The sequence below is a fragment of the Eisenbergiella tayi genome (assembly GCF_001881565.1).
GTDB classification, from domain to species: Bacteria; Bacillota; Clostridia; order Lachnospirales; family Lachnospiraceae; genus Eisenbergiella; species Eisenbergiella tayi.
Window position 1 is genome coordinate 411,626 of record NZ_MPDJ01000005.1, and the last position, 57,671, is coordinate 469,296.

At 46.9% G+C, this 57,671-nt stretch carries 42 protein-coding genes (2 of these 42 running past the window's edge); 14 read left to right on the top strand and 28 right to left on the bottom strand.

Annotation, left to right across the window (positions count from 1 at the left end):
* The 3 genes from BLA28_RS19920 to BLA28_RS19930 all read right to left on the bottom strand — a co-directional run.
* On the bottom strand, positions 1 to 31 hold the 5' end (the start) of the coding sequence (locus tag BLA28_RS19920) for a M23 family metallopeptidase (RefSeq protein WP_069157801.1). Its footprint begins 908 nt before the window's first position; only the first 31 of its 939 coding nucleotides appear in the window; the start codon lies at positions 29 to 31; its stop codon lies off the left edge, out of view.
* Between the two features lie 89 nt (positions 32 to 120).
* Entirely contained in the window at positions 121 to 1,128 is a 1,008-nt protein-coding gene (locus tag BLA28_RS19925) for a SpoIID/LytB domain-containing protein (RefSeq protein WP_169897276.1), read from the bottom strand.
* 165 nt (positions 1,129 to 1,293) lie between these two features.
* Complete coding sequence (locus tag BLA28_RS19930; protein ID WP_069157803.1) at positions 1,294 to 3,582, bottom strand: hydratase; 2,289 nt, start codon at positions 3,580 to 3,582, stop codon at positions 1,294 to 1,296.
* Positions 3,583 to 4,217: 635 nt separating this feature from the next.
* Here BLA28_RS19930 and BLA28_RS19935 point away from each other — a divergent pair.
* A complete protein-coding gene (locus BLA28_RS19935) occupies positions 4,218 to 5,450 on the top strand; it encodes an HlyC/CorC family transporter (RefSeq protein WP_069157804.1) in 1,233 nt (410 codons plus the stop codon).
* A 112-nt stretch (positions 5,451 to 5,562) separates the two neighbouring features.
* Here BLA28_RS19935 and BLA28_RS19940 read toward each other — a convergent pair whose 3' ends face one another.
* A complete protein-coding gene (locus BLA28_RS19940) occupies positions 5,563 to 6,678 on the bottom strand; it encodes a phosphotransferase enzyme family protein (protein ID WP_176726826.1) in 1,116 nt (371 codons plus the stop codon).
* 428 nt (positions 6,679 to 7,106) lie between these two features.
* On the opposite strand from BLA28_RS19940, the gene BLA28_RS19945 reads away from it, so the two are divergent.
* Positions 7,107 to 8,030 carry an AraC family transcriptional regulator gene (locus tag BLA28_RS19945; protein WP_009251842.1) on the top strand — a complete coding sequence of 308 codons (924 nt, stop codon included), beginning with the start codon at positions 7,107 to 7,109 and terminating at the stop codon, positions 8,028 to 8,030.
* A 19-nt stretch (positions 8,031 to 8,049) separates the two neighbouring features.
* On the opposite strand, the gene pap is transcribed toward BLA28_RS19945, so the two are convergent.
* The 5 genes from pap to BLA28_RS19970 all read right to left on the bottom strand — a co-directional run bounded on the left by pap (position 8,050) and on the right by BLA28_RS19970 (position 13,598).
* On the bottom strand, positions 8,050 to 9,522 hold the full coding sequence (gene pap, locus BLA28_RS19950; RefSeq protein WP_009251843.1) for a polyphosphate:AMP phosphotransferase: 1,473 nt from the start codon (positions 9,520 to 9,522) through the stop codon (positions 8,050 to 8,052).
* A 720-nt stretch (positions 9,523 to 10,242) separates the two neighbouring features.
* Positions 10,243 to 10,989, bottom strand: coding sequence for a DUF3169 family protein (locus BLA28_RS19955; protein WP_069157805.1), 747 nt, complete (start codon positions 10,987 to 10,989; stop codon positions 10,243 to 10,245).
* Between the two features lie 62 nt (positions 10,990 to 11,051).
* Positions 11,052 to 11,252 (bottom strand): helix-turn-helix transcriptional regulator, encoded by a 201-nt coding sequence (locus BLA28_RS19960; protein WP_009251845.1) that lies wholly within the window; start codon positions 11,250 to 11,252, stop codon positions 11,052 to 11,054.
* A 174-nt stretch (positions 11,253 to 11,426) separates the two neighbouring features.
* The gene (locus BLA28_RS19965) at positions 11,427 to 12,776 is read right to left on the bottom strand and encodes an MATE family efflux transporter (RefSeq protein ID WP_069157806.1); all 1,350 of its coding nucleotides are present in this window, start codon (positions 12,774 to 12,776) and stop codon (positions 11,427 to 11,429) included.
* A 45-nt stretch (positions 12,777 to 12,821) separates the two neighbouring features.
* Entirely contained in the window at positions 12,822 to 13,598 is a 777-nt protein-coding gene (locus tag BLA28_RS19970; RefSeq protein WP_025482555.1) for a DeoR/GlpR family DNA-binding transcription regulator, read from the bottom strand.
* Positions 13,599 to 13,874: 276 nt separating this feature from the next.
* On the opposite strand from BLA28_RS19970, the gene BLA28_RS19975 reads away from it, so the two are divergent.
* Positions 13,875 to 15,140, top strand: a complete 1,266-nt coding sequence (locus BLA28_RS19975; protein ID WP_069157807.1) for a sn-glycerol-1-phosphate dehydrogenase — start codon at positions 13,875 to 13,877, stop codon at positions 15,138 to 15,140.
* Between the two features lie 173 nt (positions 15,141 to 15,313).
* Here the strand turns inward: BLA28_RS19975 and BLA28_RS19980 are convergent, their stop codons facing one another.
* The 7 genes from BLA28_RS19980 to BLA28_RS20010 form a co-directional block, all read right to left on the bottom strand.
* Complete coding sequence (locus BLA28_RS19980) at positions 15,314 to 16,777, bottom strand: sulfatase family protein (RefSeq protein ID WP_069157967.1); 1,464 nt, start codon at positions 16,775 to 16,777, stop codon at positions 15,314 to 15,316.
* Positions 16,778 to 16,873: 96 nt separating this feature from the next.
* Positions 16,874 to 18,373 carry an ABC transporter substrate-binding protein gene (locus BLA28_RS19985; protein ID WP_071699342.1) on the bottom strand — a complete coding sequence of 500 codons (1,500 nt, stop codon included), beginning with the start codon at positions 18,371 to 18,373 and terminating at the stop codon, positions 16,874 to 16,876.
* A 115-nt stretch (positions 18,374 to 18,488) separates the two neighbouring features.
* Positions 18,489 to 19,307, bottom strand: a complete 819-nt coding sequence (locus BLA28_RS19990; protein WP_009251851.1) for a carbohydrate ABC transporter permease — start codon at positions 19,305 to 19,307, stop codon at positions 18,489 to 18,491.
* A gap of 15 nt (positions 19,308 to 19,322) precedes the next feature.
* Entirely contained in the window at positions 19,323 to 20,276 is a 954-nt protein-coding gene (locus BLA28_RS19995; RefSeq protein ID WP_069150900.1) for a carbohydrate ABC transporter permease, read from the bottom strand.
* 263 nt (positions 20,277 to 20,539) lie between these two features.
* The gene (locus BLA28_RS20000) at positions 20,540 to 22,342 is read right to left on the bottom strand and encodes a sensor histidine kinase (RefSeq protein ID WP_069157809.1); all 1,803 of its coding nucleotides are present in this window, start codon (positions 22,340 to 22,342) and stop codon (positions 20,540 to 20,542) included.
* Positions 22,326 to 23,135: a response regulator transcription factor gene (locus tag BLA28_RS20005; RefSeq protein ID WP_069150898.1), complete on the bottom strand. Its 810-nt coding sequence runs from the start codon at positions 23,133 to 23,135 to the stop codon at positions 22,326 to 22,328. Before BLA28_RS20005 ends, BLA28_RS20000 begins: the two co-directional genes overlap by 17 nt.
* Positions 23,136 to 23,285: 150 nt before the next feature.
* Positions 23,286 to 24,338, bottom strand: coding sequence for an AraC family transcriptional regulator (locus BLA28_RS20010; RefSeq protein ID WP_069157810.1), 1,053 nt, complete (start codon positions 24,336 to 24,338; stop codon positions 23,286 to 23,288).
* A gap of 134 nt (positions 24,339 to 24,472) precedes the next feature.
* On the opposite strand from BLA28_RS20010, the gene BLA28_RS20015 reads away from it, so the two are divergent.
* Positions 24,473 to 27,433: a glycosyl hydrolase gene (locus BLA28_RS20015; RefSeq protein WP_071699343.1), complete on the top strand. Its 2,961-nt coding sequence runs from the start codon at positions 24,473 to 24,475 to the stop codon at positions 27,431 to 27,433.
* 107 nt (positions 27,434 to 27,540) lie between these two features.
* Here BLA28_RS20015 and BLA28_RS20020 read toward each other — a convergent pair whose 3' ends face one another.
* Together BLA28_RS20020 and BLA28_RS20025 are read right to left on the bottom strand one after the other, a co-directional pair.
* Positions 27,541 to 29,046 carry a response regulator transcription factor gene (locus BLA28_RS20020; RefSeq protein WP_069157812.1) on the bottom strand — a complete coding sequence of 502 codons (1,506 nt, stop codon included), beginning with the start codon at positions 29,044 to 29,046 and terminating at the stop codon, positions 27,541 to 27,543.
* On the bottom strand, positions 29,024 to 30,793 hold the full coding sequence (locus BLA28_RS20025; protein ID WP_071699344.1) for a sensor histidine kinase: 1,770 nt from the start codon (positions 30,791 to 30,793) through the stop codon (positions 29,024 to 29,026). The genes BLA28_RS20020 and BLA28_RS20025 overlap by 23 nt, the downstream gene beginning before the upstream one ends.
* 296 nt (positions 30,794 to 31,089) lie before the next feature.
* Here BLA28_RS20025 and BLA28_RS20030 point away from each other — a divergent pair, with 296 nt between their 5' ends.
* From BLA28_RS20030 to BLA28_RS20040, 3 genes are all read left to right on the top strand, one after another.
* The gene (locus BLA28_RS20030) at positions 31,090 to 32,430 is read left to right on the top strand and encodes an ABC transporter substrate-binding protein (RefSeq protein WP_069157815.1); all 1,341 of its coding nucleotides are present in this window, start codon (positions 31,090 to 31,092) and stop codon (positions 32,428 to 32,430) included.
* A gap of 77 nt (positions 32,431 to 32,507) precedes the next feature.
* A complete protein-coding gene (locus BLA28_RS20035) occupies positions 32,508 to 33,419 on the top strand; it encodes a carbohydrate ABC transporter permease (protein ID WP_069157816.1) in 912 nt (303 codons plus the stop codon).
* Positions 33,420 to 33,428: 9 nt separating this feature from the next.
* On the top strand, positions 33,429 to 34,286 hold the full coding sequence (locus BLA28_RS20040) for a carbohydrate ABC transporter permease (RefSeq protein ID WP_071699345.1): 858 nt from the start codon (positions 33,429 to 33,431) through the stop codon (positions 34,284 to 34,286).
* Between the two features lie 268 nt (positions 34,287 to 34,554).
* On the opposite strand, the gene BLA28_RS20045 is transcribed toward BLA28_RS20040, so the two are convergent.
* From BLA28_RS20045 to ileS, 3 genes are all read right to left on the bottom strand, one after another.
* The gene (locus BLA28_RS20045) at positions 34,555 to 35,193 is read right to left on the bottom strand and encodes a phosphotransferase-like protein (protein ID WP_044972116.1); all 639 of its coding nucleotides are present in this window, start codon (positions 35,191 to 35,193) and stop codon (positions 34,555 to 34,557) included.
* A 192-nt stretch (positions 35,194 to 35,385) separates the two neighbouring features.
* Positions 35,386 to 37,887: a glycogen/starch/alpha-glucan phosphorylase gene (locus BLA28_RS20050; protein ID WP_009251858.1), complete on the bottom strand. Its 2,502-nt coding sequence runs from the start codon at positions 37,885 to 37,887 to the stop codon at positions 35,386 to 35,388.
* Between the two features lie 228 nt (positions 37,888 to 38,115).
* Positions 38,116 to 41,283: an isoleucine--tRNA ligase gene (ileS, locus tag BLA28_RS20055; RefSeq protein WP_071699485.1), complete on the bottom strand. Its 3,168-nt coding sequence runs from the start codon at positions 41,281 to 41,283 to the stop codon at positions 38,116 to 38,118.
* Between the two features lie 487 nt (positions 41,284 to 41,770).
* Between ileS and BLA28_RS20060 the strand changes: the two genes are divergently transcribed.
* From BLA28_RS20060 to BLA28_RS20070, 3 genes are all read left to right on the top strand, one after another.
* Positions 41,771 to 43,036, top strand: a complete 1,266-nt coding sequence (locus BLA28_RS20060; protein ID WP_071699486.1) for a chloride channel protein — start codon at positions 41,771 to 41,773, stop codon at positions 43,034 to 43,036.
* A 181-nt stretch (positions 43,037 to 43,217) separates the two neighbouring features.
* Entirely contained in the window at positions 43,218 to 44,675 is a 1,458-nt protein-coding gene (locus tag BLA28_RS20065) for a nicotinate phosphoribosyltransferase (protein WP_069150894.1), read from the top strand.
* A 29-nt stretch (positions 44,676 to 44,704) separates the two neighbouring features.
* Positions 44,705 to 45,589, top strand: coding sequence for a DegV family protein (locus BLA28_RS20070; protein WP_071699347.1), 885 nt, complete (start codon positions 44,705 to 44,707; stop codon positions 45,587 to 45,589).
* Positions 45,590 to 45,736: 147 nt separating this feature from the next.
* On the opposite strand, the gene BLA28_RS20075 is transcribed toward BLA28_RS20070, so the two are convergent.
* Positions 45,737 to 46,384, bottom strand: coding sequence for a lysoplasmalogenase (locus BLA28_RS20075; protein ID WP_071699348.1), 648 nt, complete (start codon positions 46,382 to 46,384; stop codon positions 45,737 to 45,739).
* 338 nt (positions 46,385 to 46,722) lie between these two features.
* Between BLA28_RS20075 and BLA28_RS20080 the strand changes: the two genes are divergently transcribed.
* On the top strand, positions 46,723 to 47,346 hold the full coding sequence (locus tag BLA28_RS20080; RefSeq protein ID WP_071699349.1) for a hypothetical protein: 624 nt from the start codon (positions 46,723 to 46,725) through the stop codon (positions 47,344 to 47,346).
* Between the two features lie 81 nt (positions 47,347 to 47,427).
* On the opposite strand, the gene BLA28_RS20085 is transcribed toward BLA28_RS20080, so the two are convergent.
* Positions 47,428 to 48,267 (bottom strand): sugar phosphate isomerase/epimerase family protein, encoded by an 840-nt coding sequence (locus BLA28_RS20085; protein WP_330385426.1) that lies wholly within the window; start codon positions 48,265 to 48,267, stop codon positions 47,428 to 47,430.
* A 47-nt stretch (positions 48,268 to 48,314) separates the two neighbouring features.
* Positions 48,315 to 49,346 carry a Gfo/Idh/MocA family protein gene (locus BLA28_RS20090; protein WP_071699350.1) on the bottom strand — a complete coding sequence of 344 codons (1,032 nt, stop codon included), beginning with the start codon at positions 49,344 to 49,346 and terminating at the stop codon, positions 48,315 to 48,317.
* A gap of 244 nt (positions 49,347 to 49,590) precedes the next feature.
* On the opposite strand from BLA28_RS20090, the gene BLA28_RS20095 reads away from it, so the two are divergent.
* The gene (locus BLA28_RS20095; protein WP_071699351.1) at positions 49,591 to 50,799 is read left to right on the top strand and encodes an ROK family transcriptional regulator; all 1,209 of its coding nucleotides are present in this window, start codon (positions 49,591 to 49,593) and stop codon (positions 50,797 to 50,799) included.
* A gap of 32 nt (positions 50,800 to 50,831) precedes the next feature.
* Positions 50,832 to 51,917 (top strand): Gfo/Idh/MocA family protein, encoded by a 1,086-nt coding sequence (locus BLA28_RS20100; RefSeq protein ID WP_071699352.1) that lies wholly within the window; start codon positions 50,832 to 50,834, stop codon positions 51,915 to 51,917.
* A gap of 58 nt (positions 51,918 to 51,975) precedes the next feature.
* Here the strand turns inward: BLA28_RS20100 and spoVT are convergent, their stop codons facing one another.
* Positions 51,976 to 52,521 (bottom strand): stage V sporulation protein T, encoded by a 546-nt coding sequence (gene spoVT / locus BLA28_RS20105; protein WP_044972125.1) that lies wholly within the window; start codon positions 52,519 to 52,521, stop codon positions 51,976 to 51,978.
* Between the two features lie 497 nt (positions 52,522 to 53,018).
* On the opposite strand from spoVT, the gene BLA28_RS20115 reads away from it, so the two are divergent.
* Complete coding sequence (locus tag BLA28_RS20115) at positions 53,019 to 53,582, top strand: Uma2 family endonuclease (RefSeq protein WP_071699354.1); 564 nt, start codon at positions 53,019 to 53,021, stop codon at positions 53,580 to 53,582.
* 101 nt (positions 53,583 to 53,683) lie between these two features.
* On the opposite strand, the gene BLA28_RS20120 is transcribed toward BLA28_RS20115, so the two are convergent.
* From BLA28_RS20120 to BLA28_RS20130, 3 genes are all read right to left on the bottom strand, one after another.
* On the bottom strand, positions 53,684 to 54,214 hold the full coding sequence (locus BLA28_RS20120) for a hypothetical protein (RefSeq protein WP_071699355.1): 531 nt from the start codon (positions 54,212 to 54,214) through the stop codon (positions 53,684 to 53,686).
* 148 nt (positions 54,215 to 54,362) lie between these two features.
* Entirely contained in the window at positions 54,363 to 55,997 is a 1,635-nt protein-coding gene (locus tag BLA28_RS20125; RefSeq protein ID WP_071699356.1) for an LA2681 family HEPN domain-containing protein, read from the bottom strand.
* A 671-nt stretch (positions 55,998 to 56,668) separates the two neighbouring features.
* Positions 56,669 to 57,671: the 3' portion of an MFS transporter gene (locus BLA28_RS20130; protein ID WP_071699357.1), read on the bottom strand. Its footprint extends 365 nt past the window's final position; the window shows 1,003 of its 1,368 coding nt (coding positions 366-1,368); its start codon lies beyond the right edge, outside the window; it ends in the stop codon at positions 56,669 to 56,671.

Consider the following 57,671-nt stretch of genomic DNA (forward strand, 5'->3'; position numbering starts at 1 on the left):
TTCTAAAGCTTGATCTCCTTCTTCTTCTCATAGGGCATTCCTTCTCTTTCCTATTCATTTTGGCAGATGCCAATTATCAGTTGAAATCCTTCAAGCTTAGTCTTTCCGTTTTCCCTTCCTTTATTCAGTTTTTTGAATTTCCACGCCTTCAAAAAAAACATGCAGCAGAGCCAGAAAATCTTCTCCCTGTACCGCCCTTCTGTTGGCTTCAAACTGGCAGAAACCCAGCCCGTGGCCTACTCCCTTGCTTTCGAGCGTCACGTTTCCTCCGTTTTCACTTATGGTAAAGCAGGCGGACTGGAGGGAAAAAAGGCTGCGGAATTTTTCTCCCGACATATGTATACCGGCCGCTTCCACCCACAGCACGTAACCGGCGCTGTCCCTGGTCAAAGTTATTTTTTCGGAACCGTCAACACCCATGGCCGCCCAGAAATCTTTCTCTTTGAGGGTGACTGTGCTGCTGTAGCCGGACGCTTCTATATCATGGCTGCAGTCCACGCTGGTCAGGTAGTCATAGCCTTCACCGAAAACTTCTTTTCCGTTTCTTGTTTTGCCGGCGCTGAGCCAGAAATAGGCGGGTTCAATAATCTGGCCTTTCCAGGTCATATACATGCCTTTTGTCTGTGCCGCCGCAGAAGCTATTTTGGCCTGTTTTTCTTCATAGCTGTCTTCCCAGAGGGCTTCCCTGCTACGCATATCCAGATATTCCTGGCCGATATCCCTGGCATAGACGGTGTTATCATCTATGGATTGTCTGTTTTCATAGGCTCTCATGCATAGGGTGCGGAGAATTATGGCCTGGGCTTTAAGTGTTTCCTCTTCACAGTCCGCAGGAATGCTTGCGGCGAGAGCACCTTCCACATAGGTTTCCAGGGGCAGCCTGCTCACTCCGATGCCGGTATCGCAGGCTACCATGATACTGCTTTCGTCCCGGGGTACCGCCAGAGTTTCTTCTCCCACATCGCCTTTTCCGAAAAGCAGGCTGCAGGCATAGGGAAGAAGCAGCAAAAATAAAAGCACCGCACATAGGTCCAATAATCGCTGACGGCCTGCGGTACTTCTGAATGCGCCCTGCAGCGGCCTTCTGGAAGCAGGCCGCGCTTTCGGTAATAAGGAATTTCTGTCCATGGGCATCTCTCCCTTTCCTGCAAAAATTTACGTTACTATATTTTATGTTGTAAAAATAAAATTATTCGAAAGCAGGTGACGGAACAAAGGATGACGCGTTCTGCCAGGTATCTTTTTGCGCAAAAAGAGCCGCATCCTTTTCAGGAATACGGCCCGTTTGCTTTTTTATACTCTGTTGTAGTTTATGAGGCAGCCTTCCAGAATAATCCGGCGCTCTTCCTTTGTTAAATCTCCTAATGTGAGGGTAAAGGACTTCAGCCCGTCTTCCTTCACCACATATGCGGTAATGGTGCCCTGTTCTTCTTCCACGGCTTTACGAATTCCGGGAATAAACAGGTAATCCAGGTTAGTGAAAGGCAGTTCCCCTTCTTCAATAAGGAAAGGAAGCATTCCCCAGTTAATCAGGTTGGAACGATATCTCTTGGTCGCATATTCGTTGGCGATGTTCGCCCAGCCGCCCAATACCTTCTGGCAGCTCGCCGCCTGTTCCCTGGCGGAGCCATCTCCGGGTTTTACGGCAAAAATAGTGGAGCCAAAGCCTATGTTTCCTTCTCCCACATCCGGGTACTGTTTGCGGATTGTTCCCATTACAGGAGCGAGCTCCGGTTTTTCTTCTACAGGGCATTTTCCTTCCATCACTGCGGTCTGCGCCTTCTGGATTTCTTTTGCCCTTCCTACGTAAGCGGGATCCTTTCTGGATAAGGTGAATTCCGCAAGGCCCAGAGGGTTGGAACGGTAGGAGGAGGTTTCACCGGAAGGAATCAGCTCGTCCGTGGTTGTGACCGGATCATGGATTTCGGAAACCACCTGAAGCACCATGTTTTCAGGAAGGCTGCACATCGCCGGCCAATCCTTGATATTGGGCCCGAAATGGATTTCCACATCCGGATCTGCCACGCCCTTGGAATCAAATACACGATTCTCATAGATTTTGGAATCAAAGTGGTATTTATATTTACCAAAGGTCCCGTCGAATTCGGTAGCGGGTGTGAGGACACCTTTGTTTGCGGCTGTGGCTGCGATGGAACGGGCATCCATGAGTGCGACGGATGCGATCTGGCCGTTCTGCAGCTTGCTTCCTTCCCTGTTGGGGAAGTTTCTTGTGGAATGGCGGATACTGAAGCCGTTGTTGGCAGGCGTATCTCCTGCACCGAAGCAGGGTCCGCAGAAAGCGGTCTTCATGACAGCGCCGGTCTCCAGGATGGTGGCCGCACTGCCGTTTTTAATCAGTTCCATATAAACAGGCATGGAAGCCGGATATACGCTTAAGGTGAATTCATCTGCACCGATATACTGTCCTTTCAGGATATCGGCTGCCGCACAGATGTTTTCAAAACCGCCTCCTGCACAGCCTGCAATAATCCCCTGATCCACACAGAATTTACCATTTCTTACTTTATCCCGAAGGGAATATTCCACAGCGCCGTCAAGGCTTACCGCCGCGCGCTTCTCCACTTCATCGAGAATATCCTCCAGGTTTTCATTCACTTCCTGAATGGTATAGGTATTGCTGGGATGGAAAGGCATTGCAATCATCGGCCTTACTGCGGAAAGGTCAACACAGATCATGCCGTCATAGTATGCAATTTCTCCGGGAGCCAGTTCTTTGTATTCATCCTTCCTGCCGTGGATTTCATAAAATTCTTCAATTTCCTTATCCGTTTTCCAGATGGAGGAAAGGCAGGTGGTTTCCGTAGTCATAACATCAATTCCGATACGGAAATCCGCGCTCAGGCGTTCCACGCCGGGGCCTACAAATTCCATCACTTTATTTTTTACATATCCGTTCTTAAATACGGCTCCGATAATAGCGAGGGCAACGTCCTGGGGACCTACGCCCTTCACAGGTTCTCCTGTGAGGTATACGCCAATCACACCGGGCATTTTGATATCATAGGTCTGATTCAGAAGCTGCTTCACCAGCTCCGGTCCGCCCTCGCCCATAGCCATGGTTCCCAGAGCGCCGTAACGGGTGTGGGAGTCGGAACCGAGTATCATCTTACCGCCGCCTGCCAGCATTTCTCTGGCAAACTGGTGGATAACCGCCTGATGAGGGGGTACGTAGACGCCGCCGTATTTCTTTGCACAGGTGAGGCCGAATAAATGATCGTCTTCATTGATGGTTCCGCCTACCGCGCAAAGGGAGTTGTGGCAGTTGGTAAGGACATAGGGAATGGGGAATTTGGTCAGGCCTGAAGCCCTCGCGGTCTGAATAATGCCGACAAAAGTAATATCATGAGATGTGAGCTTATCAAATTTAATTTTAAGGCTGTCCATGTTTCCGGATGTATTATGGCTTTTCAATATTCCATAACTGATTGTTTCCTTAGACGCCTCTTCCTTATTCATCTGTTTTCCGGTTTTTGCAGCGACAGCCGCCGCAGCTTCCTGGTTGTCAGGGATGATTTCCGTGCCGTTTAAAAGATAGGCACCGCCTTCCAGTAATGTTACCATGTGATTCCTCCTTCTATAATTAATGAAACAATAAAACTTTTCATGTTGGGTGCTGATACTTTATTATAGAGGAAAGAGAAAAAGGAATCAATCTTAAATTGTTGCTTGTTTAAAAGTATTGGTCGTGGGTTCAAGAGATTCCTGTGCGCCGATGATGCCTGTCCCTGCCCTTCCTTTGCGGGGCGGCGGCCTTGCAAGGTTCCTGTGCAGGCAAACGACTTTTAGTCGTTTTTGCTTATCGCTCGGATAAGTACGCAGCGGTACTAACGCTGCAAAAGACGCAGCGTAAGGACCGGCGTGCTTATGACGGCCTTTACTGGAATCCTTGCAAGGCCGCCGCCCCGCAAAGGAAGGGCAGGGACAGGCATCATCGGCTCACAGGAATCTCTTGAACAGGAAGGTTATGTGTTAAAGTGTTGCTAAATTGTAGGTTGGAATATTGATACTAAACTTGGCGTTTGATATTGTAATTTATAAAATGATAGGAAAGGGTGAGTTTTTTATTATGGAAGAATCAGATGACGGTGGTGGGAATCCATGTCGGTTTCGGTCTTTTATAGTTGTTTTGCTGGAATGATTTTTTAATAAAATTTCGGGGAACTATAGTGGGATTGAAACAGGAAGGATTTTTACGGATGAACGTTACTTTGATTATTATTTTGTTGTGTATTATTATGTCTGCTTATTTTTCGGCGACGGAGACGGCTTTTTCTTCTTTGAACCGGATTCGGATTAAAAATATGGCGGATAAGGGGAATAAGAGGGCGGCTTTGGTTTTGAAGCTGTCGGAGGATTATGACAGGTTGTTGTCTACTATTCTGATTGGGAATAATATTGTGAATATTGCCTGTGCTTCTTTGTCTACTCTTTTGTTTGTGCGGCTTTTGGGGGAAGATGCGGGGGCGAGTGTTTCTACGGCGGTCACTACTGTTATTGTTCTTGTTTTCGGGGAGGTTTCTCCTAAGAGTATTGCTAAGGAGTCTCCGGAGAAGTTTTCTATGTTTTCTGCTCCTATTCTGAATTTTATGGCGGTATTGCTTACTCCTCTTAATTTTCTGTTTAAGCAGTGGAAGAAGGTTCTGTCGAGGTTTTTCCATTCTTCTGCCAGTCAGGGGATTACGGAGGAGGAGCTTATTACGATTGTGGAGGAGGCCCGGCAGGATGGGGGGATTGATGAGCAGGAGGGGGATTTGCTGCGTAATGCTCTTGAATTTAATGAGTTAAAGGCTGCGGATATCCTTACGCCCAGAATTGATGTTGTTGGAGTGAATGTTTGTGCCGGGGCGGAGGAAATTGCTTCGGTATTTACGGAGACGGGGTATTCCAGGCTTCCGGTGTATCAGGATAGTATTGATAATATAGTTGGTATTCTTTATCATAAGGATTTTTATAATAAAATTTATGGGACGGGTAGGGGAATAAAGGATGTGATACGTCCGGCCCTTTTTATTACACGGCATAAAAAAATCAGTCAGCTGCTGCAGGAGCTTCAGGCTTCGAATCATCATATTGCTGTGGTTATTGATGAATTCGGGGGGACTGTGGGTATTGTTACTCTGGAGGATATTTTGGAGGAGCTGGTGGGTGAAATCTGGGATGAGCATGATGAAATTATCCGGTCTGTAGAAAAGCTTTCTGATGATGAATTTCTTGTTTTGGGGAACGCAAATGTGGATAAGCTTTTGGAGCTGCTGGGTTATGATGAGGAAACAGAAGCGGTTACGGTAAACGGATGGATCATGAATGAGCTTCAGAAGCTTCCGGAAAAGGGGGATTCTTTCCGCTTCCATGAATGGCAGGTCTCTGTAATGGAGATGGAAGAGCGGCGTGTGAAGAGTGCCCGGATCTGCCGGTGTGAACAGTGTTAAACAGATGATGGGTCTGCGGGCCGTCTTTATATCTATAAAATGCCGGTCCGGATTGGCAGCAGCAATCCGGGCCGGCATTCTTTTATTTTTCAGGCTGTATGGATAGGTCTTTTTATAAATACTTTTCAGCGATGCTCATCATTTCGTCCCATTTGCTTTCCATATCCGCTACCAGCTTGAACTGGGTGCGGGCGCGGTCCAGGTTGTGTTCGGGGCGGTGGATTTTGAAGTAAACGTCACCCTGCAGGTAATCGGCGAGGAAGCGCATGCCGCATTCCAGGGTCATCAGTTTGGCTCCCATGGGAAGCATGCGTATTTCTTCTTCGGTCAGACTGCCTCCGCAGCCTTCCACATAGCCTTTTGTGTATATTTCAAACAGCTTCAGATCACAGCTGATCTTATCCAGGTCTTTCTCATCCTCCGCTCCCGTACTGGCGCCGAAACGGATGGAATCGCCGTAGTCGTAAAGGGCGGAACCCGGCATTACGGTATCCAAATCAATCACGCAGAGTCCTTTTCCGGTCTTATTATCTATCATAATGTTATTCAGCTTGGTATCGTTATGGGTAACACGAAGAGGAATCCTGTGTTTGGCAAGGGCATCGCAGATAACATGGGTTTCCGGCTCCCGGTCCATGACAAACCGGAGCTCTTTCTGTACTCCGGCAGCCCTTTTATAGGTATCTTCCTCCACGGCCTTTCTGAAATCTTCAAAACGGCTCACGGTATTGTGGAAATTCGGTATCGTTTCATGCAGTGTTGACGCAGGATAATCTGCCAGAAGCTTCTGGAAATTGCCGAAGGAAAGTGCGCTGTTATAGAAGTCTTCGGGTTTTTCCACGATATCAAAGCAGGTGGCGTCTTCAATAAAAATATACATCCTCCAGAAGTCTCCGTCTTCATCCACGAGATAATTGTCCCCGTCCACAGTACGGATAACATTCAGAGTTTCCCTGTCGGGATCCCCTCCGTTCTGGATGATTTTGTTCCTGAGAAAGGAGGTGACATTCATAATATTTTCCATCAGGCCCTTGGGGTTCTTAAAAATATCGTCATTCATGCGCTGCAGGATATAGCGTCTGGTTTTCCCGTTTTCCAGTTCACAGGTCAGACGTACGGTATCATTGATATGACCGCTTCCATAAGGAACCGCCTCCGTCAGCGTTCCCTCCAGACGGAACCTGGGAGCAATGTTTTTTTTCACTAAATCCATATCCAATTTATCCATTTTCCTACCTCACTTTTATTAATACCGGCCGTATCTACTGCGGCCGTCCCCGTTTTGCAGTTTCATTATAACACTATTGTACAAAATTTATTTACACAATAATTTCGGTTTTTTATCTAATCATGGCGTTTACCGTCTATTTTAACAAATATTTGTTTGCCTGTCGTTTTTTTCTATTATGTATTCCTTAAGATTTCGCATAATTCATTTCAGGAAAAGTCGTAATGCACAATTTTACTTCTGGTTTTTGCACAATACATCCAAATCTTTGCACAATAATAAAATCAATTAAAAAAACGAAAGAAAAAAGGTGCTTTACTGCACAAAATTTGTTACTATATATATCAGATGATAAAGCCGGGATGTAGGAAATGCACAAAGGGAAAAGTTCTTTTTTATTCCCGTCCCGGAAGTGGAGGATGATACAAATGGAGTCAAAAATCGTTGATAACTACGAATCCGTAACCTTACATCAATCTCTTCTGATCAGCAAATTGTTTACCGTTCATTATTTTGAATATATGAATGACTTTTCCTTTCCGGGGGAAGCGCATAATTTCTGGGAATTTCTGTGTGTGGACAAGGGGGAAGTGGATGTGGTGGCAGGAAGCCGGAGCCTTTCCCTGAAAAAGGATGAAATTATCTTCCATAAGCCTAATGAATTCCACACCGTCCGTTCCAATGGAAGGGTTGCGCCAAATGTGGTGGTCATTTCCTTTGAATGTACCTCTCCTTCCATGGATTTTTTTAAGGATCGGATTCTCACCATCGGGGAGGCGGAACGGAGCCTGATCGCACAGATAATCATGGAAGCGCGGCAGCTGTTTTCCTGCCCTCTGGATGATCCTTACCTGAAAAAAATGGAGCTTGCGGAAAATCCGCCCTTCGGCTGCAGCCAAATGATACAGTTGCATCTGGAACAGCTTCTGATACAGCTTATCCGGCGGCATACCGCATCCCGGCAGGAAAAGAAACAGCCGTCCACCCTGAAGCAGAAATCCGACGGGGATTTATACGAACGCATTATGAATTATCTGGATCAGAATCTTTATACCCAGATCACGATTGAACAGATCTGCAAGGACAACCTGGTGGGACGCTCTCAGCTGCAGAAGCTTTTCCGTGAGCGTAACGGCTGCGGCATCATCGATTATTTCTCCCATATGAAAATCGATGCGGCGAAGCAGCTCATACGGAACCAGAGCCTGAATTTTACCCAGATTGCGGATACCATGGGCTATACTTCGGTTCATTATTTTTCCAGGCAGTTTAAGAAGGTGACGGGGATGACGCCGTCGGAATATTCTTCTTCCATTAAGAAATTATCAGAAGAACCGCAGTTCAGGAGGTAAACCTGAACTGCGGTTCCTTTTATTCGCCCAGAACCTTTTCCAGTTCTTTGATAACAATCTTCAGGGCCTTGATTCTCGCATATTTTTTATCCACGGATTCCAGGATATGCCACGGCGCATAGGTCGTGCTGGTTTTCTGTATCATTTCATTCACGGCCGCTTCATAGGCATCCCATTTTTCCCGGTTTCTCCAGTCTTCATCGGTGATCTTCCATTGTTTTTCCGGTGTGTTCTGTCTTTCGTTAAAGCGTTCCAGCTGTGTTTCCTTATCAATATGAACCCAGAATTTGATAACCACAGCGCCCCAGTCCACCAGCTCCTTTTCGAATTCGTTTATTTCATTATAGGCTCTCTGCCAGTCGTTGGTACTGCAGAAGCCCTCAATCCGTTCCACCATAACCCTTCCGTACCATGTGCGGTCAAAAATGGCTATATGGCCGGTTTTAGGCAGCCTTGTCCAGAAACGCCAGAGATAATGCCGGGCCTTTTCATGGGGCTCCGGGCTGGCGATGGGGTGGACTTCAAAACCCCTGGGATCCAGCGCTCCGGTAATCCTCTTGATATTTCCCCCTTTTCCTGCGGCATCCCAGCCTTCATAGGCAATAATCAGAGGAACTCTTTTACGGTAAAGCCTGTTGTGAAGCTCACCCAGCCTTTTCTGAAGCTTATCCAGTTCCTCCTGGTATTCCGCCTCCTCCATGGTTTTATCCAGAGGGATTTCATCAAGCCTTGGCATCTTCTCCAGAGGGAAGGTATTCTGCAGCAGGGGAACCGCCAGGCTCTTGTTCTGAAGGGCCACCTCGATTCCCTGGCAAAGGGTCTCCAAAACCTGCAGCTGCGCCCATTTACGTGAATGGGCATCCACAATATACCAGGGCGCGGTTGATGCGTTGGTATCATTCAGATACTGGTCAAAAACCTTCAGGCATTTATCATAATGCTTACTCTGCCAGCGATCGGATTCACTCACCCGCCAGCGGGTATCCTCGTTTGACAAAAGGCCGTCCAGACGTTTTTTCTGTTCCTTTTCTTCTATATTAAAAAAGAATTTCATTACCAGATATCCATTATCCGTAAGCTGCCTTTCGAAACGCTTCACACTGTCAATCCGGGATGCATAGCCTTTTTCGTCCAGCTTTCCCCGGAGCACATCGCCGGTAATTTCCTCCATCCATCCGGAATCCAGAAATGTGAATTTTCCCGCTTCGGGCAGACGGGCAAAATAGCGGTATAAAAAGGGCTTCCTCAATTCTTCTTCCGTAGGCGCGGACATGGTCGCCACCTTAAAGAAACGGGGATCAATATTCCGGATGATTTTACCGATCGTACTTCCTTTTCCGGCGGCTCCCCAGCCCTCCATCAGGACCAGCACCGGAAGGGCCCGCTCCTTAATCTGCATCTGCAGGGCAAACAGGTGGTTTCTCGCATCCTCCAGCCGTCTGAGCAATTCCTCTTCCTGAGGTTTTTCCTGCTCCACGTGATTTTTCAGCATAGTGCCTCCTCCCTGATCTCCTGTACGGAAATCTTACGGCTTTTTATAGTTTTTGCCTGTTCCCGCGCCGTTATTCAAAAAGAAAACACTTCCTGACACGCCGGCGCTTTCTACCTTCAGTGTAGCATATGGAGCTCATGGAAACAATTCCCTTTTAAGTGCTGGGTGATGGGTGCTGGGTGTGGATAAAAATTCTGAGTGAGCGTCACCGTCTGCCCGGGCTCCTCTTCCGGTTCTTCCAGAGGGCCAGCGGCTCGGTAAGGTTCCTTATAGGGCACGCTTCCGCTCGGACAAACACGCAGCGGTACTAAGGTTGCAAAATACGCAACCTAAGGACCGGCGTGTTTATACGGCCCTTACAGGAATCCTTACCGAGCCGCTGGCCCTCTGGAAGGACCGGAAAGGGAACCCGGACAGACGGTGACGCTCACTCAGAATTTTTATCCACACCCTTGAAGACCTTTACTTGTTATAAATCACACCCGCCCTGCGTTTTGTGCCGTGCCTTCCCTCTGCGGATGCCCTTCCCGGCGGGTCTGTGTACCCTGCAAAGGCCTTCTAAAAACGCCGGTCCTTAGATTGCGTCCTGTGCAATCTTAGTACCGCTGCGTTTTTAGCAGAGTGAGAACGTGCCTGCGCAGGGTACACAGACCCGCCGGGAAGGGCATCTGCAGAGGGAAGGCACGGCACAAAACGCAGGGTGGGTGTGATTTATAACGTCTACTCTATTCCTTCTTTTTCCAGCTTCATGCTTCCGAAGCAGTACACGCCGGTATGCACGCCCCAGAGGATGCAGATCAGGATAATTGGGAAATTCCCGGTTCCGAACATCAGTTTTCCCAGCAGAGCCACGGCTTCCATGATCGGAAGCATGGACTTCATGACCTGGAAGGTGCTGTAGGAAGCTTTATAAATAATCATGCGTTCCGCTTCATCGCAGCTGTCCATCCAGCGCTTGTTAAAATTAGTGTCTCCCACATCGCCGTCCTTCAGCGGATGGATCTTTTTAATCTGCTTAATCAGTACCGCTTCCACAATGATGATGCCTGTACAAAATATCACAAACAGGATTACGCAGACCAGCATATTGGGATTTTTCATGTCCATAGCCAGGCCGAACAGCAGAAACTGGATCACCATGTTAATTTCATTGGCTGTCATTGCCGCATTCTGATAATCATTGGCCTTATCCTCTTCTTCATAGGTTCCCTGACGGATTGCGGCTCCCGCTTTCCGGTAATAAATAAAAGCGACTGCTCCCAATACCACGAAAAAGCCTGCCTGGTACCCAAATGAGTACTGTAAATAACCATTATAAAAGAAATGCATAACATCTGTCGTGTCCTTCTTGACAGACATAATCAGAAATGAGGTGAGGAATCCGACAGCGCCGCCAATAACAAGCCACAGCACTATTTTAGCCAGAATCTGTCCCATACTCTTTGATTTATTCTTATTATCCTTCATCGCCCGCTCCTATCTGCCGGTAATTGCCGGCTCTTTTATTTCTCTGCGATTTTTTTCCTTTTTTATTCTTCATATCTGAAAATATCCTCCACCGTAGTCCCGCAAATAGCGGCCAGCTTCAGTGCCAGGGTGACCGAGGGTGAATAATCCCCTCTTTCAATCAGGCTGATGGTCTGCCTGGACACCCCGGCCATATTGCCAAGCTCCGCCTGATTTACTCCCAGCCTCGCCCGGTGTTCCTTCAATCGGTTATATAACGGCATTATGACCTCCTTTCCCAGCGTTCCTATCCTCCCAGGCCTTCGGGATTTCCTGCAACGCAAAACAGGATGACAACTTTTCTTGTCACCCTGATAATAACATTGACAAACAAAGTTGTCAATGACAAATTTACTTGTCATTATTTTTCCTGCGGGCACTCCGGCATGCCAGTCCGGCTATCTGGTCAGCTTTCGGATCCAGTTCCCGTAATGGGATTCCAGGAAGGCCGGCACACACTTGAATATCTGATCCGCGTTCAGGCAGCATACCACCACCGCAGGAGAAGCCTTTACCACAAAGGCCATAATGAAGGACAGAGGGATTACAATCCCCCATATGCTGATCAAGTCCATCTTCACCACAAACATGGCGTTTCCGCCGCCGCGGATAATTCCGTTATTGGTCGGCATCTGATAGGACATTCCCACGATTACGATGCTCAGTATAATCAGGAAGGTATTCGCCATATCTTTGGTGGCCGGCGTCAGATCATAGATCCGCAGCAGAGGGACACGGATTACAAACAGGACAAGCCCGGATACCACACCGATTATCAAAAACAGCCGCTGCATCAGCTTTGCATAATGCTTGACCAGATCGATATCCCCTGTCCCAATGGTTTTTCCGATAATGACGGAAGCGGTGGAAGCCGCTCCTACCGCCATGGACTTGACCATCAGGAAGATGGTGGATGCCACACTGTTGGCTGCAATCGCCGCCGCAGTCATATGGCCGAGAATAACGGTCTGCAGTGCGGTATTGACTCCCCACAGCCCCTGTACCAGCAGCATGGGCGTGGTTAATTTAAAATAATCCCTGCACAGAAGCTTGTCCGGATGAAAATAATCACTCAGCCTAAGCCGCAGATTGGTTTCCTTTTTACGGATATAGAAAAGCAATACCAGCAGTTCTATGGCCCGGGCTGCCAGCGTTCCCACCGCCGCGCCTGCCGCGCCCATTTCCGGAGCGCCGAAATGGCCGTAAATCAGCACATAATTAATGCCGCAGTTAATGAAAAAGGTGATAATCGACAACTGAAAGGCTATATTCACCAATTCCACGCTCCGCATGGTAGCAAGAAGGATCTGTGTGACGGCAAAGAAGAAATATGTAAAACGGATGATGGCCAGATAACGGACGCCTTCCTCAATGATTGATTTCTCCGTTGTAAAAATGCCCAGCGTCTGGTAGGGAAAAATACTGACCAGCGTGAACAGGATCACCGCGATCCCGAGCCCCGCCCACATGGCTCCCGCAGCGATTTTTTTCATGGGTTCCGTCCGGCGCTGTCCCCAGTACTGGCTGCAGAATATAACAAGCCCGTCCCCCAGGGCCATCAGGAGCTGCTGGTAGATGAACTGGATCTGGTTCACCGCAGCCACGCCGGACAGAGCCGTCTCGCTGTAGGCCCCCAGCATCATATTATCCGCCAGATTCACGCTTAAGGTCACCACGTTCTGAAGGACCAGGATAACATATATAGAAAAAAAGTTCCGGTAAAACAAGGTGTCTGTTTTCTGTTTCATATCATTGAATTCCTTCCCGCAGCTTTGCTTTCAGCCAGTCTGCATTCACACCTGAGGCGCTATAATCGTTTTTACTCCCTTGTCGCCAAAACCCGCTGTCAGTTCCTCCGGCGCATGCCAGTCCGTGATCAGGATATCCACATTCTCCGGTGAGGCTATCAAAACCATGGAATCATCCCCGAATTTCGTATAGTCCAGAAGCATGATCTTTTCTTTGGAAATGGTCAGTATCTTTCGTTTCAGTTCCGCTTCTCCCAGCGTGGGCGTGGAAAAGCCTCTTTCCACCGTAAAATGGTTGGCGCTGATAAAGCCTTTGTCAAAGAACAGGTTCCCCAGCACCTGTTCCGCCAGATAGCCCACACAGGAATAAATGTTGGTGCGCAGCTCGCCTCCGATTATAATGCTGTGGATATCCGCCGCTTTCGCAAGCTCCATTGCCACAAAAATATTGTTCGTACACGGCATAATATTCCGCTTCGGCCCCTCCACAATCATTCTGGCAAGCTCGAAGGTTGTCGTGCCGCTGTCCAGAAAAACCGCTTCTCCATCCTGAATGCAGTCATAGGCAGCGGCTGCGATTGCCTTTTTTTCTTCCCTGTGGCGGACCTCATTTTCCTGATGGGAAAATTCCCGCAGGGAACCGTACCTGCTCACCGCGCCTCCCCAGGTACGCTTCAACACCCCTTCCTGCTCCATGTTCGCAAGAAGCTTACGCACAGAAACCTCCGAAAGTGAAAAAGCCTCGCTTAACTCCGAAACCGATATGGAAGACTTTATTTTCAGCTGATCCAAGATATATTTCCGTCGTTCGTCCTGATTCATATTGCACCCCTTTGCCGGCCGGACCGGCATATTCTTTTTTTACTCCAATTATATACTTCCTTGCGCACACTCTGCAACTACCTATTGCTTTTTTCCTTAATTCTTTGCCTGCTCAGCTTTTAACCGTCCGGACAGGTCTGAACGATTACAGCCACTTTCATTTTGCTTACGATTTTATTTCATTTTCTATGGACATCAAAAGGCAAATATATTATAATGCAACTGTACCTTACAGCAAACATATCTGTTCATTTTAATAATTCAGGAGGAATCCCTATGATAATTGACAGTGCCAAATTAAACGGCCCCTGTTCCTGCGGCAGAAGCCATGAAATGATCACCAAAGAAGCCATTATCGAGCCCGGCTGTCTGAAAAAACTGGACTTTTATACGGACAAATACGGAATTACCGGAAAACGCGCCGTAATTTATGATGAGAACACCTATCATGCCAAAAACATGCTGCATCCCGCCGCCGATCAGGAAATCATCCTGGATCCCACGAATTTACATGCCAATGAAATCGCAGTGGGAAAGGTTATGGAACAGCTGGACGGTGATATCGATTATCTGGTTGCCATCGGAAGCGGCACCATTCATGATACCACCCGCTATTGTGCCAATGACAGAGGGATTCCTTTTATCTCCTGCCCTACCGCGGCCAGCGTAGACGGCTTCTGCTCCACCGTGTCCGCCATGACCTGGAAGGGCTATAAAAAGACAATGCCCGGCGTTGCGCCCGTATTCGTGCTGGCGGATATTGATATCATAAAAGAAGCGCCCCTGTATCTGGCCCTCAGCGGCGCAGGCGATATTTTCGGCAAGTATACCGCCCTGGCCGACTGGAATATAGGCCATGCCCTCACAGGAGAATATCTCTGCCCGGTCATTGAATCCATGACACGGGATGCTGTGGACGCTGTCCGCTCCTGCTGCACCGGCTTGAAGGAACAGGATGAGCATGCCTTTGAACAGCTGACCTACGGGCTTATTCTTTCCGGCCTGGCCATGCAGCTGATGGGGAATTCACGCCCTGCCTCCGGTTCGGAGCATCATATTTCCCATTTGATAGAAATGCAGCCTGCGGCCTTCCCCTTCCATTCCGATGCGCTTCACGGGGAAAAAGTAGGCGTGGGAACCATACTCATTTCCCAGGCCTGCCACAAAATCGCTGAAACAGAAGATATTTCCCCTTATGTCCATCCCTATTCCATTCTTCCGGAAAAAGAGCTGGAGGAGCTGTATGGCCCGTCCCTGTATCCCAGCATTGTGGAAGAGAACAAAAAGGACTGTATGGAAGGAGTCACTCCGGAAATGCTCATCAATGCCTGGCCAGAAATCCGGAAAATCATCGCAACAATCCCCCGCCCGGAGGAACTTACCGCTTTGTATGAAGAAATCGGTGCTAAGAAAAGCATGGAGGATATCGACGTTCCTTCCGCTTATCTTTCCCAGCTGCTCCGATTTTCTCCCAGCGCAAGGAACCGGCTGACCATGATGCGCGTGTGCTGGATGCTGGATCTTCCTGAGAACAAAGCATAACTCTGCCTGCCTAATCATAAAAAAAGATACCAAAGAACGGTGCCCTGTCAGCAGACGAGGTGCCGTTCTTCTGTATCTACTTATCTTTTTTCATTTCTGTCATATTCTGTTTCTTTTCTAATCTGCAGCATTTCTTTGCCCGGCGGGAAAAAACGGATGCCTTTCAAAAAATACTAAAGTTCTTCCACCCAGCGTATGGTTTCCCATACCGGTTCCCCGTCGTTATGCTGTTCCGGCCCCGGTGTGCTCCTTCCGCGGAAGATGTGTCCTTTCAGGATTTCCCTGAGTTCTTTTTCTATCTCCGGGTATTCTTCGATCACATTCTTTTTCTCCCCGATATCCACGGAAAGGTCATACAGCTGGAACCTGGGCGCTCCGGCGGGTTCTTCCCCCGGCTTCGGATCCGACCAGCCGCCGGATCCCGGACACATTTCCAGCTTGAATTTTCCCTTCCGTATGGAAAGGGAGCCGTCAATACTTTGATGGATCAGATCCTCCCTGACCTCTTCTCCCTCCGGATCCAGCCATAGAGGAAGGCTGCTCACGCTGTCCACTCCCATTTGCGGCTCCAGCGGGATTTCCAGGCAATCCGCCATGGTCGCCATGATATCACTCAGGCAGACCATTCGGGAACATCTTTTTCCCTTCGGCACCTTTTGGGGCCACTGTACAATCAGAGGAATGCGGTGTCCCCCTTCATAAATATCGGCCTTGGTACCGCGGAATACATAGCTGGGATTATGCCCCTTCGCCAGAAGCTCCGGATAATCCGCCATGGGGGAACAGCCGTTATCCGACGTATAGATCAGGATGGTATTTTCAAAAAGTCCCAGTTCCTTCAGTTTGCGGTTGATTCTTCCCGCCACATCATCACAGTGCAGGACAAAATCCCCATACTCATTCGTACCGGATTTTCCCCGGAACTGCTGTGCCGGAAGGATGGGGGTATGGGGAGCAGGCATGGGAAAATAAAGAAAGAACGGTTCCTCCCGGTATTCCTCTATTTTTTCCAGGACCTTATCCGTCAGCTCATCCAGGACCTTTTCCTGTTCAAAGCCCGGAGCCGTAGGACCTTCCCGGAAAAATCCCTTTCCCGTGCCCTTTGTCACATGATCCGGCAGCGCCGTAAAATGATCATTTTCTATATAGATATAGGGCGGCATATCCAGGGAAGCGCTGATCCCGTAAAAGTATTCGAATCCATGGGAAACCGGGGAATCTTCTATTTTGCCTGCGTAATCCACATGATCGCAGGCATCGAAGTCCGGTTTTTCCACAAACCCTTCCTCTTTTGCGAAGCTCATCCCCAAATGCCATTTTCCGACCATAGCCGTCCGGTAGCCGTTATCCTTCAGCATATCCGTCAGTGTTTTTCTCCCCCGTTCAATCAGGGGTTCGGAATAGCCTCCCATCACAGAGGACTTCAGCCGTGATCTCCAGTTATAACGCCCGGTCAGTATGCCGTAACGGGACGGCGTACATACCGCAGCGGTAGCATGGGCATCGGTGAAGCAGATCCCGTTTTCCGCCATTTCATCCAGATTCGGCGTTCGGAATCCGCAGTTTTCATTCAGCGCGGAGATATCCCCGTAGCCCATATCATCCGCAAGTATATAGATCAGATTCGGTTTAGTCATGATCATTCCTCCCAAAAGTGGACCGGCCCGAGGCCAGCCCACTGTCATTCACCATACCTTCCGGTATATGTAGTCTTTATTGAAGCTTAACTCCTGTTACTGCGTATCCAGCCCGTAGTTATTATCGGCGCTCCACTCTTTTTCCGCTTTGATGGTATCGAATACCGTTTTGAAGGAATCCTGCACATATTGTGCAAATGCATCGGTATCATAGGTTCCTTCCAGATACATCTGGCCGCCGCGGCAGAAGAAGTCACGAAGCTCACTGTTTACTCCTGTATAATAAGCAAGGCGGAGCGGTTCCTCTGTGATAATAAAGCCGGAAAGCCTGTCAGGCAGCTGTGTGCTTGTGGAAAGGGGAATCCGGTTGATGCCTTCGGCAAATCTTCTCTGTACATCGGGAGAGGACATAAACTGTGCAAAATCAATGGCCGCCGCCAGCTTTTTGGGGTCGGATTCACATGCTTTATTTACGGCAAAAATGATATCGGGCTGACCGCCGAGAATAACGGATTTTCCCATGGCATTTTTATTGGTATCCGTTGTAATAACGGGAATTGCCATAACGCCGTATTCAAAGCTGTCCCCCACATTTGCGGAAATGGCTGTCAGGTTGGTGGACATAGCCTGTACCATGGCAACCTCGCCACGGATAAACATATCAATTGCTGTCTTCTGATCCAGTCCGTTGTAATCGGAGGTCCTGTACTGGGAAAAATCTTTCATCAGGTCAAAAGAATCCTTGATGGAATCCGAAGTGAAATCCAGTGTTCCTTCGTCAAAAGCCTTCACCATTTCATTCAGCTCGATAAACCCGTTTCCGGATACGTCTGTTTTTTCCACCAAATCATTATTCAGCTGGCTGCATACGGAATTGTTGAACCACAGCCAGGAAAGATCGTCCTTGGATGCATTGGGGAACGCAAAAGGAGTCGTTCCCGCGCTTTTCAGCTTCTGGCAGACATCCATAAACTGATCCCAGGTTTCAGGCACCTGCACCCCCGCCGCATCAAATAAGGACTGGTTGTAGAAAATCCTTACAACGCTGGTGGATGACGGATAGCCCGGCACATCATTGTCCGTCAGATACATTCTCTCCAGAATGGAATCCGGAAGAGTTTCCTTCCATGCCTTGCCTGTATCATAGGGGCTTTCCTGATCATATAAATCCTTGAAGTTATGCAGATAGCCCGCTTCATAATCCGCAGTGATATCATAAATAATTCCGGTATACACATCAGGGCCCTGGTTGGCGGTAAACTGTGTGGTCAGCCATACCCGGTAATCGGTAGGCTGCTTTTCGAATTTCACAGTCGCGCCGGTCTTTGTTTCCCATTCCTTAATGATTTCTTCGGATAAGGCATTCGCCGTTTCATCCGTTGATAAATCCTGGGCAAATACAAGCGTCACCCCGGAAAAGTCCGTATCGCCGGCAGAGACCTCTTCCCCGCCCGTTTCCGCCGCTGCAGGAGCCTGTGATTCCCCACCGCCCGCTGAGGATTCCGCCGGAGCCGCCGGCTTCTGTGAACTGCCGCAGCCTGCAAGCATACAAACAGACAGTGCGATTGCCGCCAATGCTTTCATTCTCTTTTTCATGTTTTTTTCCTCCTTAGAATAAAAATACTGCTTTTTCCTATTGTTGCCTTTTCCTATTGCTGCTCTTTCCGCTGCCGCAGCAGCGGCATGAAACTCAACTTTTTTATTCCTCCACTTATCCCTTAACCGCTCCCTGTGTAATTCCTGCCACAAAATATTTGCTGGCAAAACAGAACAGGATCACCAGAGGAAGAGATGCGATAATATAACCTGCAAACAGCACCCCGTTTCCGTCCGATACCGATACTATCAGCTTGGTCAGCGCCACCGCAATCTGCTGTGTCGCTTCGCCGGAGCTGGCGACCAGAGGCCAGATATAATTGTTCCATGCATTCAGCCCAGTCATGATAGTCACGGTGGACAGTATCGGTTTGGACAGGGGAAGAACCACCTTCAGCAGAATATCCATATCCCCGGCCCCTTCGATTTCCGCCGCTTCAAACAGGCTTTTGGAAATAGCCTCCATGGAGCTTCGCGTCAGGAACGTCCCCATCGCCACCTGATAAGCGGCGGGCGGCAGAATCAGCCCCCAGTAGGAATTGAACAGCCCCAGATTCGTTATCTGTACAAACTGCGGTATCAGCATGACGAAGCCCGGTATCATAAGCAAAGCGATGATTCCATAATAGAGAAGCTCTTTTCCGAAAAAACTCTCATAACGGACAAAGGCGTAGCTGGCCAGCATGGAAACCACCACCGTTATCAAAATAACTGCAAAGGTTACCAGCAGGGAATTCAGCATGGGCCGGACCACCTGGGGCAGCGCCTTGGCATAATTCATAAACTGCCAGTTCACGGCCAGCTGAAAGGGTGTTTTAATTATTTCGGTCTGCCCTTTAAAAGAATTAATAACCAACAGATAAAAGGGGGCCAGTGTGAGCAATAAAAGGATGCCCAATAAGATACGGCTGAAAATACTGACTGCTTTTCTCATTTCCGTGCACCTCCCCTAATCCATGCTTTCCGTATTTTTCATAAGCTTCTGGTTAATTACCGTTAGTACCATAATAATTGCGAACATGATAACGCCGATTGCGGAGGCGTATCCCATTTTCCGGTAGGTAAAGCCCTGCTCGTAAAGCACCACCGACGGTGTGATGGTAGCCGTTCCCGGGCCTCCCTTTGTCAGGATATAAACCGTATCAAAAACCTGGACCGCATTGATGATGGCAAGGGTCACCGTCAGCTTCATCTGGCTTGCCAGCATGGGGAGGTCGATTTTGATAAACCGCTGGAAGATATTAGCCCCGTCAATTTCCGCCGCCTCAAACATATCTTTGGATATGTTCTGCAGCGCCCCGAAGTAAAGCAAAAACTGAAGGCCGCCCAGAGAAGCGCTTCCCAGCCAGGGAAAACCGATTGCAATGATGGAACCGAGCGCCGTCCTGCTGTCCCCCAGCCAGGGTTTTGCCAGATTTCCCAGTCCGACGGAGGTGAGTATATTGTTCAGCACCCCCGTATCCCCTGCCAGAATCCACTTCCACAGCAGGATGATTACCACACTGGGAACGACCATGGGAAAGGTAAATGCCGTCCTGACCACATACTGCTTTTTCGTGGATTTCACCGCATACAGCAGCTCTGCCGCCAGCAGCGGGAAGGTCAGGACAATGAGGATATCCGCTCCTGCGATCCAGAGGCTGTTCACCAGGGATTTGGTAAAAGTGATATCCCGGAATGCCGCTATGTAATTATCCAGTCCCACAAAAAGATTAACGTTGGCCCCGTTCCAGTTAAAAAAGGACTTTATGATCGCCATTCCAAAAGGAATATACTTGAAGGTAACCATCAGAAGATAAATAGGCAGAAGGAAAAGATACGGCTTCACCATCCTGAACAGAGACTTCTTTTTCATCGCCGCCGCGTTATCCCTCTGCAGTCCGCCGGCATTTCCTTTTTTCATCGTTCATCCCTCCCTATAGCAACAGATGTATAACATATTCAGCCAATGTCATTTTTTATCGTTTGTTTTATCTGATATATCTATTCTATAGAGATTCCCTTTATAAATCAGTGGGTTATTTTTATGTTTTACGTGTAATATTTTTAACTTCTTTATATATTTTGCACTACACCAGTAATTTTGTCTCACACGCAGCAACGGACATCCCGCGCCGCAGGACGTCCGTTTTTCCCGTAAAAAAAGACTTATTCCCGGATAAACCGTCACTCATTCTGTTTCCGTTTTACTTTCATCACCACCCGGCAGCCGCCTCCTTCCGCAGGAAAGAGTGTCAGACCGTATTCCGGGCCGTCCGATAGCTTAATGCGGTTGTTCACGTTTTTCAGGGCCACTCCGGATCCCTTCTCCGAATCCGCAGCTTCATAATTGACTTCGGACAGCTGCGCATTCAGCTCCCTGCTCTTCTCCGGCGTAATTCCCACTCCGTCGTCCGTAACGGTCACGATAAGCGCCTCCTCCCGGACTTCGGCATCGATTCGGATAATCCCCCTGTGCCCGTCTTTTGGCAGAATCCCGTGGCTCCATGCGTTTTCCACAAGAGGCTGCAGCGTCAGCTTCAGAATGCTCACTTGCAGAAGCGGCGCCTCAACGCAGCATTCCAGGGTGATGCTGTCATCAAAACGCATGTTTATTATACTTACATAGGCCTTAACATGCTCAATTTCCTTTGCCAGCGGCACCCTGTGGTTTTTCATATCACAGCTGTACCGCATCATATTCGACAGGTTTTCCGTCAGCAGGACAATGGAATCCACCTCTTCTATCTGGGCGATACAGTATATATTATCCAGGGTATTATACAGGAAATGAGGGTTTATCTGGGACTGCAGGGCGGAAAGCTGGGCCTCCTTTTCCTGTACCCTGCTCAGATACATATTAGCGCTCATTTCCTGAAGCTTTCTCTTCATCTGATTGAAACGATTCCCTATCTGCCCCAGCTCGTCATTGCTTTTTACCTGGATAAAGGTGTCGTTTTCTTCCTCTATTGTACTGATAAGCTTATTCAGCAGCGTGATAGGCATCATGATCCGGCTGCTGAAAACAACGGTCAGAGCCATGGCCGCTATACCGGTTCCCAGAATGATAAGATTAATATTCCGGATAATCCGGTTCATATCCCGGAAGGTATCCTGGGTGGATTCCACCGAATAAATATGCCATCCGAACTGATCGTTAGTTACGCCATCCACAAACCACTCCCGGTTCAGGAAGGTGCCTGTCCTCCCCAAATCCTCCCTGTGGTTTTCGATGAGGAAGGCAACCTCCTCCTCCTGGGCCTGCGTCAGGTTAATGCCTGCCAGCACATTTTCCTCCTTATCGGAAATAAGATACCCCCTGGAGTTCTGCGCATATTCCCCGAAAATATCCCGGATATAATCCATATTTATGCTGAACAGGATAAACGGCTTTTCCTCCTGCCTGAAACCGCTGGAAGAAGGCACATTCCAGGCCCTCATATAATAAATAGCCTCATTTTTTGTTATATTTTCCGGCCTGAAATCCTCCGTAAGCGGCCCGTACATCAGTTTCAGACTGCCGCTTTGTCGGAATTTCCGATACCAGTCCGCCTCCTGAAAAGAAAAATTCTTCTGTATGGGCCCGCTTCCCACATAGGCATTTTTATCTTCGTTTATATAAAAAATGACCCCGGTGACCACAGACTGCATATTATTGCCGTTTATAGTTTCCTTCACCTCATGCTCATAATCCAGCCGCTGCTTCATCTGCTCAAAATCACTCAGATGGGGCTGGTAACGGAACATTTCATACAGCTGTTCATTATTGAAGGTTATGAAAATCTGATTCACCTTATCATAAAGGCCGTTCAGCTCATAGTTGATTTCCTTCATCTGCTGGGAATTGTTCTGCTCCAGAAGCCCGCTGATAAAATTGTGGTTATAATAGTTAATGGACAGCGTCGTCCCCAGCATCGCCACCAGCAGGACAAGGCCGAATGAAAGTATCAGCCTGGTGCGCATCCCCAGCTTTTCAAGTATCCGTTCCATCCTCATCCTCTATCTCTCTGGCAATCCCCGCTTTATATTCTCCCGGCGTTACCCCGCTGATTTTCTTAAATACCTTGGTAAAATACTGGTAATCATCATACCCTACCGCTTCGGCTATCTGCACCAGCTTATATTCGGTGGATGCGATCAGCTCCTGCGCTTTTTCCACCCTCACCTGAGCCAGATAGCTCATGAGGGATTTTCCGGACACCTTTTTGAACAGGCTGGAAAAATAGGATTCCGTCACATGGCATTCCTCCGCCAACTGGCTGAGCGTATAATGTCTGGCGCAGTCCTCCCGGATATCCCGCATCAGCTTCTCCACAATCCGGGATGAAGAATTATCCTCAGCCAACACTGCAAGACGTTCTTCCAGCACATCTGCGCCCGCTTTTTCCCCCTCCGCCTGCTGCCTTTCCGTTTCTATCTGCTGCACACACTGATCCAGAATCAGGTTCAGCTGCTCCCTGCTCACCGGCTTCAGAAGGTAATCCACCGCACGGAACCGGAGCGCCCTTCTGGCATTATCAAAATCATCATAGGCGGATATCATCACGATCTTTGCATTGGGATTCATCTCAAAAATCCGTTCACCCAGATCGCAGCCGTTCTCCTGGGGAAACATCACATCGGAAAGGATAATTTCCGGCATCTCCCGCCGGAAAATTTCCAGCGCCTGCGTCACATTTTCCGCTTCCCATATTTCCCCGATAGGATTCCTCTCCCTGTCAATCATCCGGACAATCCCTTTACGGATCCACCTTTCATCATCCGCTACCAGTACTTTAATCATATAACTCCTTTCCCCCGATAAAGCTCTTTCCTTCCCCTCCGGCTGCGGAGCCTGTCCGCCGCCGCTTATAAACAGCTTATCATCTGCCGTATTTTACCGTCAATCGATTCCTGTACTTTCATCAAAAGCCGCCTCATCCACCCGCATTTTCTATTTCCTTTGGTACTCCTTCCGATACCGCGCAGGCGTTATCCGGTGATATTGTTTAAATACCTTGTCAAAATACCCCCTGTCCCCATATCCCGCCTCTGAAGCGATTTCCTCAATAGTCAGCCTGTCTTCCTTCAGCAGGGCACAGGCCCGGTTCATCCTGAATTCCATAACAAGATTGCTGAAGGTTCTGTAGGTATATTTTTTTATCAGGCGGATCATTGTCCGTTTCGTATAATTAAAATGATCGGCCAAATCCTCCAGCGTGATCTCCCTGTAATTCACGGATATGTAGGAAATAACCCGGACGATATCCACCCTGTCTTCCCCGATGCTGCGATTGGCGATCCGTTTTTCATACTGCCTTGCCAGGGCAATAAAAAGTCCTGCAAGGTTCACATACATCATATTCTGGTACATTTCCTTTTTCCGGTAAAATTCCGCGATAATGGTGAGCGCAAAGGCCCTGGCCTCACTTCCCTCTTCATAGGAGAATACCAGATGCCCTGCCGGTGATTCGATATGGTACAGCGCTTTGGTAAAAAAAGCGGATATGGGGTTAGTACTGTCCAACAAAGGAAGAAGCATACTGTGGAACCATTCTTTTTTCATAATTATATTGAAAATAACGGAGTCCTCATCCTCAATCCCCAGCTGATGAACGGCCTCCAGGTTATAAATGCAGATATCCCCTTCGGTCAGCATACCGGCCTTCCCCTCAATGGTCGTTGTACAGTGACCCTGAAAAACAAAAATCAACTCAAAAAAATCATGGTTATGAAACCGGGTTACAAATCTGTGTATCCCGTTCCTGCGATCCGCGGCATTCACCGTCTCCATGGCTACCTTTACCTGCTCTTCCTTCGCAAAGGCATGCTCGGCCCGTATGGTCTGGTGCGATTCCGTTTTCCGCCCAACGTCATCCCCCATGCCCGTCCCATCCGGGGAAAGATTGGTAAAGTACCCCTCTCTGCTTTCCCCGCAGATGTCCGGCTCCTTTTTTTCAAACGCTATCCATTCCCGGATGGAACACAGTTCTCTGTCCTCTGTCATAACTGTCCCCTTGTCACTTTAATACATAAATACTACCCTTTTTCGTCCTATTATTCAATACAGTCTCCCAAAACGTTATTCTATAATAAAATGGTAACCAGTCTTTTGTTTCGGATCCACATGAGGTATATCTTATGAAAAATTATCGTACTAATCCTGAATGGCCCCACCTGGTCCATTATGAAACCATCGGTAACCTTCCGGAAGAATTCCGGAACCCAACCGGAAACAGCCGTCCCAGAATGCGTTGGTGGCTGCCCTCCGCCATGCTCAGCATGGACGGTATTGAGAAGGATATCCGTTCCATGGCCGAAGCCGGTTTCAGCGGCGCCGAGGTGGTTCCCATGCCCCGTTTTGACACCTCCGGCGATTTCACCATTGAATGGGGGACTCCGAAGTGGAAAACTTTCGCCGGACATATTCTGCAGACTGCGGCAAAATACAATTTTACCATTGATTTTTCCATGACACCCTTCTGGCCTCTCGCTCTCCCCGGCATCACCGATGCATCCGACCCTGAACAGGGTGCCCAGATGGAGGCTGACTGTGCATATCTTGACGGTATAACAAAGTCCCGCCCCTATTCCGGCCTCATACCGGTACCTTCCCAGGCCGTGGAGGACGCCGCTTCCGCAGGCACGCTGCCCCGTCTGGCTGCGGTAACCTGCGCCCGGTATACGGATAAAGACACCAAGACTCTCGCCTATTCCTCCGCAAGGGCTTTCCGTCTCGGAGAAGAGGTTCTTCAGGAGGAAGGGGATCCTCTTTCCTGGAAGATTACCTTCTGTCCCGAGGACGAAGGGGAATATGTTCTGTTCGGCTGGTGGGAACACCCCTCCGGAAATAAAACCTGCCAGAATCTCCAGCTGGATCATTACAGCCCAAAAGCCACGGAACGCCTTACCGGCTATTGGGAAAAAGAATTGATCCCTTACTTCGGAGATGACTTCTCACACATGGTTTCCCTGTTTATCGATTCCCTGGAATTCCAGACGCATCTGGACTGGACCTGGGGTTTTCTGGAATCCTTCCGGGAAGAAAACCAGTACGATCTGGCTCCCTATCTTCCCGCCCTGTATGATCCGGACAGCCCCGGCTGTTTTGTTTCGTTTCCGGTACCGGAATTTCGATTTGATGAACATAACGATCAGATCATACGTGATTATCAGGAATTTCTCACCCGGCTTTATGTGGATAACCACCTGATCCCTCTTACCCGATTTTGTGAGAAGCACCATATTAATATGCGTTATCAGACTTCCTATGGAAAGGATCTGGAACTGGCCCAGACAGCCATGTATGTGACCATCCCGGAAACCGAAACCTTATATGGCGGGGATATTCTGGATTTCTACCGTCTGCAGGCCGGCAGTATGCACCTGTCAGGAAAGCAGATTTATTCCATTGAGGCCTCCGCAGAGATGAACGGACGCGGCAACGGAGGCGTCAACTCCGGCAATTATCAGCAGACCTGGGGGAACCAGCTGTGGCACATCCAGAGGGCCTTTTCCTGCTGCGTAAACCAGGCTGTTTTCCATGGCTACTCTTATGAAGGCTATTATGATGGAGAAGGGAACGAAAACGGCTTCCTTCCGGGGACACACTGGCCCGGCTATACGACTATGGGTTACAGCGAATTCTCCAATAACTGGAGCAGCTGCCAGCCCAACTGGCTTCATGTGAATCATTACACGGATTTCCTCGCCCGGAATCAATTCATCCTGAGACAGGGCACCGGCAGAATCGATCTGGCCGTCTACCGGCAGAGCTATGAAGAAATCATTGATTTTAATCATGCGGTAAAATTATATGACGATGACGGGCTTCTGGAACAGAACGGCTACACCTATGATTTTATCAGTCCCTCCGCCCTGGCTCTTTCTCAAACACAAGCGGCGGAAACACAGCACGAACCCCGCCGGGCCGTACTCGCTCCCGACGGCCCGGCATATAAGGCGCTGATTCTGGATAACCAGAATTTTCTTCCTTACGAAACCGCCCTCAGGCTCCGCGAATTTGCTTCAGAAGGCCTTCCTGTCCTGTTTGTAGGCTCCCTGCCCCAGCAGCCGGCCTTCCATCTGGAAAAGGAAATCGCCCCTCTCATCCAAGAGCTGCTTCTGCTTCCCTGGGTGAAACAGGTAAATACCGTACAGGAAGTACCTGCCATTCTGGAGGAACTTCAAATCCTCCCCAATGCCAGGTACCACAAACGTTCCCGGATACTCAACGTATGCCGTCATACACCGGAAACAGACTTTTATTACTTTTATAACTACGGCGATTCCGACACCTTTCCGCAGGCACAGGAAATGCCCGCCCAGGATACGCCGGTCACTCTGTCCGGCAAAGGACTGCCCTGCCTGCTGGATACCTGGAGCGGTTCCATACATCCTGTCGCCGCCTACCAGGAAGGAGACGAAAATGTAACCATTTCCCTGCATCTGGAGCCAAATGAAAGCTGTGTCATCGCACTGATCCAAAATCCGGCCTGCCTCGGTCTGGATATTCCCTCCCTGCACACGGAGGCTCTCACCATCCGGGCAGAATACGATACATCCGGCAATTTATATGAAAAAGCTTTTACCGGTTGTTCCCTTCCCCTGGAAAACTGGAAGCTGACCCTTGAAAAATGGTCTGACAGCCCTATTCCGTCAGAAAGCATAAAAACTATTTTCACCTATGACCATCTCGATCCCCTGGTTCCCTGGAAGGATCTTCCGGGCCAGGAAAACACTTCCGGCACAGGGATTTATGAAACCTCCTTTATCCTGGAAAAAGCCTGGGAAGATAATGCCGGCTATGTACTGAAGCTCGGCGAAATCTGCGACAGCTTCAGCCTTATGGTGAACCACAGGGAAATTCCTGCGAATCAGTCCTCCTCCTACGTGGATATCAGCCCGTTCCTTCACAGAGGAGAAAACACGCTGACTATTACCATAGCCTCCACACTGCTCAATGCCCTTCTGGATTATACCTCCAGAAACGCCATAACCTATCATAAATGGCAGAATGAAATAAGGGTTCCTGATGCCTACGGCCTGTGGGGTGAGGTATATCTGCTTCCCTATGAAAAGAAGGTGCTTTCTTCTCTGTAATCTTCCTTTTCAGCAGAGTGCGGTTTTATAAATACTTCTTCTCTTAAACAGAGACTGCCCCTGAAAAGGCAGTCTCTGTTACTTTCGCAGGGTGCATACCGCATGGTTCATTCCTCCCGCTTTTTTGCGGACCTTTTATACTCTCTAATGGTCAGTCCTGTCGTTGACTTAAAAAGCCGTATCATATAATTCATATTCTGGAAATTCATCATGCAGGCAATCTCATTCAGGGAATATTTTCCGCAGTCCAGATATTCCTTGATTTTCTCCACTCTCCTGTTATTAACGTATTTAACATAGGTTTCCCCCGTGTATTCCTTGAATCTTTTACAGAAATGGGGGACACTCATAAAGCTCTTCTGTGCAGCCTCCGTTAATGGTATCTGCTCATAAATATGCTCCTCCAGATACTGCAGCACAGACTCCATGGTATCATCCGCCAGCCTCTTACGCAAAGCCGAGGAAAGCTCCTGCATTTTTTCCGTCAGTTCATATTCCAGCCTGCTCCTGGAGGAAGCATCCATAATTCCTTCCAGCTTTCCCCCAAAGCCCAGAATCAACTGGCCCGCCAGGCTGTATTTCTGAGCCAGCGTATAGATAAACCGGTTCATCACATGAAACAATTCTTTTTTGACATTATCCGGATCTTCCTTTCTGTCCCTGCAGTTATCGATATAAACCGTCAGCTGCCTGCAGAATTCCCCTATCCATTCCTCTTCCGTAAACTGCTCCGTATCAGGCGAAAAAACTTCCTTTTTTCTCCGCAGGCAGCTATCCGCCACAAAAAAATATTCCCCTGACTCATAAAAATCCTGGCGGAGCATATTCAGGCCTTCCTGATACCGTTCCCGCATATCCTTCAGCTCGTCAAAGAACCCGCTGCAGCCTATCAGCAGCCTTTCGTTTATGAACAGCTTCACATTCTGATTCAGGTCATCACAATTTTTCTTAAGCTGCTCCGCTTTTTCCTCACAGCTTTGTTCCTGCGGGAACTGGAACAGAATGAACATCTCTTTATTGTACGGAGAAAAAAAAGTGCCCATCCCTTCTTTTTCCACAATATTTTCCAGCAGATGGATCAGCATGGTTTTATCCACATGGCCTGATATCAGGGAGTCATCTGCGCTGTCCCGGCTCTGAAGCTTTAAGACTCCGGTCACATAACTGCTGCTGCAGACCTGTCCGTCCTGTGTCCCCCTCCCTTTCTCTTTCCTGTTCTTTTCTGCAAGCATGGGCAGAATCTTTTCCCCGTTTATTTTTTCTATCACCTCATTCAGCTTTTCTTCCGTAACCTCCTGCTTCAGAATATAGCTGTCGGCTCCCAGCTCCAGGGCTTCCCTCGCATAGGAAAAGTTATCATGACAGCTCACGATAATAATTCCGGCACACAGATTTTCCTCCCGCACCGCCTTTATGAAAGCCAGCCCGTCCATATCCGGCATTTCAATGTCCGTAATCACGATGTCCACCTGATTCTCCCCTCGCAGATACCCTAAAGCATCCAGGGAGGAAGAAAAGGTTCCCTGTACCGCAATATCCTGTTTCCCTTCAAGAAAGGTCTGAATCCCTATCCTCGCCAGAATTTCATCATCAATTATTATCGTCCGTATCATCTGCCGCCGCTCCCATTTCCATAACCGGGAGAATAAAATGGGCGCATGTTCCCTTCCCCGGTTCACTCTCCATAAAAAGCCCGAAAGGCTCTCCATATTCCAGCTTAATGATCTGCCGGATGTTTTTTATCCCCACATTGGTATGCTGCATGTCAGCAGACTCCTCCCGCTGCTCCCATTCGGAGATATCAAACCCTTTTCCATTGTCGCTGATATCAACATGAAGCCTCCCCTCTTTTCTGTATGACTTTAATTCTATCCGGCCGCCGTTTACCTTCCCTCTGCTGAAGCCATGTATAATGGCGTTTTCCACAATAGACTGCAGCAGGAATTTCCGTATCAGCAGATTCTCCGTGTCCGGTTCCACATTGTAATGCATGTCAAAATTCATAAACCGTGTTTTCTGGATAACCACATAATGCTCCAGAAGCTTTTTCTCATCTGCAATCCTGTGAAGGCTGTCCTTTTTATTTGTGATCTGCATGAGGATGTAAATCAGGGAATCTGTCACATTCTGTATCGTGGACTGCTTATTAATTACCGCCAGCCATTTTACCGTGTTTAACGAATTATATATAAAATGAGGATTCATCTGGGATATCAACACCTGCATTTCAAAGTTATTTTTCTCCCTTTCCACCCTGCGGTTATCCATAATCAGTTCATGTACCTTTTTTGTCATGGAATTAAAATGGATAAAAAGGCTGTTTATTTCCCTCGTTTTGTATGTCTCCGCCTCGCTGATCTGAAGCTCTCCTTCTGCAAACCGATCCATCGCTCGTGTCAGGGAAAGGATGGGCCGGATTATATGCCGGTTCATCAGAACAATCATCAAAAAAATAAGAACCACATAAATACAGGCCAATATAAAAATACTCACTCTCACCGGCTGGAAATTCGAAAAGAACGTATTTACCGGAACAATTACCAGCTGGATCCATTCTGTTTTATAAGACTTGGCATAAGCGACCAGACAATTTTCTCCCTGTATCTTTTTGGTGAAATATCCTGTTTTTTCCGTAAAAGCCATACCTTCTATATGAAAATCCTGATTCAGACGGCTGCTGTCCGATGAATACAGCACCGTACCGGAAGGATGAAGGATATAGGTGACCGCGCCATCCATTGTAATCGCGCCGAATGCATCATCAAAAATGGATTTATCCACCGTCATATACATAATGCCGATATTCTCTTTTCCTTTGGAATTCAGGGAACGGGCAATCACATACTTATAAGTTCCGAAAGGATAAGGAGAATATGTACTTTGAGGAAGCCAGATAACCCTTCCTTTTTCAGCAACAATCTCCTCCCTGTGGCTGTTTACATAATCTACAATACTTACATTGGAGGTCCCCGCATGTACCATAGTGCCCTGTACTTCGATCTGCATGGAGGCCATTTTGGAATTGGCATTGCAGATATTGCTCATTTCCAGCCGGATCTGTTCCCAGTCCTCATCGGTGATCCTCTTCTTCGCCAGAATATCCACCGTATTGTTATGATACAGTGTCATGGACAGATCACGGTACTGGTTATAGGCAGTATTCAGCTGTTCCTGGGTTGATTTCAGATTGGTGACCAGATAATCCCCATAAATCCGGCAGGTATAGCGATACATGATACTGACGGACAGAAGGATTACCAGCAGAAAAGGCGCAATAATAAGAAAAATATAATACAGCACCAGATGATGCTTCAGACTGATTGAAAAATGATTTGTAAAAAACAAGCTTTCCTTCTCCATAACTTCTCCTCGTACCTTTCCTCACTCCACCTGTATCATGAAGCAGACAAACCGGGAAGGAATTCATATTTTTTATTCTATCATACGGTTTTTTCATTTACAACCGACTGGAAGGCCTTGAAAAATTCAGATAAATTCGTGAATAAATCATAAAATCCGTAACCTTTCGGACACATATCTGAGGAATTGGATAATATTGTGAATGGGAACGGTAAGATTGTTAATTGTTCCGATCCGATAACCCGATATAATGAAATCATAATCTCGAGGTTAAAGCAAAACTAGGAGGATTCATTATGAAAGGGAAAAAAGCACTCGCACTCTTAACCTGTACAGCACTTCTGGCCGCCAGCCTGACTGCCTGCGGCAATACCGCATCTACTACAGCGCCGTCCGCACAGGAGCCCCAGGAATCAAACGCAGCTCCTGAAACAGACATGCCGGCAGAAACACCCGCTGCTTCTGATGAAGCTGCAGCAGACGACACCATTACCGGTTCCCTGACCATCTGGGAACACGGAACCACCTTTGAAAATTCTCTGGCCGCCGTTATCGAAGGCTTCCAGAAAAAATATCCCAATGTAGAAGTGGAATATGAAATCAAAGACGGGGATACCTATTACAGCCTTCTTACAACAGCCATCCAGTCCGGTGAGGCACCTGACCTGTTCTGGACCAACGGAACCGCTACCACAAATATGCAGGATTATGTAAAAAACGATGTTCTTATGGATATCAGTGATCTGGATTTCAGCGCACTCACCGAAGACAGCCTGAAGCTCGCCACCATTGACGGCACCGTTTATTCCGTTCCCTGGCTCACCATGGATACCCGGGCCTGCTTCTATAACAAAGACCTCTTTGCAGAAAACGGCTGGGAAATCCCCGCAAAGTTCAGCGAATTCGAAGAGCTTCTGGCAAAAGAAAAGGATGCGGGAGTCATTCCCATTTCCTTCTCCCCCACCAGCTTCGGCAGCGTATTATTTATTTTTGAACCTGTTTTATCCGCTATGGATCCTGAATATACCAAGGGCCTTTCCGATTATTCCGTTAAGCTGACGGATCAGCCCGCCAAGGATGCCCTGAACAAAATGCTGGAATGGGCGGACAAAGGTTATTACGGAGATAATTACAAGGGTGTTATCGATGGCTCTGCCGCAATCCTCACCTTTACCACAGGCAAGGCAGCCATGTTCATCGGCGGTTCCTGGGAAATGTCCAGCATCGAATCCAATAACCCGGATTTGAATTACGGAGCTTTCCAGATCCCCGCCGAGGACGGTACCACCGGAATGGTCGGCACCTGTGCAAACGGATTTTCCATTTACAAAGATACCAAGAGCCCGGAAGCGGCAAAGGCCTTTGCCCAGTACTGTGCTTCCCTGGAAGCCCAGACTACCTGGGTACAGGTTCAGAGAGCCGTATCAGGAAGCCCGGAAATACAGTCCGCCAACCCTATCGCCAACGAAATATCCGATTGTGATAACGTATATACAAGCTGGCAGTCCCTTATTTCCAAATACTCCGTAGAAGGCGGAACCGGAAATGCCATCACGGAAGAATACTTCCCCAAGCTTTTTGTAGGAGATATAACCGTAGATCAGCTCATGGATGATTTAGGAAAAGAAATGCAATAGTAATTGCCGGATACGGGCCTGTATATCCATGCAGGTCCGTATAGGCGCTTATCCGCAATACAGACTGGAGATCGAATATGAAAAAACAAAGAAGAAAAAAGTCCTATCTCCTTTTTATAACTCCCGGCTTCCTTGCATATACCGTTTTCATTATCCTTCCCATCATCTATGTCATTTACCTGTCGGTATTTGAATGGTCGGGCCTGGGAGAAATGAACTTTATCGGAATAGAAAACTTCAAAACCTTGTTCACCAATACAAGAATTGCCCCTGTATTTTTTAATGCCCTGAAAAACAACCTGAAATATCTGCTCTGTGTGTGGTTCATTATCACACCGTTTCAGTTTCTGGTGGCATATTTATTTTATCTGAAGATCCCTTTCTTCAAATACTATAAATTCATGATATTTATGCCCTATGTGATCAGTTCCACCATCGTAAGCTTTTTTGCCACCATGATATTCAATCCCACTATCGGATTCTTAAATACCTTTTTTGAAAAAATGGGATGGAATAACCTTGTCAGCGCATGGGTGGGAAATCCCAAGCTGGCCTTTAAAATCATGATCGCACTAGTCCTGTGGCAGGGTGCCGCATCCGGCATGATGATTTTTTACGCCAATATGATGGATATTCCGTCGGATATTATTGAAGCCAGCAGGATCGACGGCTGCTCCGAGGCACAGCGCCTTTTCCGCATCCTGATTCCCCTTTCTCTGCCGGCCTGCTCCTCCATCATTGTGATGAGCTCCATCTGGGCTTTGGGCGTTTTCGACATTCCCTTTATGCTGGGCGGCCCTACCGGAGGCGTAAACAGCTCCCTCGATTTTGTCAATATGGTTTTCTACCGTTATACCTTCGGCAGTGTTCTCAGCGGAGAGGTCAATCTGGGATTCGGCGCTTCCATCAGCGTAACCATGTTTATTATCATCATGATCGTTACCTTTATCCAGAATAAGGTACTGACTAAATTTGAATACGAACCTTAAGGAGGGCATATGGCAAAGAAAGGAAAAAACAAAGAAATAATATCCGGAACATCCCGCCTGATCCGCTGGATTTTCTCCATTTTACTTCTTTTATTCACAAGTATCACCATATTTGTCCTGATTTCCACACTTTTAAACTCCTTTAAAACAAAGGCAAATATCCTGAACGATACCTTTGGCTGGCCCCAGTCTTTTTCCCTGGACAGTTATGTGGAAATCTTTAAAAAAGACCACTTCGGGCGATATTTTCTTAACAGCATCATCCTGACTGCCTGCGGCACCACCGGCTGTGTGCTCCTCGCCGCTTTGACGGCATTCGGCATTGCCCGGTATGAATTTAAGGGAAAACCCCTGCTTACCTCCTATTTTCTGTTTGGAATGATGTTTCCCATACAGGTGAGCGTCCTCCCTTTATTTATTATCCTGAAAAAGCTTGCTCTGCTGAACAAGCTTCCGGGAATGATACTGGTATATGCCTCCGGTATTTCTCTGTCTGTATATATTTTCCAGAAGTTTTTCCGAACCGTCCCCATGGCACTGGATGAATCTGCACGGCTTGACGGCGCGAGCGAATTTCGTATTTTTGCCCAGATTATATTACCATTATGTAAACCTGTTATTTCTACGGTGGCATTAATAACGGCTGTAAGTGAATGGAATGATTTCTATATGCCCATGGTTCTTCTAGGCGGTAAAAACGTGCGTACTCTCCCTCTGGCCATTTATAATTATCTGAATGAGTTTATCAAATATATGAATGTGTCCTTTGCGGCTGTCATGATAACGTTGGTTCCTATAATCATTATTTATTTCTTATTCTCTAATCAGTTGGTGGAAGGGATTACCGGTGGGGCGGTTAAGGGATAGTGCTGACATGCAGAATTAAGGAAGATACGAAGCGCGAGGCGTGTGCGAACCGTAACACAGCGGCTGTATTTATTATCTTTTATTTTATAACGGCATATGGTATATTCAAACAAATAAGAATTGACAATTATACTCTATTATGTTATATTATAAATGTCTAGTGGATAATTTTTTAGTGAGTGAATCCCTGTTCTGTAATGTGATACAGAACAGGGATTTCTATATTTTTCATACCATATATTAGTAACTCTATTTTATTTTCTTACTTTTAATTACAAAGTTTTAAGATATGATCCACTGTCTCTTCAGTTGTCATTCCGGTATTGTCCAATATATCCATTCTGTTATCAAAATCCAGTAAATCATAAAAATATCTTATCCAATATTCCGGAGTAACATTCTTATGACAAGTTCTATTCCGGCAACGTTCTAAAACCGTTTGATAATCCGGTTTCAACAGCACAAATTTGTATTTTAAATTTCTGGATTTTAACATGGTAATATATTTATCCAAGTCTTCCGGAACAATTATCGCCGCCAGCACAAGCTGTCGTGAGTATAAAGAAAGCACATCAATATCATAAGCAATTTCATCTATTATTTCTCTGAAATCCACTGTCTTTAATTTTTGTTTATGTTTCATTGCCTGAATGGCACAGTCTCCGTCAATCGCTCTAAATCCTTTTTTAATCATCTGTTCCGCTATCGTTGATTTTCCGCTCCCACAGGTTCCATTAAGGATAATTATATTTCCTTCCGAGCAAATATGTGATATTTCCACCTCCGCATTACAAAATCTGCAAGTTGGCAAAACGGGCAGGAGGCCAAAATCCTGTTTACGTATGTTTTTATTGAAAACATGTATTTGTTCTTTTGTAAGTTCTCCGCAATTTGGGCAAATAATCATGATTTTATCTCCGCATTTCATACTTCAGTATACGAGAAATTTATCCTTTTCAAAATAAAAAAGATGCCTTCTCATCAATCAAGTACTTTATATCCTTTCATCGATGAATCCGGCATCTTTTAGCAGAGTTCAGTTTTATCTGAACTCTTACATCTTCTATTCTTATATCCGCTCAAACTAGATATCTATCGTTTATTTCCCAATCACCTTAGGATTCTCCGCCCTCTTCGGCAGAACCACCTTATCCAGATGCCAGATATCATTCACATATTCCTGTATGGTCCTGTCAGAGCTGAACTTCCCGGAGCATGCCACATTCAGGATAGCGCTCTTTGCCCAGCCTGCCTCGTCGATGTAAGCGGCCTCTACCTTGCGCTGCGCTTCCGCATAAGGCTTGAAATCCTTCAGGATAAAATACATATCCGCTTTGGAGGTACTCTGTGTATTCAGCAGGGAGTTGTACAGCGGGCGGAACAGTTCCGTATCATAAGGAGCAAAGGTTCCGTTGATCAGCTGCATAAGTACTTTGCGGATATCCGGATCGTTATTGAAGATATCCATGGGATTATAACCGCCGAAATTCTCAAACCGGATTACCTCATCCGAGCTTAACCCGAAAATAAAGGCGTTATCCATTCCCACTTCTTCCACGATTTCCACATTGGCCCCGTCCATGGTTCCCAGGGTAAGGGCTCCGTTGAGCATGAATTTCATGTTTCCGGTTCCGGAGGCTTCCTTGCTGGCTGTGGAAATCTGTTCGGACACATCCGCCGCCGCGAAAATCCATTCCGCATTGGAAACCTTATAATCTTCAATAAATACCACCTTGATTTTGCCGCCGATGGAAGGGTCATTATTCACCACATCCGCCACCGCATTGATCAATTTGATGGTCAGCTTGGCATTCCTGTAGCCGGCAGCCGCTTTAGCGCCGAATATAAAGGTTCTGGGATAAAATTCTTTATCCGGATTTTCTTTCAGTCCATTATACAGATACATAATGTGGAGGATGTTCAGCAGCTGGCGCTTATACTCATGAAGACGCTTCACCTGTACGTCAAAAATAGAACGGGGATCCACTTCCACACCGTTATGCTCCAGAATGTAATTGGCAAGGCGCACTTTATTCTGATACTTGATATTCATGAACTCCTGCTGCGCTTTTTTATCCTCGGCATAGATCTTAAGGCCGCTGATTTTGGATAAATCGGTAATCCAGTCACTGCCCACATGAGCCGTAACCCACTGAGCCAGAAGAGGGTTTCCATGAAGGAGGAACCTTCTCTGGGTAATACCATTTGTTTTATTATTGAATTTATCGGGCATCATTTCATAGAAATCCTTCAGTTCCTGTTTCTCCAGGATTTCCGTATGAAGCCTTGCAACGCCGTTGACAGAATAGCCGGAAACAATGGCAAGATGCGCCATTTTCACCTGTCCGTCATAAATGATAGCCATTTTGGCAATCTTGTTCTGGTTGCCGGGGTACATCTGGGAAACCTGAGCCACAAAGCGGCGGTTGATTTCCTCAACTATCTGGTAAATACGGGGAAGAAGTCTGGAGAAAAGTTCAATCGGCCATTTTTCCAGGGCTTCCGCCATAATAGTATGGTTGGTATAAGCACAGGTTTTGGTTGTCACAGCCCAGGCTTCATCCCAGGTGAGATAATAATCATCCATAAGGATACGCATGAGTTCCGCAATGGCTACCGTAGGATGGGTATCATTGAGCTGGAACGTCACCTTCTCGTGGAATTTGCGGATATCGTCATGCTTTCTCATATATTTTTCCACCGCTTCCTGTACGGAGGCAGAAATGAAGAAATACTGCTGCTTCAGACGAAGCTCCTTGCCTGCATAATGGTTATCGTTGGGATAAAGCACCTCAACGATATTCCTTGCCAGGTTTTCCTGCTCTACGGCCTTCTGGTAATCCCCTTTATCAAAGGATTCCAGCTGGAAGCATTCCACAGGCTCCGCATCCCAGATGCGCAGGGTATTCACAATACCGTTTCCATAGCCTACGATAGGCATATCATAGGGAACAGCCTTTACAGACTGATAGCCTTCCTGCTTAAAGCAGTTGCGTCCGTTTTCATCCACAAAAACATTAACATATCCGCCGAACTTGACCTCCTTGGCATATTCCGGACGGCGGAGTTCAAAAGGATTGCCGTCGGCCAGCCAGTTGTCCGGCACCTCAATCTGATAGCCGTCCCTGATTTCCTGTTTGAACATTCCGTAGCGGTATCTGATCCCGCATCCATAAGCCGCATAGCCCAGGGTTGCCAGGGAATCCAGGAAGCAGGCCGCCAGACGTCCCAGTCCGCCGTTGCCCAGCGCCGGATCCGGTTCCTGATCCTCCACTGTATTGATATCGATTCCCAGCTCTTCAAGAGCTTCCTCCACATCCTCATAAGCCTGCAGATTAATCAGGTTATTTCCCAATGCACGGCCCATCAGAAATTCCATGGAAAGATAATATACAGTTTTCGGATCCTCCTTCTGATACTCCTTCTGGGTATTCATCCAATTATCTACGATGATATCCTTGATGGCATAGGAAACCGCCTGGAAAATCTGCTGCTGCGTAGCCTCCTCCAGGGTTTTCCTGTAAAGGGTCTTTACATTATACACCACACTGTTCTTGAATAAATCTTTGTCAAATTTCTGAATAACCGGTTTCTTAAGCATTTACTTTCTCCTCGTTCCTCACAATTATCGTTCATTTTACGGTTCATACAGCGATGCAGGAACCGTTCTTTCCTATACTATATTATGCCTGCTGTAAGTCTGACACGTACAGTTTACAACACTTTACCAAATATGGAAACAGTAATTTTGTAACAATAAGTTATAAATTCAGTAAAAAAAGCCGCCACTTCACACCAAAGCGGCGGCTCTCTGTCAGAAAAACGCTGATCAGTTCACTTTTTCGATAGCGATGGTCACATTTTCACCGTTAACGTTCCATTCCTTGCTTACAGCCAGCATATCTCCTGCCGTAATGGAATCCGCAAGCACCTTGCCTGCAATGAATTCCTGGTTGGAGGAAGCGATCCCCGCTACGGTCTCATTTCCGCACAGAGATACCCGGATGTGATCCATTACCTCAAAACCAGCTTCCTTACGCATTGTCTGGATTTTGCTGATGATTTCAAATACAAAGCCTTCCTCAACGAGCTCGTCGGACAGGTTGGTATCCAGAACTACCGTCATATTATTGTCGGCCTCGGATACATAGCCTTCCTTCTGTGTCATTTCGATAAGAAGGTCTTCCTTGGTCAGGCTTACTTCCACGCCGTTTACGTCAAAGGTTAGGCTTCCTGAAGCATTCAATTCATCCATAGCGGCATTTCCGTCCAGAGCGGCCAGAGTCTTCTGGATTCCGCCCAGCTGTTTGCCGTATTTCGGCCCAACCGTACGAAGCTGAGGCTTGAAGGTATAGGTGGTGAAGTCTCTTACGTCGTCAGTGAATACCACCTTCTTCACATTCAGCTCATCCTCTACGATTTCCTTATAGAAATCGCTCAGGGTGTTTCCGGCCTTTACAAACATGGTGCCGATAGGCTGGCGGTTCTTTATATTTGCCGTATTTCTGCAGGCACGGCCCATAACAACGATATCCAGCACCTCTTCCATCGCCTCTTCCAGTTCTTTATCCACAAAGGCGGGATCCGCTTTGGGGAAATCGCACAGATGTACGCTTTCCGGCGCATTTTTATCCAGACTTCTCACCAGGTTCAGGTAGATTTCTTCCGTCATAAAGGGAATCATGGGAGCTGCCAGCTTGCTTACGGTTACCAGTGCGGTATACAGAGTCATATAAGCATTGATCTTATCCTGCTCCATTCCCTTGGCCCAGAAACGCTCGCGGCTTCTTCTTACATACCAGTTGCTGCAGTCATCCACAAAGTCCTGAAGGGCTCTTGCCGCTTCCGGAATCTGATAAGCGTCCAGACGGGTATCCACTTCCGTGATAAGGGTATTCAGACGGCTTAACAGCCATTTATCCAGCACGGACAGCTTGTCGGCTTCCAGCTTATATTTTGTGGCGTCAAAATTATCAATATTGGCATACAGCACGAAGAACGCATAGGTATTCCAAAGGGTTCCCATGAATTTGCGCTGTCCCTCAATTACCGCCTTGCCGTGGAAACGGCTGGGCAGCCAGGGAGCACTGCTGGAATAGAAATACCAGCGGATAGCATCCGCACCGTATTCATTTAAAGCGTCGAAGGGATCGATTGCATTTCCCTTGGACTTGCTCATCTTCTGGCCGTTCTCATCCTGTACAAGTCCCAGGACAATTACATTTTCAAAGGAAGTCTGGTCAAAGAGCAGAGTGGATTCCGCCAGGAGGGAATAAAACCATCCGCGGGTCTGATCCACAGCCTCTGAAATAAACTGGGCAGGGAACTGCTGCTCAAAGGTTTCCTTATTTTCAAAAGGATAATGATGCTGTGCGAAAGGCATGGCTCCGGAATCAAACCAGCAGTCAATCACTTCCGGCACACGCTTCATGGGCTTTCCGCATTTCGGGCAGGGGATGGTGATGGCATCGATATACGGACGATGCAGCTCCACCGTCTTCGCTTCCGGATTGCCGCTTAAATTCTCCAGCTCTTCACGGCTTCCCACGGAAAGCATTTCCCCGCAGTCACACTGCCAGATATTCAGGGGAGTTCCCCAATACCTGTTTCTGGACAGGCCCCAGTCCTGGATATTTTCCAGCCAGTCTCCGAAACGGCCCTTACCGATGGATTCCGGGATCCAGTTGATTGTATTATTGTTGGCGATCAGATGCTCTTTTACCGCCGTCATTTTGATAAACCAGGATTCCCTTGCATAGTAGATCAGCGGTGTATCGCATCTCCAGCAGAAGGGATAGCTGTGTTCAAATTTAGGTGCGGAAAACAGCAGGTCTGCTGCCGCCAGTTCTTTCAGGATAACAGGATCCGCATCCTTACAGAAGGTTCCCGCCCAGGGAGTTTCCTTCGTCATCTCACCCTTGGTATCCACCAGCTGGACAAAGGGCAGATCGTAATTGCGTCCCACATTGGCATCATCTTCACCGAAGGCCGGAGCGATATGAACCACACCGGTACCGTCTGTCAGAGTAACGTAATTGTCACAGGTCACATAAAAAGCTTTTTTATGCTGTTTTTCACAGGTTTCCACCGCACAGTCAAACAGCGGTTCGTATTCCTTATATTCCAAATCCTTACCCACATAGGTTTCCAGCACTTCATAAGCCGGAACTTCAGGATTTTCCTTGTTCAAATCACCCAGAACCGTATCCAGAAGCGCCTGAGCCATATAGTAGGTAAATCCGTCGGCGGCCTTTGCCTTAACATAGGTTTCTTTGGGGTTCACACAAAGAGCCACGTTGGAAGGCAGTGTCCAGGGTGTGGTTGTCCATGCCAGGATATAAGCATCCTCGCCCTTTACCTTGAAGCGGGCGATAGCGGAGCGTTCCTTCACATCCTTGTAGCCCTGGGCCACCTCATGGGAAGACAGAGGGGTTCCGCAGCGGGGGCAATAGGGAACAATCTTGAAGCCCTTGTAAAGCAGGCCTTTATCCCAGATTTTCTTCAGCGCCCACCATTCGGATTCAATATACTCATCATGATAGGTTACGTAGGGGTCATCCATATCCGCCCAGAAACCAACCTTTCTGGAGAAATCTTCCCACATGCCCTTATATTTCCATACGCTTTCCTTACATTTCTCGATGAAAGGGGCGATTCCATACTCTTCAATCTGCTCCTTGCCGTCCAGGCCCAGAAGCTTCTCCACCTCCAGCTCCACCGGAAGCCCATGGGTGTCCCATCCGGCCTTCCTGGGAACCATATATCCCTTCATGGTACGGTAACGGGGAATCATATCCTTGATAGCCCGGGTTTCCACATGACCGATATGGGGCTTGCCGTTTGCGGTCGGCGGCCCGTCATAAAACGTATAGGTAGGGGAGCCCTCCCTGATTTTCATGCTCTTTTCAAAGATTTTCCGGTCTTCCCAGAATTTTTCCACTTCGTGTTCCCGTTCCACAAAGTTCAGATCTGTGTTTACCTTAGTGTAAAGTGACATTTCCTTCTTCCTTTCTTTCTCCGGCATTCAGCCTAAAACCTTTCCATAGGAACAAAAAACCCCGTCCTTGTAAAAGGACGAGGTTCAAGACTCGTTATACCACCTGTTACAGCATACGGCTCATAAAAACAGGAACCCCAAAAAGCGGGCTGTCTTTATAAGAATATATGGTTTCCCGTAACGGAGGAAATCCGGCGTTGCCTACTTGTTCCCTTTCAGCCCGCAGCTAAGAAGTGATCTTCCTCATGTTTTACTCGTACCGGTCTCCCACCTGCACCGGCTCGCTACACCTTTCCAACATGACTACTGTCTTCCTCATGGCTTTTTCCTGTGTTCATGTCGGTATTATATAGCCCGGAAAGCCGCATTGTCAAGGGATTGTGGGAAAGAATCCATGGGAATTGCTTCAATTATTGAAAAATTATTTTCAATGCCTGTCGAATTGTGTTATATTCTGTTTGTATACAATCCTGAAAGGAGGCTGTTCATGGGCTGGATAAAAGCATATGTAACAAAAATATACCGAAATATGGGGCAATATCTGCGATGGCTTTTTTTCAGCGGACTGACAGGAGCGGCCGTGGGGCTGTTTGCCTCTCTCTTTTCCTGGTGCCTTAACCACGCAACCGCTTTCCGCACACAGCATCACTACATGTTTCTCACACTGCCGCTGGGCGGACTGCTGATTGTATTTTTATATAAAGCATTCCATTATGAAAATAACGGCGGAACTGATTCCGTCATCGAAAGCATCCACAGTGAAATCATCATCCCGTTCCGCATGGCTTTTCTTATTTTCTGTTCCACGATTATCACCATTCTCTGCGGCGGCTCCGTGGGCCGTGAGGGTGCGGCGCTGCAGATCGGCGGCAGCATGGGGAAAAAGCTGGGGGATATATTCCATTTTAATGAAACAGATAAGAAAATCATTCTCATGAGCGGTATGGCCGCCGCTTTTTCCGCTCTGTTCGGCACGCCCATGGCGGCGGCTTTTTTTGCCATGGAGGTTTCCAGCGTGGGGATCATGTACTATGCGGCGCTGGTTCCCAGCATCTGTGCGGCCCTGGTTGCCAATGATGTCGCCAAATACATAGGCGTGCAGACAGAAAACTTTCATGTTATGAATGATCTGGAGCTTTCCCTTGTTCCGGGACTGAAGGTTGTCCTATTGGCGGCCTGCTGCGCCATGCTGAGCATTCTTTTCTGCATGATGCTTCAGATGGGGGAAGTTTTCTTTAAAAAATATTTTAGTAACCTGTATATCCGGATCTGCGCAGGCGGCATCCTACTCATTCTCCTCACCCTCCTTATCGGGAGCCAGGATTACCTTGGAACGGGCATGCCGGTCATTGAACAGGCGCTGGCAGGCAATGCGCTGCCATGGGCTTTTCTTTTCAAAATGATATTTACGGTCATCACGATTTCCGCCGGCTATAAGGGCGGTGAAATCGTACCCTCCCTGTTCATCGGCGCCACCTTCGGCTGCACTGTAGGCGCCCTTCTGGGGCTTCCTGCATCCCTGGGCGCGGCGGTAGGCATGATCGCCGTGTTCTGCGGCGTTACCAACTGTCCCATTACCTCCGTGCTCATTTCCTTCGAACTGTTCGGCTTTGACGATGCCTATTATTTTCTCATCGCCGCAGCCACCAGCTATATGCTCTCCGGTTACTACAGCCTGTATCACAGCCAGACCATTGTTTACTCCAAATTTGAGAATAAATATGTAAACCAGCATACAAGCAGGCCTTTTTAAACTGCAGCGGCGGCGGTTCGGGCAGACAGGAACCGTTACACGAGGCTCTTAAACAGGAAAAACTTGCTTTCTTTCTTAATTACGCGTATTATATTGGTATTTATAATAATAATTCTATCCAGGCTTTACACGCCGTCCGGCTGTGTAAAGCCTGAACTATAATGAAAGCGGAGGAGCACCCATGAAAACGCGGAATCTTACCCTCATGACCGATCTTTATGAATTGACAATGATGCAGGGCTACTTCAAAAACATGGATCGTAATGAAACGGTTATTTTTGATGCTTTTTACCGGAACAATCCGATGGAATCCGGCTATGCCATCTGTGCCGGCCTGCAGCAGGTCATTGAATATGTGGAAAATCTTCATTTTGATGACGATGAGCTTGCCTATCTGAAAAGCCTCGGTATCTTTGAAGATGCCTTCCTGGAATACCTGAAGGATTTCAAATTTTCCGGCAGTATCTATGCTATCCCTGAGGGAAGCATCATGTTCCCCAGAGAGCCTATGATTAAGGTTATCGCTCCCATTATGGAAGCACAGCTGATCGAGACGGCTATTTTGAATATCATCAACCACCAGAGCCTGATCGCCACCAAGACCTCCCGGGTATGCTATGCCGCCCGCGGGGACGGAATCATGGAATTCGGACTCCGCCGTGCCCAGGGCCCTGACGCAGGGATTTACGGCGCAAGAGCGGCTATGATCGGCGGCTGTACCGGCACCAGCAATGTCCTGGCCGGACAGCTTTTTGATGTTCCAGTGAAAGGAACCCATGCGCACAGCTGGATTATGAGCTTCCCGGATGAATATACCGCCTTTAAAGTATATGCGGATATGTATCCGGGTGCGTGCATTCTGCTGGTTGATACTTATGATACCTTAAAATCCGGCGTTCCCAATGCCATCCGCGTTTTCACCGAAATGCGGGAGGCCGGAATCCCCCTCACCTTCTACGGAATCCGTCTGGACAGCGGCGACCTTGCATATCTTTCCAAGAAAGCGAGAAAAATGTTGGATGAGGCAGGTTTTACCGATGCGGTCATTTCCGCTTCCAATGATTTGGATGAGTACCTCATCGACAGCCTGAAGGTACAGGGCTGCAAGGTTACCTCCTGGGGTGTGGGCACTCATATGATCACTTCCAAAAACTGGCCTTCCTTCGGCGGTGTATACAAGCTGGCCGCCATTATGGATAAGGACGGAAACTTTGTTCCCAAAATTAAGCTTTCGGAAAATTCCGAAAAAATTACCAACCCGGGCAACAAGGTTATCTACCGGATCTATGAAAAGGAAACCGGTAAAATTAAGGCCGACCTCATCGCTCTTGCTGATGAAGTGTTCAGCGAAGAAGAACCTCTGCTCCTCTTTGATCCCCTGGAGCCCTGGAAAAAGACTTTGCTGGAAGCCGGTACTTATACCATTCGCGATCTTATGGTTCCCGTATTCCTGGATGGAAAATGTGTATACACTTCTCCCAGCGTAATGGAAATCAGAGAGTACTGTCAGAAGGAACTGAATACCCTCTGGGATGAAACAAGACGTCTTGTGAACCCTCATCAGGTATATGTAGACCTTTCTTCCAAGCTGTATCATATCAAAATCCAGCTTCTGGATCAGATGGGCCAGGTGCACTGACCAAAATCCGGAGCCGACAAGGAGAATCTATGCTGAAAATAATTACCGACTCCGCATCTGATTTATCGGAGGAACTAATCAGCCGATATCAGCTGCATGTCATCCCCACACCTGTCGTTATTGACGAAGTGGATTATCTGGATGGGAAAACCATTCAGACCGGGGAATTTTACAAAATACTGGATGATACAAGCAGAGATGTGAGAACCTATCACATCAACCCTGCCATGTTTGAAGAAGCCTTTATGCCCTATGCCAAAAATGGTGACAGCGTTATCTATCTGTGCTTTTCCACAGGAATCGCAGGCACCTTCAACGCCGCCAATATTGCAAGGGACAGTATCCTGGAAGAATATCCTGATTTTGATCTGACAATCATTGATTCCAGGTGTGCCTCCGCAGGCTTCGGCCTTCTGGTCGTCAAGCTGCTCACTATGCTGGATCACGGCGCATCAAGGGAAACACTGATAGAGGCAGCCGCATACTATCGCAGCCATATCCGCCATGTCTTTACCGTGAATACCCTCGCCTATCTTATAAAAGGCGGAAGGCTTTCCAAATTTAAAGGCAATCTCGCCGAGGCGCTGGATATGAAACCGGTTTTAATCGTGGATGAGGCCGGAAGCCTGCAGGTACTAAAAACCGTCCGCGGGCATAAGAAGTCTCTGAAAAGCCTGGTGGAATACGCGGAAGAAAACGGTGCGGAGTTGGAAAAACAACTGGTATCCGTCTGTCATGGGGAAGACGAGGAAGCGCTTCGCTTTGTAACTGATTTAATAAAAGAAAAACTGCATCCCGCAGATATTATGGTATCGGTAGTGGGCTGTGCCATCGGTGCACATACCGGACGGGGGATTATAGGGGTATGCTTCCTGGATGCCCCGGAGGATCCTTACATGGAGTATCTTTCCTGATAAAAAAAAGCGATTCGGAATTCACTTTCCGGACCGCTTTTTTTCGTATGAAAAATCAATTATCAGCTGATTATGAGTAAGATCTGATTCCGGATACATTTATCCTGTTCATCACTACGCCCCTCCTGTATTTTTCTCATATCCGCTTTACGGCAGGAACCACAGCCCGGCCGCTATCAGATAAACAGCGGAATAATACAGAGTCAGCAGTACAGCCCCGGAAAGCCGGTTATTTTTTTCATGCAGAATCCGGAACCCCAGGATATTATCTGAAATATAAAAACAGATCCCTCCTGCCGCCATCAGTTTTCCCGCCGGGCCTTCCGATTGCACCGCAACCGTAAATGCCATCGCTGTCATAAAGGACAGAAGCGCTCCATACCCCACCAGATAAATGGCCTGGCCGCCAAAGTTAGGAAGAAATTTCCCGTGAAGCAGAAGCATGACTGTCAGCAGCAGCAAAAAAAGAATTACCGTCATCAGGCGTACCGGGGTGAGGTGAATATAGGCAGTTAGAAAACATACATGCCCCAGCGCAAAAGCCGCTACCCCGGCCAGGAAAACCAGTTCCAGCAGCACATCCGCCGTCATGCATAAAAAAGCGCCTGCCAGAATCAGCAGGGATACAAAGCGCCCCTGCTCTCCCACCCTCAATGTATATAAGAGGGCCACGGCGACGGGCATACATGTGGCCAGCGCTTTAAATAGAAGTTTCTTTTTCCGGAAATAGTACTGGCCAAACGCAGCCGTCAGTACTGCCGCCGCTATAAGTATAAATATTCTCTGCAGATTCATAGGCAGCCTCCATTTTTTTCTGAGGCTGCCTATGTATTGCTTCCATAGTGCTGCCTCTGTTCTCTTCATCATAACTCAAATTTCTGAATTTTTCCATTATTATCAGCCGCTGAATTTCTCCGTCCGTATATGATATTTTTCCGGTATTCGAATATATTCTTATTCTGTATCTTCCGTGATTCCTGATATCGTTTTTTATTTGTAATTGCGTATTGAATACCTACCTGATTATTGCTATCATAATTCCGTAAGATAAAAACTGATAATTCCGGTTTTTCAGCTGTTTTAGGTAATGTACATCATCCGCCGCATATACGTCTGAAAAAGATAGGAGCACTATGAAGAAAAAACGTACTATTATATTCCTGTGTATCATTCTGCTGCTTGCCGCAGCGTTCTGCCTGACGGCCTTCCGGGTTCGCGGCAGCGTTTCCGTAAAGGGAGAAGGAAGTACCCAGTCTCCGGATCCTGTTTCCTTTTCTCAAAAAGATCCTTTCTGGGCCGGAGATTTGCTGGGAGACTCTTCCTTTACCATGGAAACCTCCGGATGCCTGACCGCCTGCCTTGCGGCGGAGCTTCATATGCAGGACATCTCCGTACCGGAAATAAACGCCACGGATCCGGGTACCCTGAATTCTTTCTTTTCCGGGAAACAGGTCTATGACAGGGATGGGAATATCCAATGGGATCCCCTTTCTTCCGCCCTGAATGTGTCCCTGGAAAGGATAAACGGTATTTCCGCAATGAAAGAAACCGATCTGACGGCCCTTTTATCGGAAGGGATTTATCCCATTGTGCGTGTCCGTGTAAAAGGACTGGGAAATTTTCATTATGTCCTTCTGGTCAAATGCCAGGACGGACAGTTCTGGTGCATGGATCCCCTCCATGCAGAAGAGGAGCTTGTCCCGCTGTCGGCCTTCGGGAACCGTATCTATGCCATCCGTTATCTGTACCGCCCCTGACCTATTCGGAGCCATATAAAACAGCCATCCGGTTACCGGGCGTCATGGCGCCCTGCCGGATGGCTTTTCTCTTTTTCGTATTTATTCCGCTGCGATCAGTTCTTCCAGCATTTGCTTTGCCATCAGAATATCCTTCTTCTGCTCTTCCCCGGAGATTTCCCTTTCAATGGTAATATCGCCGTCATAGCCTATTTCCTTAAGCTTTCTGATAAAAGCGGGGTAATTGACCTTTCCCTGGCCCAGGGGCTTCTCTTCTCCCAATTCATAGCCATTTGTGGGATAGCATCCGTCTTTTCCATGGATGCCCATCACATATTCCCCAAACACATCCAGGGAATCCACCGGATTGCCTTTCCCGTACATCAGAAGGTTTGCCGGATCCAGATTTATTCCCACATTCCCCGTTCCAATATCCTGAATCGCTCTTTTCAACGTCACAGGAGTCTCCTGACCGGTTTCAAAAAGGAAGTTCTGCCCGTTATTCTTACATCGAAGTGCAAGCTCCTTCAGGCAGGCTATCACACTGTGATAATTGGGATCATACGGATTCTCCGGCATATAACCCACATGGGTCACCAGATTATCCACTCCAAGCAGGCGGGCGAAATCCGAGCCCTCCAGCAGCATTTCAAGCCGCCGGAAACGGAATGCCTGAGGCACCAGCCCCAGCGTCTCCTGGCCCTCATAAAAGTTCCACACCTTAGGCCCTTCCCAGCCGCACCAGAACGCTGTGATTTCTATCCCCTTTTCCCGGACAGCCTCCCTGACAACAGCCGCCGTTTCCTCATTCAGAAGGCTCCTGTCCCAGCAGACAAGCTGGCAGCTTTCCACCCCCATTTCCTTCAGTTCTCCGAATTTTTCTTTTAAATCCATATCCGCATGTAAATTTACTAAAATACCTACTCTCATATTCGCTCCCATCTGTGCATCTTCCCTTTGTTTCGGTCCATGCAGCTGAAAATCACTTTTTATTGTCCGTATTCCTTTAAATATTTCTTTCCCGCTTCCCATTCTTCAATTCCCAGAAGGACCGACTTAATCCCCTCCTCCAGAGGCGCCCTGGTGATCTCCCGATCCTCTGCCAGACATTCATAAAAATACTTGATTTCCGTATAATAAGGCCCTAAATCAGATATGTTGATTCCGGCTGATTCATCATGAAGGCTGATTTCCTCCTGCAGCACAGGGACGGATATCTCTCCGCCCTTATGATATACCTGCAGAGCGGGCGTCTGCCTGCCCTGATAAATTATCGTGGCTTCTTCAAAGCATGCCCGGAAGGAGCCTTCAAAGGGAAGCTCCGTACATACGTCCCAGATTCCTTCTGCGGTTGCAAATACACTGCCGAACTGATAGGAGGTGATGATCTGGTTTATCATTCCTCCGGGAAAAGCCGCCGCCTTCACCGTGAAGGAATCCGGTTCTCCCAGCATATACCGCAGGAAATCCAGATCATGGATATGCAGATCCAGCACAACGCTGCCGCTTTTTCTTTCCTCATGGAACCAGTCCTCATACCCCCACTTGGTATCCCCGCTGATTCTCTGCATTACGATGGATTTCAGCTTTCCATAAGTCTTTTTTTCATAAATGTCTTTCAGATAACGGTACTCTCCGAAGGAACGGACCACCTGACCCACCATAACCCTCGCTCCGGTTTTCTTCTGTACCTCCAAAAGCCTGCTGCAGTCCTCCCTGGTAAGGCACACCGGCTTTTCCAGAAAGACATCCATCCCCTTCTCCATTGCCGCAATCGCATGCTCGGCATGAAGATAGCTGGGCAGACAGATGTGAACCGCATCCAGTTCTTCCTCCCTTAACAGATCCATTCCCATAGTATAGGTCTTTGCCCCCGGCCACTGCTTCGCCGCTCTTTCCAGAAATTCCTGTCTGCAGTCCGCCAGAGCCGTCACCTCCACATCCATTTTACCGGATAAGGCCTTTAAAGACAGGTTATGAGTCGTACCCATGCCCCCGCATCCGATTAATCCGATCTTCATACATAATCCCCTTTCCTTCACTTTATGTTTTTTATTTATTTTTAATTAATACTATCATCTTACAAATTCACAATACCATCGGACGCTTCCCTTGTCAATCCTTCTGTTTTCTTTCTTTTATTCTATATTTTTTGAGGCTGAAAGCCTGTATTATTCCTTTTTTCCGTATTGAGCTTTTCCTGTCGTTATGATACACTTCTAATTAGTTCTATGATATTACAATTCTTTATACACAGGGGTTTTTATGAAATTAGTCAATCAACAGCTTATTAAAAATACAAACTTAAAGCTGCTCTATAATTCAGTTTTTAAAAATCGGGGGATTTCCCGGGCGGCCCTGGCCAGACAGACCGGCCTGAGCCGGACGGCCGTTTCCGCGCTGATCGATGAATTATCGGACAGAGGCTTTCTCTTTGATTCCGGAACGGGAGACAGTTCAGGCGCCGGCAGGAAGCCAACTTGTCTGGAGCTTTGCGCCGGGAATTATTTCGTGGCGGTATTCGGCTGGGAGGAAAGCTCCGTCCATGCTCTTCTCATCGATATCTGCGGCACCACCTCCATGCAGATGCGGCTGGACAAAGCTCCTTCCGATTCCTACGCTCAAATCTGCCGCATCTTTCTCATGGATCAGATACTGGAACAAATCCGTCCCGAACAGCTTCTGGGACTGTGCTTTGTGCTTCCTGCCATGATCGATCCGGAAAAGGAAGAGGTATTCTCCACCACCTTTTCCCTTGCCGGCGATCAGGGTGAAGCGGGAGTCATCCCCTGTCTGCGCTCCCTTTTTCCGGATTATGCTGTGGCGGTCCTCAATGATACGGCCTGCTGCGCCTATGCGGAAAAAATATATACCGGCATCCGGGAAAAAGATTACGCCTTTATCCGGTTCAGCCGCGGGATAGGCGCATCCCTCTTCATACAGGATAAGCTTCTCGGACAGGCCTGTGCGTCTTATACCCAATTCGGACATTTCAGCATTTCCCCTGAAGGCCCTCCCTGTCCCTGCGGCAGCCGGGGCTGCCTGGAGGTAGTGCTCAGTGAATCCACGCTCAAAGGACGGCTTCAGACAAAGGGTACTGCCTCCTCCCTTCTTTCCATGGATACTGTCCATTATGAAGACTTGGGGAGGGCCGCCCTGTATGGGGATACTGCCGCCGTCCAGGTCATCCGGGATCTCGCCCGGGAATTTTCCTTTGCCCTGTCCAATCTCATCTGCCTGGTACATCCCAGATTGATTGTACTCGGCGGGAATTCCGTTTCTCTCGGCTCCTTATTTCTTGAGGAAATACGCCGGAGCCTGTCCGAAACAGGCTTTGTCCGGATGACGGAAAATGTAAAATTGCGTTACAGCCAGCTGGATTCCTACGCCTGCTATAACGGCGCCATGAAATACTTTTTTGACCATCATTATCAATTTACGGAACCCATGGAAGGCTCGTTTTTTATCGGCTGAATGCCTGTCCCGTATCAGAAAAGAGGTTTATTATGAGAAAATTAAGAATCGCCCTCATGGGCTGCGGAAGGATTTCCGCCAGCTATGCCCTTGTCTTTCCCCGCCTTTCGGATATCGCCGAATTTGTCTGCGCCATTGATATCGAAGAAGAGAGGGCAAAAGCCTTTGCCGCGCCTTTCGGCGCCGCCTGGGGTACCCGTTTTGAGGATCTTTCAGACAAAAATATTGATATCGTTCATTTATGCCTGCCTCACTATCTCCATGCTCCTGCCGCCATACGGGCTATGGAAGCAGGCATGCATGTCCTTACGGAAAAACCGGTCTCCATCACCCTGCAGGATGCCGACAGAATGAAAGCGGTTTCCGAGAGGACAGGGAAAAAACTGGGTGTAATTTTCCAGACCCGTTATGAAGAATGCGTACAGCAGCTACGCCGCATGATACAGGACAGTGCTTTCGGCCGTATCTTAAGCGCCCGTTCCATCCTCACCTGGTCCCGCCCGTATTCCTATTATGAAGGCTGTGACTGGAAAGGCACCTGGGACAGAGAAGGCGGCGGCGTGCTTATCGATCAGGCCATTCACAGCATCGACAGGATCCGCTATATGCTGGGAAGCGAGGTTGAATGGATTGACGGCAGCATACACAATCATTACCATGACCGGATCCGGGTGGAAGATACCGCAGAGGCCGCCATCCATTTTAAAAACGGCTGCCTCTACAGTCTTTATGCCACAAATTCCTATGCGTCTGATGCCCCTGTTTTTCTGGAATTCCAGGGCGAAAAAGGCCGCTGCGGGCTGAAGCAGGATATCGGCTTCTATGAGCTTGACGGCAGCTATACGGAAATAAAGCCGGCACCGGCAGAAGAAAGCACCGCCATTCCCGATTATTGGGGCATGGGCCATTATGCACAAATACACGACTTCTACCTTTCTGTATGTAACGATACGCCGGTTTCCGTGGATGTAACAGAAGGACGCAGAACCCTGGAAATCGTAAAGGGAATTTATTATTCTTCCATGCGCCGGGAACGGATTTATCTTCCCTTTGAGGATACGAATTATTCCGATCTGAACACGCCATCCGTTTCTGCCCCTCCTGCCTTCTCCATCTGACATAAAAATGGCCGCAGTATCCAGTCTTTGGACATCCTGCGGCCGCCTGTTTTTTCTTTTATTGTTCCATCTGCCTTCCTAAAAATCCCGCTGCCGACAAAATAAGCTTCTGCTCGACTTCTCCCATCTTTCCCTTTGGGTCGTTATTCAGCAGGATAGCTGCGCCGATCACATCCCCTTCACAGATAATGGGGCTGATAGCTTCATTCGTGTATTCCGGTTCCCCTTCATCCGCCACCTGGATAAAATTTCTTTCACTCTTTCCCGCAAGGATATTATCCCTGTTTTCAATCGCCTCCTCCAGAGCCTTGCTGATCGATTTTCCCAAAAGTGCTTTACAGCCGCCTGCCGCCGCAATAAACTGATCCCTGTCCGCAATCAGGGTCATCTGCCCGGATACCTGTGCAAGGCTTTCCGCATACTGCTTTGCAAATGTACTCATCTCTCCGATAGGGGAATATTTTTTCAGGATGATCTCCCCTTCTCTGTCGGTGAAAATTTCAAGAGGATCGCTCTCCCGGATACGCAGCGTCCTCCTGATCTCCTTGGGGATAACAATTCTCCCCAGATCATCTATTCTTCTCACAATTCCTGTTGCCTTCATGCTTCCTCCTTCTAAAAGGTTATCCTGTCTGTGCCGGACAGCCTCTTCTTTACATTTTTAACATTTATTTCTTTTTTGGGTTGGTAAATGTAGTATTTGTAAAATTGAGGAAAATATGCAATGAATCTTTGCTGAAACTGCGTTGGACAAATATGTAGTCATCTTTTATAATTTTAACATGATTTAAGTAAATAAAAGACAGGCCATAAAAATGGCCTGCCCTGAGGCACCCGCTCTTTGGCGGCTCCTTCTCCCCCGGCAATTCTGTATCTGGAGGGAACTTCAGATAATTCATATTGGGATACATCCGTCCAGGGTTTTTCGGGGGAGCCTTGCCAATCGTAGTCCGCTTCGCAATCAACTCAGCTTAATTCCTTTGGGATTTTCCTTGATACATTCGGCAATCAGATGTATCCTATTATCAGAACAGAATGTTCTTGAATACTGCTGTCCTCTATAGCACATGGATATCAATAATCACGAAAGGAAGTGTTATTATGCCAGCATTGCAGCAACAGCCGGAAGCTCTGACTTTAGAGCAGTATGAGGCTCTTCCGGAAGATCTCAGGGTTGAGGTCTTTGACGGCGTTGTCTATGATATGGCCAGCCCCTCACAGGAGCACCAAACAATATCAATGGAACTCTCGACAGTCCTTAATACCTACATCAGAGGAAAGAAAGGCTCATGCAGAGTATTTCATGCTCCATTTGATGTGAAACTCAGTGAGCAGCCGCTTACCATCGTACAACCTGACCTTATGATTGTCTGTGACAAGGATAAGCTGGATGGAAAACGATGCAACGGCGCCCCGGACTTTGTTATTGAAATAGTATCCCCAGGGAATCCCGCAGATGATTATATCCGCAAATTGTACTATTACAAAAATGCAGGAGTTCGGGAATATTGGATTGTCGATCCCCGCCGCAAGAATGTAACCATAAATTTTTTTGAGGGTAATATGCTCAATGTTCAATACTCCTTTGATTCTGTTATCAAGGTAAATATTTACGATGACCTGTATATCAACTTTTCGGATATAGATGAATTACTAAATGCTTAACAGAAAAAGAATAAAGGCATATGCTCCTCTGCGTATGCCTTTATTCCTTTATATATGTATTCTTCCTCTATCAAGTTTTTAATATTGTACTTTTTACATGATTAATCATACTGGTTATTAATAAATGCATTGAATTCCCTGAAAGAAATCCCCGCCGGAACGCTGTAAAACGGTGTCGTCGGGCTTTCCTTCCCTCCGCGCAGTTCGATATAATAGTCTACTATCTTCCGAATTGCCTCCTCTTCCGTATCATATTCATATATTCCCTTTTTTTCAAAATTAGGATGTTCAATATGATAAACTTTTCCGTCCCTCCAGAACAGGACAAAGCAGTGCATATGCTCCTCTTCTTCCAAATTGCCATAATCATCCGGCTCGTATATCCTGCAGCAGAACATTTTATTCTTTATATTAATTTTATCCAGCAGATAATGCATGACTTCTGCCTGTTCGATACAGGTCCCGATTTTATGCTCCAGGGTTTCCTGAACAGACATGGTTCGATATTGTTTCCTGAAATTTTTCATTTCTCCCACATGCCTGCCGCCTTCCGAATCAAGCCAGCCATACTGCATGTTCTCATCCATCCACAGGAATATATCCTCCGGAGTATTTATATTATTGATTTCCATTGATTTTTCTCCTGATATTCCGTCAATCCGTCACAGCTTTCAACTCGCAGTAGTAATTGATCTTAATACTATATAGCAATAATATAGCTTTCTCATCTGACTTGATAAAAACTTAATTTTGCTTTTCCTAATATATAATTTGATATCATTAATAAATATGTTTCCACTCATCATCATATTTATCCGTATACATAGGAGCTAATATCTCATCCGATCTGCGATGAGATTCCTTGATCTCTTCCTCTCTTTTTACTGAGAAGACCAAAAGAACAATTGCCTCTCGTACATATTTCAATAACTGTAAAGTTAATTTTTCATAATCTTCAAAACTAATGTTATATGCCAATTTATCCAAGCGACTGTCATCAATAAATAATTCCTTACAGTGAGTATCTAAAATCTTCAAATATCCATGTTCCATAGCATTTCTTACTTTTGATATTTTTGTCATTACATTGTCAATATGTTTATATTCCGCTTTCTTATTTACAGTCCCATCCTCATTAATATTTATATTTCTTACATCCTTAAACAGCCACCACATCCCAAATAATGGATAATTATTCTCTGCAATATCAAGAATTCTTTTTTTATCATTAGCATTTTTATCAGGAGAAAATAGCCTAACATATCCTATAATATTTTTCTTTATCCCTATTTCAAAATACTCATTAAGAAAAAATGCAATTTTATCAAAAACTGAATATACAGCCCGATAACATGCTTTTATTTTTTCGATACCAATTCCGTATATAGGATAATCTAAAGTATTAATAAGATATACCCTTTTATCTGAAAAATGTGGCTCTTTCGTATTAAAACCTTCATATGCCAAAAATCTTGCAGATACATACTCTTGCTTTATTTGATTAAAAAGTCCAAATAAATATTGCACTTTTTTACCTTCAATATCTTCAGACATACTTGGTAAATATAGAGGATCATAACCAACTTCTACTGAATCAAACACATCATTTAAAAGATTAAGCGCCAGCTTGTTTTTTGCAACCCATTCCCAATATTTAGTTGCTTCTACAGACATATCATCGGAAAAATAGAGAAAATCTCTTATAGTATAGGCTTTATCTAAGTAGTTGTGCCCTAGCATTGAGATAATATTGTTACTATAATAATTTAATAAATTATTCATCTCCGCTTTTTCTGGAAATGGCTCATCACTTTCGATTGCCTGTTTAATATAGTGATAAGCTTTGTATAACATTATAGTTCGTTGCCCTCCATCATAATGGCAACAAGCTAATTCATATAATTTCATACCCAATTGAGCCATTCCCATAGGGAAAACATTTTTTGAGTTAAATATGCTTAAAATTTCAACTGCTTTTACAAGTCTTCCATTTTGATAAAAGAAATTTGCATAATTCACACTTAATTGCCATTGAAAACTAATCATATATATAAGTTCATTTTTGGAAATGTTATTATCTTCCTCCATTTCATTAGCCAATAGTTCAAAAGCATTTCTTGCTAAGTATAAACTTTTTTGAAAATCCGTCTCATAAAATTTTAGGCTTTTAATACTATCTTTGTAGTTATTTCTACTTTTTTTCCTTTTCAAATCAATCAGATCGGATTGTATTGTAAACGAAATATAAAAATACCTTGCTCTAATCATATTAGTATTTTTCAAGTCATGAGCTTGTTTATAACATTTATCCACTAGTATACACATGCCTTCTTCATCTTGATCAAAATACACTTCATCACATTTACGGGATAAGTTTACTAAGTTTTCATCTTCATACCATTTAGTATTTGACATATTGCTCCCTCCTTCATTTTGTGTATTTATATCTGTAGACTTTGAAGCTGATGTCGAGATGATATCTCTTAACAGTATAGTTGAAAAAACGTAAGCATACAAGCCGAAACAAAGAATAACCAACAAACTGATAAATGAATGTATTATCAAAAACATAACTTTAAAGTCCATATTATATATTGCTGAATAAAGCTAAAAGGCGGAATGATGATTGTCCCTGACAAGGGCCCAGGAAAATCTAAGAATTGATGTGACAATGATCATTGTACTCATGAGGAAAAGCACCACTGAAAAAAACAAAAGCTAAAAAAACTCCTATGCTTAATGAATAAGAAGTTTACACGATTTTGCTTAGGTTAGCAAAATCACAACACGTATCAATCCAATAAATAATACAAAAAAGTCGTTTGTAAAAATACAAGCGACTTTTTTGTATGGAAAGGATAATTTTCAATTGATTCAAAAAATCAACACAAACATCGCGATATGTTCTTCCGTCCTGACCACCCATGTGACAATGTCGCAGAACTTAAAGAAAAGATTGAGGACATACAAGGCGTAGAGCAGAATACCATTCCCTTGTAGAATACCCTCCCTGTCAAGCGGCATAAGTAGCCTGTTTCCTTAACTAAACATCAGTATAAAGTCCCTGACTCAGCATCCTCTGTTTGTCATGCCTTCTCCACAGCATGTTCCCGATCCCAGTCTTCATTTGCCTTTTCAACCTTCAGCCGGGACAGAATAATTGTCGTAATGATTACCGTGATAAACGGGAAGCCCAGATACATAAACTTCAGCATATTAATACAGGATGCGGACTGAACCGGAGCATTCGCAACATAGCCGCCAGCTTCCAGAAGCATTCCGGCCAGCGCAGTACCCAGGCCTCCTCCTATTTTAATTCCCAGAGAGGAACAGGAGAACATGGTTCCGTCAATCCGTTTACCTTTGGTACGGTAGGTATAATCGCTGGTCGCCGCAATCAGGGCGTTCAGGTCGCCGGTAACCGGGCTGACACAGAGACCGGAAATAACCGAAAAGGTAAGCATCATGGGGATACTTCCTATCAGGCCGCCGATAATAAAGCCGATTCGCATAAAGAATGCAATACAGTAACCGGTCAGATTGACCTTATACATGCTCCCGGCTTTTTTAACCAGCGCAGGAGTCAGAGCCAGCCCCACAATCATAGGAAACATCTGCGCCGCGGAAAAGGTTCCGAGAAGGGCTGGATTCCCAAACACATAGGTCATATAATAAATACCGATGCCTGCTATACCTGTCTGAATATAGGTAAGTATGTACACTGCCACAATCATCAGATAATATTTATTCTTTACCAGAAGCTTGGCGGATTCCAAAAGAGTCAGTTTTTCTTCCTCCTCTTTCTTTACTGCGCCTTCGTCCTCCTCCGCCACTTCTTTTACGGAAAATACGGAAATCGTATTTACTATCAGGCCGATCAGCGCATAAATAATCGCCACATTACGCCAGCCCATAGCTCCGCCGCCCAATTTTGCAACCAGACCAACCGTAACGGAAGCTACGATAAGATTGGTAGCGAGAGAAAACATAAACCGAATGGAGCCTACCTGCACACGTTCATTGTTATTTCTGGTAATCAGCGAGGTAAGGGAAGCATAGGCAATATTATTTGCCGTATAGAATACCGCA

What these genes read in the sequence shown, in the direction of transcription:
- BLA28_RS19990 (WP_009251851.1), bottom strand. Translation starts at nt 19,307, where the DNA reads ATGAGAAAAGCAGTCAGTATTTTCAGCCGTATCTTATTGGGCATCCTT.
- pap (WP_009251843.1), bottom strand. Translation starts at nt 9,522, where the DNA reads ATGCTGAAAAATCACGTGGAGCAGGAAAAACCTCAGGAAGAGGAATTG.
- BLA28_RS19925 (WP_169897276.1), bottom strand. Translation starts at nt 1,128, where the DNA reads ATGGACAGAAATTCCTTATTACCGAAAGCGCGGCCTGCTTCCAGAAGG.
- BLA28_RS20050 (WP_009251858.1), bottom strand. Translation starts at nt 37,887, where the DNA reads ATGCTTAAGAAACCGGTTATTCAGAAATTTGACAAAGATTTATTCAAG.
- BLA28_RS20000 (WP_069157809.1), bottom strand. Translation starts at nt 22,342, where the DNA reads ATGGAACGGATACTTGAAAAGCTGGGGATGCGCACCAGGCTGATACTT.
- spoVT (WP_044972125.1), bottom strand. Translation starts at nt 52,521, where the DNA reads ATGAAGGCAACAGGAATTGTGAGAAGAATAGATGATCTGGGGAGAATT.
- BLA28_RS19935 (WP_069157804.1), top strand. Translation starts at nt 4,218, where the DNA reads ATGAACGTTACTTTGATTATTATTTTGTTGTGTATTATTATGTCTGCT.
- BLA28_RS20075 (WP_071699348.1), bottom strand. Translation starts at nt 46,384, where the DNA reads ATGAATCTGCAGAGAATATTTATACTTATAGCGGCGGCAGTACTGACG.
- BLA28_RS19945 (WP_009251842.1), top strand. Translation starts at nt 7,107, where the DNA reads ATGGAGTCAAAAATCGTTGATAACTACGAATCCGTAACCTTACATCAA.
- BLA28_RS20005 (WP_069150898.1), bottom strand. Translation starts at nt 23,135, where the DNA reads ATGATTAAAGTACTGGTAGCGGATGATGAAAGGTGGATCCGTAAAGGG.
- BLA28_RS20085 (WP_330385426.1), bottom strand. Translation starts at nt 48,267, where the DNA reads ATGGGAGCGAATATGAGAGTAGGTATTTTAGTAAATTTACATGCGGAT.
- BLA28_RS19985 (WP_071699342.1), bottom strand. Translation starts at nt 18,373, where the DNA reads ATGAAAAAGAGAATGAAAGCATTGGCGGCAATCGCACTGTCTGTTTGT.
- BLA28_RS19970 (WP_025482555.1), bottom strand. Translation starts at nt 13,598, where the DNA reads ATGAATCAGGACGAACGACGGAAATATATCTTGGATCAGCTGAAAATA.
- BLA28_RS20025 (WP_071699344.1), bottom strand. Translation starts at nt 30,793, where the DNA reads ATGGAGAAGGAAAGCTTGTTTTTTACAAATCATTTTTCAATCAGTCTG.
- BLA28_RS20100 (WP_071699352.1), top strand. Translation starts at nt 50,832, where the DNA reads ATGAGAAAATTAAGAATCGCCCTCATGGGCTGCGGAAGGATTTCCGCC.
- BLA28_RS20080 (WP_071699349.1), top strand. Translation starts at nt 46,723, where the DNA reads ATGAAGAAAAAACGTACTATTATATTCCTGTGTATCATTCTGCTGCTT.
- BLA28_RS19975 (WP_069157807.1), top strand. Translation starts at nt 13,875, where the DNA reads ATGATAATTGACAGTGCCAAATTAAACGGCCCCTGTTCCTGCGGCAGA.
- BLA28_RS19930 (WP_069157803.1), bottom strand. Translation starts at nt 3,582, where the DNA reads ATGGTAACATTACTGGAAGGCGGTGCCTATCTTTTAAACGGCACGGAA.
- BLA28_RS20020 (WP_069157812.1), bottom strand. Translation starts at nt 29,046, where the DNA reads ATGATACGGACGATAATAATTGATGATGAAATTCTGGCGAGGATAGGG.
- BLA28_RS19980 (WP_069157967.1), bottom strand. Translation starts at nt 16,777, where the DNA reads ATGACTAAACCGAATCTGATCTATATACTTGCGGATGATATGGGCTAC.
- BLA28_RS20125 (WP_071699356.1), bottom strand. Translation starts at nt 55,997, where the DNA reads ATGTCAAATACTAAATGGTATGAAGATGAAAACTTAGTAAACTTATCC.
- BLA28_RS20045 (WP_044972116.1), bottom strand. Translation starts at nt 35,193, where the DNA reads ATGATTATTTGCCCAAATTGCGGAGAACTTACAAAAGAACAAATACAT.
- BLA28_RS20060 (WP_071699486.1), top strand. Translation starts at nt 41,771, where the DNA reads ATGGGCTGGATAAAAGCATATGTAACAAAAATATACCGAAATATGGGG.
- BLA28_RS19940 (WP_176726826.1), bottom strand. Translation starts at nt 6,678, where the DNA reads ATGGATAAATTGGATATGGATTTAGTGAAAAAAAACATTGCTCCCAGG.
- BLA28_RS19995 (WP_069150900.1), bottom strand. Translation starts at nt 20,276, where the DNA reads ATGAAAAAAGGAAATGCCGGCGGACTGCAGAGGGATAACGCGGCGGCG.
- BLA28_RS20030 (WP_069157815.1), top strand. Translation starts at nt 31,090, where the DNA reads ATGAAAGGGAAAAAAGCACTCGCACTCTTAACCTGTACAGCACTTCTG.
- BLA28_RS20015 (WP_071699343.1), top strand. Translation starts at nt 24,473, where the DNA reads ATGAAAAATTATCGTACTAATCCTGAATGGCCCCACCTGGTCCATTAT.
- BLA28_RS20115 (WP_071699354.1), top strand. Translation starts at nt 53,019, where the DNA reads ATGCCAGCATTGCAGCAACAGCCGGAAGCTCTGACTTTAGAGCAGTAT.
- BLA28_RS20095 (WP_071699351.1), top strand. Translation starts at nt 49,591, where the DNA reads ATGAAATTAGTCAATCAACAGCTTATTAAAAATACAAACTTAAAGCTG.
- BLA28_RS19965 (WP_069157806.1), bottom strand. Translation starts at nt 12,776, where the DNA reads ATGAAACAGAAAACAGACACCTTGTTTTACCGGAACTTTTTTTCTATA.
- BLA28_RS19960 (WP_009251845.1), bottom strand. Translation starts at nt 11,252, where the DNA reads ATGCCGTTATATAACCGATTGAAGGAACACCGGGCGAGGCTGGGAGTA.
- BLA28_RS20120 (WP_071699355.1), bottom strand. Translation starts at nt 54,214, where the DNA reads ATGGAAATCAATAATATAAATACTCCGGAGGATATATTCCTGTGGATG.
- BLA28_RS20090 (WP_071699350.1), bottom strand. Translation starts at nt 49,346, where the DNA reads ATGAAGATCGGATTAATCGGATGCGGGGGCATGGGTACGACTCATAAC.
- BLA28_RS20010 (WP_069157810.1), bottom strand. Translation starts at nt 24,338, where the DNA reads ATGACAGAGGACAGAGAACTGTGTTCCATCCGGGAATGGATAGCGTTT.
- BLA28_RS20065 (WP_069150894.1), top strand. Translation starts at nt 43,218, where the DNA reads ATGAAAACGCGGAATCTTACCCTCATGACCGATCTTTATGAATTGACA.
- BLA28_RS20035 (WP_069157816.1), top strand. Translation starts at nt 32,508, where the DNA reads ATGAAAAAACAAAGAAGAAAAAAGTCCTATCTCCTTTTTATAACTCCC.
- BLA28_RS20070 (WP_071699347.1), top strand. Translation starts at nt 44,705, where the DNA reads ATGCTGAAAATAATTACCGACTCCGCATCTGATTTATCGGAGGAACTA.
- BLA28_RS19955 (WP_069157805.1), bottom strand. Translation starts at nt 10,989, where the DNA reads ATGAAGGATAATAAGAATAAATCAAAGAGTATGGGACAGATTCTGGCT.
- ileS (WP_071699485.1), bottom strand. Translation starts at nt 41,283, where the DNA reads ATGTCACTTTACACTAAGGTAAACACAGATCTGAACTTTGTGGAACGG.
- BLA28_RS20040 (WP_071699345.1), top strand. Translation starts at nt 33,429, where the DNA reads ATGGCAAAGAAAGGAAAAAACAAAGAAATAATATCCGGAACATCCCGC.